Here is a 50,495-nt window from a genome sequence, read left to right as displayed (position 1 = left end):
TGCATGGCCCGTAATCGGCATCTGGTTCACATCCTTGGGTGTATCCACCATGGCATTCAACCTCAACGGATTCAACTTCAACCAATCAGTTGTAGATGCTCAAGGACATGGCATCAACACCTGGGCTGACATCATCAACCGCGCTAACCTCGGGATGGAAGTAATGCACGAAAGAAATGCACACAACTTCCCATTAGACTTAGCTGCTGGTGAATCTACTCCTGTTGCTTTAACTGCTCCTGCTATCAACGGTTAATATCCGCTTGATTTGAGAGACTTAAAAACCCCATCAATAGTGATGGGGTTTTTGGATTAAATCCCCTCCGCGGAGGGGATTTTTATGCGGAGATTTAAGGATAGAAGCTCATCTGAGGTAGTCCGAGGGTTTCATCCCAACCCATCATCGCATTGAGACACTGAATCGCTTGTCCGGCTTGACCTTTAATTAGATTATCGATCGCCGAAATCACAATTACTCGCCCGGTGCGAACGTCAACTTCTAGCCCGATGAAGCAAAGATTGGTTCCTGCTGCCCATTTTGTCTGGGGATAAACGCCACCGTCTAAGATTCTCACAAATGGTGAGGAGCGATAGAAAGCTTTGTAAATGGTAATCAAGTCCTCTGTCACCAATCCAGGGTCACGGATCGTCGCATAGACGGTGCTGAGGATGCCCCGCACCATTGGAATTAGATGGGGTGTAAACTGAACTTTGACCTCGTGACTGGCAAGATCGCTGCACACTTGTTCAATTTCGGGGGTATGGCGATGTCCGGCGACGCTGTAGGCGGTGAGACTATTATCGGCTTCGGCGAGTAAGAGGTGGGTTTTGGCTTGTCTACCGCCCCCAGATGTGCCGGATTTGGCATCGACGATCGCGGTATCTGCGTCGATTAAACCTTGTTTGAGCAGGGGCGAGAGGGCGAGGAGACTGGCGGTAGGATAACAACCAGGACAGCCGACTAGCTTCGCATTTCTGAGCTTGGCGCGATAGAGTTCGGGCAAGCCATAGACAGCCTGTGCTGCTGTTTCTCGGTCGACTCGAGGGATCTTATACCATTGAGTATATACGTCCAAATCTGTAAACCGATAGTCTGCCGATAAGTCTAAGACGAGACAACCTTTGGCGATTAATTTTGGTGCTAGTTCGCAGGCTAACCCGTTGGGGAGCGCGAGGAAAACCGCCTTGCAGCGGGAAGCAATGATATCGACATCGATGGGTTCGATCGATAAATTCACGGCGTGAGCCAGATGTGGATAGAGATCTCCAAACTTTTTACCTGCGCTACTAGCTCCACCCAAATAGGCAATTTCGATCGCGGGATGATCTTGCAATAAGCGCACTAACTGAACACCGCCATAACCTGACGCACCGACGATCCCAACTTGAAGACGTTCGATCTGCTCACCCATGAATGTTATGACCTATATAATAAAGTTAGCACCATCAATATGGTGATAAATGCAAACTAGTTCAACTCCCAATTCCAAACTAACTTTGAATTTGGCGATTCGGTGAGGTAGAGATTTCCTCAACATCAGCGGATCGAGCTGGAGTTTTGAATTTTGAATTGCTTTGACGGACTATATAGTTTACCAACATTTTACCGATCTGTGATAGCAACTTCTTCTACTGACCCGTCCAATTTTGAGTTTGACACGATCGATACCGCCCTGTTAGACTTCGCAGCAGGCAAAATGGTCGTGGTAGTAGATGATGAAAATCGAGAGAATGAGGGCGATCTGATTTGTGCAGCACAGACGGTGACAGCCTCTAGCATTAATTTCATGGCTGTCAATGCCAGAGGCTTAATTTGTCTGGCAATGACGGGCGACAGGTTGGATCGATTGGATTTACCATTGATGGTATCGAATAATACCGACCCCAATCAAACCGCCTTTACCGTCAGTATCGATGCTAGTCCACAGTTGGGAGTCACGACTGGAATTTCTGCCGACGATCGCACCCGCACCATTCAACTCGCGATCGATCCCAATACTCAACCAGCAGATCTCCGCCGTCCTGGTCACATCTTCCCCTTACGGGCGCAAGAAGGGGGTGTATTGAAGCGAGCTGGACATACTGAAGCAGCAGTAGATTTGGCAAGGCTGGCGGGCTTATTACCAGCGGGAGTAATCTGTGAGATTCAGAATCTTGATGGTTCGATGGCGAGACTCCCAGATTTAATTGCTTATGCTCAAACCCATAGTCTGAAAATTATCAGTATTGCCGATCTGATTAGCTACCGTCTCCGACACGACAGATTCGTCCATCGTGACGCAGTGACTAAGCTACCCAGCCAATTTGGGCAGTTCCAGATCTACGGTTATCGCAATCTATTAGATGATACAGAGACTGTAGCAATTGTCAAGGGCAATCCGGCTGATTTTGTCGGCAAACCTGTAATGGTGCGGATGCACTCCGAATGTTTGACAGGCGACGCGCTCGGTTCGCTCCGGTGCGACTGTCAGCTCCAACTCCAAGCCGCCCTGAAAATGATTGAAAATGCTGGGGCGGGCGTGGTTGTCTACCTGCGTCAAGAAGGGCGCGGAATTGGCTTGATTAATAAACTCAAAGCTTATTCTCTCCAAGATTTGGGACTAGATACAGTCGAAGCGAATAATCGTCTCGGCTTCCCCGCCGATTTACGCAATTATGGCGTAGGTGCTCAGGTGCTCAACGATTTGGGCATCAGTAAAATTCGGTTAATTACCAATAACCCGCGCAAAATTGCCGGACTTAAAGGCTACGGCTTGGAAATCGTCGAGCGAGTCCCGTTATTAATCGAGGCTACCGACTACAATAGTACTTACTTGGCAACAAAAGCCGAAAAACTCGGTCACATGCTGCTGCAAACCTATCTGATTGCAGTGGGGATTACCTGGAATGAAGAGCCATTAGATGTGACCGCACGATACGATCGATTGGATAAATTACGTCATCTGGCTCATGCTAATAATGTATTATTAAAAGAGGAAGCTAGACCTGTCGGGACCGCTTTATTTGGCACACCTTCACTCACATTTCATCTCGGATTCGACCGAGCCAATCTAGCCGTTGAAGGCTGGTACCGCGATCGCAACCACCCATATGTCCAAGCGATTGTTAGAATATTAGATGAGATCGCCATCATGCCCCAAGTCAATCGTCTAGAATTTCTAGTTGCCAATGGACAAGATCCACTGACTGGACTACAAATGCAACTCGATCGACAAACCTACTCCATATCCCAATTACCTTCTAGTATTAGTTCGGAATTGGAACTTCATGCGATCTATAGCTTCAAAGCATAAATAGCCGATCTTAATTATTTAATAGCTAATAAAATGAACCGCCATTTATACATCTATTGTGTGTTAATCCAACTAGCGATCGTTCCTGCCGCTGATGCTTATAGTCAAGCAGATGTGAACAATCTATTGGCTAGTAATAAATGTGTTGGCTGCGATCTTAGCGGTGTGGATCTCAGTCGCAAACAGTTAGTAAATGCCGATCTTCAAGCGTCAAACCTCGTCGGGGCAAATTTGACAGGGGCAAATCTCTCTGGAGCTAATCTTAGTGGAGCCAATCTGACGGGGGCAACTTTCACCAGTGCTAATTTTACTCAAGCACTATTGAAATCAGCAAATCTAATTGATGTCAAATTTACCAGCACCAACCTCACGCGGACAAATCTGTCCTATGCTAATTTAGTCAATACTACCTTTAAAAGTGCCATCCTCGCAAACACCAATCTATCTGGTGCCAATTTAGCACTAGCAGATTTTACAGGTGCTAATCTCAGTAGTACTTCTTTAGCTAGTGCTAATCTCACTGGGGCTAGAGGCGTTAGTTCCGCCCCCACTCCTGCGTTTTCCGCACCTCCGACCCAGGAGAGTGCGCCAACACCTAGCCCAATCAGAAAAATTAACCCTCAAGATCTACCCGATCTTGAAGAAAGTAGTCCCGTCTTTCGTCGTCCGCGCATCTATCGGATTCCACCAGGGTTAGGTCGTCCCCAACGATTGGAATCTGGTGGTACACGAACCAAACCAGAACCAGTTAGTACTCCAGCACCAGTTGATGCTTTTTAACTGGTAGCCTGCTCGATCTATTTTAATTTTTCTAATAATATCGATCGATTAGCAACCACCCACTTAGGGCAGATAAAGCTGGACAATATCGTACTGAATTGATAACACCGATTAATGACGGTCTATTCATGTTTCAAAATGTTTGAAATATTAGTACAGTAGTGAATCCCGATCGATATCGGACATACTGTCTTGACCTGCTGAATATGTCAGACTAGTAGAATAGATTTCACATAGCTCGATCTACTAGCCTGACGAAAGATGATTACGAACTATATTGCGACAATTCTCCGGAGCAGTAATCCAGGAGATCCCGTTACGGTGCGGGGATGGATTCGGAGTAAGCGGGAAGCCAAGGAATTTGCCTTTATAGATGTCAATGATGGCTCTTGTCTGGCAAATATTCAGGTGGTGATCGACAAAGATGTCCCTGACTATACGACCATCCTCAAACAGATTAACACGGGTGCCTCGATCGAAATCGTCGGCGAATTGGTAACATCGCCAGCCAAAGGACAGCGTGTAGAAGTAAAAGCTAGTCAGGTCAAAGTATACGGCGAAGCAGATCCCGAAACCTACCCCCTTCAGAAAAAACGCCATTCCTTTGAATTCTTACGCGATATCGGTCACTTGCGATCGCGTACAAATACGCTCAGTGCAGTATTTCGAGTGCGAAATGCCTGTGCAGCCGCAATTCACCAGTTTTTCCAAGAACGGGGTTTCCTCTGGGTGCATACGCCGATTATTAGCGCGAGTGACTGCGAAGGTGCGGGCGAGATGTTTAATGTCACCACCCTCAATCTCAAAAATATCCCCTTAACCCCAGATCGGGAGATCGACTATAGCCAAGATTTCTTCGGTAAGGCGGCATATTTGACCGTCAGCGGCCAATTGGAAGCCGAAGTGATGGCAATGGCATTTAGCAATGTTTACACCTTTGGGCCGACTTTTCGCGCCGAAAATTCTAATACTTCTCGTCACCTAGCTGAATTTTGGATGATCGAGCCAGAGATGGCATTTTGCGATCTGCTCGAAGATATGGATCTTGCCGAAACATTTCTCCAGTATGTATTCAAATACGTGATGGAACATTGTCAAGCAGACATGGAATTCTTCAACGAGCGGATCGATAAATCGGTCTTAGCAACAGCCGAGAATATTATTAATAATCAATTTGAGCGTCTAACTTATACTAACGCGATCGCCCTGCTAGAAAAGTCAGGACAAAAGTTTGACTATCCCGTCAGTTGGGGACTAGATCTTCAATCCGAACACGAACGCTATTTAGCCGAGACGGTTTTTAAAAAACCAGTCATCCTCACCGATTATCCCGTCGAGATCAAGTCCTTCTACATGCGGCTCAATGACGATGGCAAAACCGTTGCAGCAATGGATATTTTGGCTCCAAACATTGGCGAAATCATTGGCGGCTCCCAACGGGAAGAACGGCTCGATGTCCTCGAACAGCGACTGATCTCGCAGGGATTAAATCCTGCCGATTACTGGTGGTATCTAGATCTCCGCCGCTACGGTACCGTTCCTCATGCTGGCTTTGGCTTGGGATTTGAACGATTGGTACAATTTATGACCGGCATGACCAATATCCGTGACGTAATTCCGTTCCCCCGCGCACCATTAACTGTGGAATTTTAAGTAGAGGATAGGGGATAGGGAATAGGAAAAATGCAAGTATTTTTCCTACTCCCTATTGCACTAGTACTAAGCGGCGCAAGTTCAGCTACCATCTCCCATCTCTTCTCGAAATAGTCCTAGATTTACGCCACTCAGTACTAGTAACTTATGACTCTGGTTAATTAATAGAAGTCCGATCCCTTTCCAGTAATACCCCCTACCCTCTGCCCCCAATCCCCTATACCCAATACCCTATTTGTGATGGAACCTGTTATAGTGAATCCTCAGCCTCAATAGCTAGTGCTCAAATTGTTGTCTATCTTCAGGAACCAGAAATGCTCAGAACCGATGTAATTCAAAAAATAATCGACAAGAAAAGAGCTACTAGATATTTGGAAATAGGCGTGAATAATGGCGACAACTTTTTTCCAATTGTAGCCAGTCAAAAGATCGCCGTCGATCCTAGCTTTGCTTTCTCCAAAGAACTCGAACTAGAATGGAATGCCAAGAATTCAGCTAATTTAACAGCACAATACGTCAATTCTACCAGCGATGACTTTTTTGCAAATACCCATCCCATCGAGCATTTTGATGTGGTGTTTATCGATGGACTGCATACCTATGAGCAATCATTGAAAGATGTCATCAACTCTTTGGACAATCTCAATGATAATGGTGTAATTGTCATGCATGATTGCAAGCCACCTCATGTTGCAGCCGCCTGTCCTGCTAAGTCTTTGCAAGAAGCTGAAGATATGCAGGTACCAGGCTGGACGGGAGAATGGTGTGGGGATGTTTGGAAAACTATTTGCTACCTCAGAATTCATCGCCAGGATTTACAGGTATTTGTGTTAGATTGTGACTATGGTTTAGGCATTGTTAGAAAAGGAAAACCTGACACAGAGCTACAATTGAGTCAAGATGCATTGACAGCAATGACTTATGAAGATGTTTTCAATGGCAAAGAAAATTTCCTAAATTTAAAAGATGAAAATTATTTATTCGAGTTCTTGGAGACAGTTTAATAAAACGTCTACATTAAAACACCCGTTTTAAAAACCAATAGTCTCCAGCTCCTTTCTCCTTCCTCTTGTTTATGAAGATGGCATTCATTGCTGGTGGCTATATTCCAATACCACCTCGCTCTAGTTCTATTTTGACTCTGATCCAAGAATACAAATATTACTCAGAAAAAAATGGACATCAAGTAGATATTTTTAATCACCAAGATGTACGGCAGGTCATAGATTCGATCGATCGAGATCGTTATGATTTCATCCATTTACATGCTGGTGGTTTTGTATCAGAATTCAATCAAAATCTCTACCAGAGATTTTGTTTTACATCTCACGCTGGACACCTATTTCAATTGGATCGATGGGATGATGCATTCAAACAAGAATTTCAATCTTATTTGAATGCACCTGGAATTATCGCACTTTCACCAGCCTCACAACAACTTTTTCTCGATGCTGGTTACTCTGGATATATATCAACCCAAATTAATGGAATTGATGCTCAGAAAATTAATCGTCAAGAGCGAGGAAATGGCAAGGCTATTTGCTTGGGTTGGATTCAGCCACGGAAGCAACAAAGACTATTAGCAGAAACATTAGATGGTAAGCTGGCAATAGATTTTGTTGGACCTTTAGATGATCCAGATTTTAGAGAAGGAGTAACAACTAAATATCTAGGTATATGGAGTTTAGCAGATGTTTATCATCGATTGACTGAATATAGCTGCTTGGTTTTAATTAGTAGTGGAGAAATTGCCCCGCTGGTGGTGCTTGAAGCAATGGCGGCTGGTTTGTCTATCGTTGTTTCAGCATCGGCTAGTGCTAACTTACATCTCAAAGATTTTATCAAAGTTTTACCAGATAATATCTTGAGAGATCGTACTCCCGAACATCAGCAAATTATTTGTGAATCGATCGCAAGTTCGATCGATGAAAATCATTTGTATCGTCAAGAAATTGCCGATTATATTTGGAATAATTTTGATTTTAATCACACCATCAAAAATTACGAGAGAATTATTGAAGAATTTATCAATCTCGATTAATCTCAAGATATTGGCAATATTAAAAATATCTAAAAGTTATCCAGTGGGTAGGTACTAACCTGTATCTCTATCCACTATCCACTATCAATTATTCACTAGAGATGACTATTTTTGAACAATCGATTCAGATTAAAGCAAGCGCGACAGTCGTAGATCGATGTATCACCGATTTAGAATTAATGCAGCGATGGCTCAATCCGATGCTGAACTGCGAGCCGCTAGGAGAGTGGAGCACTAAGTTGGGTAGCAAAAGTAAATTTACGATTCAAATCCCAATCTTTAAACCGACATTGAAAAATGTGGTAGTAGCGAGAGAACCTGGCTTAATTATCTGGGGATTTAATGGATTTTTCAATGGTACAGATCGCTGGGAATGTCAACCAAACGATCGAGGAACACGATTGATTAATCGGTTTGAATTTAATATTCCCAATCGGCTGACAGCGTGGGGTTTCGATCGATTTGCTGCTAAATTAACAAAGGCAGATATGGAAGCACAGTTGCGACGGTTAAAAACAGTAGCCGAAGAATTACATCAAAGCTTTGACGACTAAATAATTTTAATCCAAAATTGAATAGATTATCGATCGAGAAAAACCAAGATCGAGCCTTCCGTAGCGGAAATCAATAAGATTATTTATTTTCTAGAGATAGCTAATTATCAACTATAAATTAGTAATTATTTACCAATCGATTGTAAGAAATTCAACGAAGAAGCATCTATTTTACCAAAGTGAATCGCATCAGCTACATTCCAAGTTTCCAGAGATTTCACTAACCAAGGCACACCTTTGCATTGAGAAGACTCATAATGATTGAAAAGAATCGATAATCGACCCTCTAATAATGGCTTGACTTTATTGCAGATCAAGACTATCTTCAGAAGTAAGCCAGTTGTGAAAACCGAACCTAAATTGCTAATCATATCGACAAACACAAAATGTTGTGGTTTGCTGGGACTTTCTACTACTAAATGATTGAGAATATGCGTGCAAGTTCGGAGTAGTGCAATTTCATCGAGCCGCTGATGGTCGCGATCGGGTAAGATACCATCAATAGTTTTGTATAGGCGATCGTTAAAACTGCGATTACCATAACTGCTATCTACGCCAGAAATTATATATTCATATAAGTCTCCCTTGAATCTTTTAACAGTTGGCTGCATTTGAAGATGCGAAACAAAACCGCGAGACAGATCTTGATAACTAGAATCACCTTCAGCCTTACCTGCAAATTGACCGAAAGCCATCCCCAATTCTCTGGTAGATAGCAATGTGGGATTTTCCACTAGGGGTAAATTGTTCGCAGCATCTTGACCAAGTTGAGCTTTGATCCGCGATCTTCTGACCTGATAAGTGAGATAATGAGATAGATTTTGCTCCTGCTGCTGATGTAAATTCCGCTGTACTCTTTTAATCGTCTCGACATTTTCAAAAGTACGTTCTTCCGAAACTAGGGAGTGCTGATACAAGTACGGGTAACGATTGATTAATGTCCCGAGTTGTTGCTCGGCAATCGTAATTTTGCCGCTCCTATTACCATTGAGCACAAAATTCAAACGTTTGAGCTTGGGATAGTCATCGCTGTGAAGATACAACTGAAGTAGTTGTCGCAACCGACGCACAATTCGAGAATATGTCATCCGCACATCATTGAGATGCTCTAGCATTCCCACTAGATTGGCAATGGGGATTTGCCCAGATGGTTGCATTTGCCAGTGATTGACGAGAATATAACAACAACGGTTAATAATCAGCGGGAAATTCTCTTCCGCAGTTTTTTCAAATGCTAAGGTTTCGATCGTAGACCAAATCCGACTGTCACTATAAGTGACACCCTCGATAAATAGGTTCCGAAATCTTTCTAGCACCCTAACTGGTGATTCAGCTTTCACGACATGCAGAAAGTGTTCGTAGATAATTTGCTCGATGCCACTGCCAATTTTTTTTCCAACTGCAAACATATTTAGTCTCCATAGATATTTCTAGTGAATAATTACAGCAAGTCATGCTCGGAACTTCCGGTTTACAACATCGAGATAGAGATGCTTGCTGGGAGAATATAATCTGCAATAATTAACATGGGAATCGGAATCGAGGTAAATAAGGGCAGTAGCAAGAACTTGTACCCAATAATAGCTGGAGTTTAAGAGATTGAATGTGAGATCGATCGCTCCTAACATACCCATATTCCGATCTGATTCTGTCATTTCCCGAAAATTTCCGCTTTATGTAGCGACCGATCGATGATAATTTAAGCTGATGAAGCAGTAAAAGTGCGTGTAATGGCTCAAGTGCAATTAAACACCGTCCAATTAGGTAATAGTGGTTGTCCCCTCATCATGCTCCACGGTTGGGGACAAAATCTCCAATCCTTACAGCCGATGGGAGAATTGCTCGCAACCCAATCGAAAGTGCATATTCTCGATCTACCTGGCTTTGGGAAGTCTCCACCACCGCCAGAAGATTGGGATACGGCTCAGTATGCCGATCGAGTCTATCAGTATTTAGAAGCAGCGGGAATCGATCGCGCTGACATGTTAGGACATTCTTTCGGCGGTAGAGTATCCATCCGTCTCGCCCATAAATATCCCCACAAGGTGCGTTCTATCACCCTGATTAATTCTGGTGGCTTACAACGTCAGCGCACCCTCAAACAATCCCTCCGCAGTCAGTGGGTGAGAAACATGCGGAATACATTTAAACTCTCGCCCCTCTATCGCGATGAACTCCTAACGTGGCATAGTCAAAACTACGGTTCCCGCGACTATCTTAATGCTGGCTCACTCCAGGGTACCTTGGTTAAAACCGTCAGCGAAGATCTGAGTGAAATTGCCAAACAAATTCTGATTCCCGTGCTCTTGCTCTGGGGTGAAGCCGATACCGAAACCCCTATAGAAATGGCACATCGGTATCATAGTCTGTTTCCTAACTCCGAACTAATTACCGTCCCCAATCGAGATCACTTTATGTTTCAGGCGGAGGGATCTCATTTGTGCTCTTATTATGTGGATAAATTCCTGAATCGGTTGTCTAGCAAAGAATTATCGACATGATTACTCTCACTCTAGTTGTCGTCATTCCGATTGTGGCGATCGTGCTAATTGTTTTACTGAATTCTAAATCTTAGCGGAAAGCGTAGATCTTTACCCCACCCCAGCCCTCCCCTTTACAAGGGGAGGGAGCAAGATCCCTCACGATACTTCTAATGCTTACCATCATTTGCTTAACATTAATCTCGGCTGCTACGATCCTCTTTTTCACCCGTCGCGGATTAAGATATCTGCGCTATTTCCAGCAGGAAGAATACAACGGTGAGCGGTTTAAAGATTGGTTGCTCGAAAAACGGACTTTCGATACTAAAGGTACTCAAGTCGCGCTTATCGCCACCGTAACCACAAAATTTGGAACTGGGGGGCGGATGGAAGATTGCTTGGTAATCTGTGTCATGGCAGCAGCCACGTTAGTTTTTCTTGGCTTCAAAGAAGAAGATCCGCGCAAGGTGGGTAAGATTAAACTAAATATGACCGATCGAGCCACAGCAATTTATAATCTAGCTCTGGCTTTATACTCGATCTTCACCATCCTCATAATTTCCGCCACATATGCATTAGGCGCGGGCGATAGTATTTACATTTATTGGCTCGTCGTAGTTGGCTTAATTCAATCCTCACCCATCTGGATTGTCATTGCTAATGCCATCTTGTGGCCCAACGAACTCAAAAAACAACAAGCATTTCTCCAAGAAGCTAAAGATATCCTCGCCGAATATCAACCATATACGATCGGCATTACCGGAAGTTATGGTAAAACTAGTACCAAATCTATTTTAGGTAGTATTTTAGAATCGATCGAACCCACTTTCTGGACACCTGGTAGTATTAATACCGAAATGGGTATCACCCGTCAAATTCGGGAAAATCTCAAGCCCCAACAGGAAATCGCCATCATCGAAATGGGAGCCTATCAAATTGGCTCGATTGCCAAATTATGCCGATTTACGCCACCGAATGCTGGATTAGTTACCGCCGTTGGCGTAATGCACCTCGAACGTTTTGGTGGTGCAGAAAATATTTATCAAGCAAAATGTGAACTCGCGCAGGCTGTTCCCGCTGATGGAATATTAGTCTGTAACGGCGATAATGATGGAGCGCGAAAAATGGCGGGAGAATATCCTAAAGCTACTACCCTGCTCTACGGATTAGAACCAGAAATCGGTCATCTCGACTGCTGGATGTCGGATATTAACGCCAGCATGGATGGAACCACCTTCATCATCCACTGGCAAGGCAAAGAATACCCAGGCTTCACCAAACTACTGGGAGTCCCCATGCTCTCCAACCTCGTCGGCTCTTTTACAATGGCTTGTGCCCTCGGCAAAGATCCCGATTACGTCATCGCGGCTATCTATAACCTCGAACCTGCAAATAGTCGCCTCAACCTCCGCAAAAATGGCGATGGTTTCATTCTCGATGACTCCTACAACTCTAACCCGATCGGGTTTGCTTCAGCTCTCGAAGTCCTGGAAGTGCTCGAAGGCGGACGTAAAATCCTCATGACTCCAGGCATGGTAGAACTCGGCGATATTCAAGCCGCAGAGAACCGTCAGGTCGCCCTCAAAGCTGCCTCGATCTGCGATTTGGCAATAGTTGTCGGCGATACGAATAAAGAAGCTCTCAAAGCCGGATTAATTGAAGGTGGGTTAGCTCCCGATAAGTTAATGGAATTTCCCAACCGCGATCTGGCTCTTGCCTACCTTACCAGTCCCGAACACCGTCAAGCAAAGGATTTGATCTTGATTGAAAATGATTTACCAGATCTATATGAGGCAATTTCCAAATTTTAGTTATGCTCAGTCAAACTATTTGAATTCCACTAAACTGATGACTAGAATTAGCTGACTCCCCGCAGGTACGCGGAGTTGGAATAATTTTACCTGGATTAGCTAACTCTTTGGGATTGAATACTTGACGTACCCACTGCATCGTCTCCAGATCTGTTTCGGTAAACATCTCCGACATATAGCAGCGTTTATCTGCACCAATGCCATGTTCGCCAGAAATACTGCCGCCAACTTTGACACAGAGCTTGAGGATTTCTCCGCCCAAAGCTTCTACCTGTTCTAGCGCGCCTTTGACAGAATTATCGTACAAAATTAATGGGTGTAAATTACCATCACCAGCATGAAAGACATTGGCGACAAAATAGCCATATTTTTCGCCCAGTATCGCAATTTCTTGCAGCACATAAGATAACTGCGTGCGCGGAATTACCCCATCCTGAACGTAATAATCGGGACTAATTTTACCCATCGCGGCAAAGGCAGCTTTTCGCCCTTTCCACAGCCGCAACCGCTGTTCTGGTTCGGTGGCGATGGTTATTTCTCGCGCCCCATTCTCGCGGCAAACTTCAGCGATTCTGGCTTGGTTTGTCGCTACCTCTACCACCGAACCATCGATTTCTACCAGGAGAATCGCCGCAGCATCGCGGGGATAACATTGGGTAGCAACGACATCTTCGACGGCGTTGATACTGAAATTGTCCATCATCTCGATGCCAGCGGGGATGATTCCCTCGCCGATGATGCCTGAGACTGCGCTTCCTGCCGCTTCAACGCTCTCAAAGTCAGCTAGCAGGACACAGATGGATTCGGGAGTTTTGAGAATTTTGAGAGTAATTTCGGTGGCGATACCCAGGGTTCCCTCAGAGCCGACAAATAAGCCTGTCAAATCGTATCCTGGCATTTCGGCGATTTCCCCGCCGACATCAATGATTTGGCCGCTAGGAATAACTAATTTTAAGCCGAGCACATGATTTGTCGTCACCCCATATTTGAGACAGTGAACGCCACCAGAATTTTCGGCAATATTACCACCGATCGAACAGATAATCTGACTACTCGGATCTGGTGCATAATAGAAGCCGCCGCCACTAACAGCCTGAGTCACCCAGTTATTAATTACACCAGGTTGGACGACTACCCGTTGATTGTCTAAATCAACTTTGAGGATCTGATTCATCAATGAGGTAACAATCAACACACAATTTGCCACAGGTAACGCACCACCCGATAAACCTGTACCCGCACCCCGCGCAATCCACGCCACATTATTTTCGTCGCAAATCTTCACCGCAGCAGCTACCTGCTCGGTAGTCTTAGGTAAAATCACCAAATCTGGACGCTGGCGATAACTAGTTAAACCATCGCACTCATAAGTAATCAATTCTTCCCGCCGCTGAATGATACCCTTGCTACCGACTACCGCCGTTAGTTGTGCAATAATCGGTTTCCAGTCACGTTCGATCGATTTGTCTGCAAGTAGCATATGAATCAGGTGTTGGGGCGGAAAGGCATCTGTGTTAATTATCAATTATCAATTATCAATTATCAACCACCCTTAATCTATCCATTACCTGGATTTTACCTCGATCGAGTAGATTGAGTTCAGATTTTGGAGCGTTAATTATGCTGTCGATCGTTCAAAGTACAGACTTAGATTACTCACAACAACAGCATCAACAACCCTCGGTTCTCAATAAGCGACTATATTTTCATGCCAAAGGTGACGAGATTCCGTTATTCCCAGAGGGTGTGTGGCAAGTTACCCAAGGATTGGTGCAATTGAGCGCGAACTACGAAGATGGCGAACAAGTATTATTTGGTTGGGCTGCGACTGGAGCCTGGTTTGGTACTCAATCATCTGACGATTTAGACTATCAAGCGATTGCATTATCACCTGTCTATTTACGCTGGCTCCGACTAGATGAAATTGAGGATTCGATGCGGTTGTCTCAGCTTTTGCTTCCTCAACTAGCCAAACGGATGCGTCAAGCCGAACGGCTCCTGATTATTAATGGGCGCAGACATACTATCGAAAGGTTGCGCGGTTTGTTATCATTACTCAAAGAGGAGTTGGGTGAATCTCTGCCTAATTGCCAAACTCGAATTAATTATAAGTTTACCCATCAGCAACTAGCCAGTGCGATCGGTACGACAAGAGTAACCGTCAGTCGAATGATGGCACAGTTTCAAGCAAAAGGCTATATGGGACTCGATCGACACCGCCATTTAATTTTAGATAATAGCTATTTTACTAAGATCGGTAATTAGATTTTAGGCTTTAGGGATGATTTACTGTAGATGTAATCCCTAAAATTCAGGATAGGGGCAACGTCTTGTCTCGCTGCTTGGTGCGCCGCCAAAGTCGTTTTTTTATTCGGGGGGAACCCCCGAATAAAACCGCCGCGTCACGAATTGCCCCAACCCTGAATTTTAGGATGAATTTAGATCCCAATTCAGCAGTAATATTAAAAGTTATAGTTTGTCGATCTAAACGTCTCGGTTCAACAGATCGGGCGCGATCTTCTCCCGTTTAGTAAAGAAGCGGAAATAGTTAGACTGGCAAAAATCTTTGATGGGAAAAACTAGATAAGTAATCGGATTGATTGTGATGATAATATTCCGAAAATCTCGTTTTGCTAAAGCGACAATTCCCCAAGCTACCCAACGAGATGACATGATGCCATAGGGGTTAAGCTGACTTTTGAAAGGGCCTAAGACTAACTTGCGAATGATACAGGGCGCATCCAATCGACGCAGTGTAATCAAATCGCCAAGAGTTCTTTTCGATAATTCATACAAGGGGCTAAAAGCTGGATTTACCTCGGCTTCGGAGGTATTAATCCACAGTTCTTTAGTCGCTCGATCTGCAGATGCCGTAATTGTACTCAAGAATAATTCCGTGAGTCTTAGTGTCGAAAAAGTATTCACTTCATAAGACTTTTGAATCGCGGCGGGAGAGCAATCTCCATAGACATTAACACCATGATTGACAATTAAAATATCTACTTCTTGAAGGTGAGATAATAGCTCCGATTCAGCTCCCAACTGCCACGACAACACTTTTATTTCATTTTTAAAAACCGTTGCGGGATTGGTGGTAATAGCGACTACTTTCGCGCCTTGGAGCGACAATTCTTCGATTAATGCTTGCCCTAAAGTACCTGAAGCACCAGTCACCGCTACCACTTTGCCCTTGAGAGCTAGACTAGTACCGATGATGCGATCGACTGAGGTAAAATGTCCAGCATAATAAGCATTAGTTTCGTCAAAATGATGTCGCCAGTGATAAGTCCGATTTACGCGCCACTGAGCGGGAATCCCAACTAAATCACCAGGTTTATGACTGAGATCGGTCGCGAGTAACATCCCCTGGGAACGTAAAAATGCGGGAATCAAGAACGCAACAGAATAGATACAACCCAGCCACATGCCAGGATTTTGAGTCAAGATCGCGGTCGCTGCTGTCAACCCTACCATGCACAGGGCTTCAGGGACATCATTATAAAGTTGAGATTTTTGATACAGCTCCATATTGGCAATGGAGAAGTCCCGACGGTAAGCTTTGTGATGGAGCAGGTGATACTGCTTGATGGGTTGCCAATAGTGCCCTGCGATATGATAAATATCCCGCACGACTTCAGCGAAGAGGATGGAGACTAGCCCTAAAATAAATTGCATGGTTAATGGATTCAATAGCCGTTATCGCCTCTGACCGCGACCGATAAATATCACTGCTTTATATTTTGACACTCTCCAGGCCAATTCAGCAACGCAGATCGTCCGATCGATATTTTGAGGGTGAGATTCCCTCTTTTTGACGGAAGCGAGTGTTAAATGCACGGGCATTTGAAAAACCGCACATTTCAGAGAAAGTTGACATCGACAGTGTAGATCGAGACATTAGCAGTTTTTTACAAGAAATTTAGCAGTTTTTGGCAAGACTTATTTTTTTATTGAGATTATTATTTGTTTTACGGACAGTAATATTCACATTGAAGAATCGAGCGTGAATAAAATTGATCGCTCCATCGTAGAAGTAAATAGAAGACAATTCAATGTTATCAACATCTCTAATTAATCGATCGGGAACACTACCATGAACTTAAAATCATTTCTTTCACTCGGTTTCGGCATTATTACTCTGAGCTGCGCTCTGCCAGCTTTTGCTGACATCCCAACTGCTCCAGATCAACTTAATCCAATGTCGCCAGCCCCTGAACAACCAGGCCGCGATCGATCGAAGCTAAAAGTGTCAGCAGATAACGATTCAGCCTATTTCAATGGAAATAATAAGATCGATCCAAAGACATCAAAAATTAATCTACCTAATCGTCGAGCTATTCTCCACAAACAGCCTAAGACTCCAGGAATATTAAATCAGCCCGCTACAGATGCCATAGTGTCCCCTGGTAATTATACGAGTGGACCCATTAAAAATAACGTTAATCGCAATCCACGTCAGACTCCAACAATATCAAACCAGCCCGCTACAGAGACCATAGTGTCCCCTGGTAATTATACGAGTGGACCCATTAAAAATAAAGTTAATAGCAATCCACGTCATCAATAGAATTGCTGTTGCTCGTAGGGGAAATTCATGAATTGCCTCTACGCCAATTTTTCTGGCTCTGATATTACTAAAAGCACGGCTTTGTAATTAAATTTATCAATTAGGAGACAATCGTGAAAACTAACACTAATCTTTTCATTGCAATGGCTTTGACTCTTTCTGCTGCAATTGTTGCTAGCAATGCTAATGCTAAACCAACCTATCAAAACGACCCAGCAATTGACTCTAGCATTAATACAAATGTTCAGAATACAAATCCACAACTAATTGAAAAAATTAAAGTAGTTCAGCCGAATGGTGGTGTATCTGGAGCGAAAGATCCTCATGTTCAAGGACCCACTCACGAGCAAACATCAGCAGGTCATCCGAGCTTTGTAAATTTCCAGGGACGTGATTATTACAATCGGATTAATCCCAATCCAGGAGCTAAAGTGTCTCCATCTGCCGTCCAAAAGTATAAAAATATTGGACGTTAACTTAAATTTAAACTAGGCTATCTGGGAGTATCTATATTATGGAAAATTTACTCCCCCCATTTTCTACTCCTGTAAAAGTTGATTGTATTTTTATAAAATTTACGCCAACATAGACTTACAATGTACAATCATACAGTGTAGATCTTCCAGGGATAGATACTCCCAATTGGCTCTTTAATGGTTGCAAGTGAAATAGAATTTTACGGAAGTCATTCCCACTTATTAATATAGTAAAAAATATGAATCTAAGTAGATCGGTTCAGTTTGTAACCAAGACTTCTAAACATTGCAATCTTCGCTGTCGTTACTGCTATGAATATGCAGAACTAGGGAACAAAGGTGCGATCGAGCTAGCTCAAATTGAAGCTATGTTTAGGAATATTGCTAGCCATTATCAGAAATTAGATTTTCCGGTGAATATCGAGTTTGTTTGGCATGGTGGCGAACCATTGTTGCAACATCCCGATTTTTATTGGCGAGCTTTCGACCTCCAACATCAAATCTTTAACCTTCCTACAGATTGCGTTACTAATGCAGTGCAGACAAATCTAACTTTGCTAGATCGAAACCGCTTGCAATTATTATCTGAAGGGTTTGATTCTGTAGGAGTATCGATCGATTTATTTGGTGGGCTACGAGTTTATGAAACTGGTAAAGAATCTCAAGATCGTGTTTTAGAAAATATGGATCGGCTGAAAGCAGCGGGGATCGACTTTGGTTGTATTACGGTACTGACCAAACTTAATATCGATCGAATTGCCGATATTTATGACTTTTATCGATCGCTCGGCTTATCTGCAAGAATTTTACCTCTATTCAAAGGTGCTTTTGATAACCAACATCATGGATTTGAAATTGATGCTTATGATATTTTAGCTGTATACAAGCAAATAGTCGATTTATGGATAGAGGATGAAGAGTTTGTATTTATTGCACCTATTTGGAATGCGATTCAACAGGTTGTTCATCACTACACTCCTGGAGCTAAAAATATCTTTTATGATAAGCGAGAGTGGGAATCAATTTATACAGTCAATATTGATGGAGAAGTCTATAGCTATGCTGATTCCTACAATCTAGATCGCAGTCATGGCAATCTCTTCACTACACCATTGACACAAATTATTGATAGTGAAAATCATGAGCGAGCTATTGCTGATGCAGAAAGAAGAATCGAGCAAACCTGTAACGATTGTATTTATTTCGGCAGTTGCAGTGGTTATCCGATGGCAGAAGGAAGTCGTGAATATTATCCTGTAGATGAACGAGGAATATTGCAATGTATTGTCGATCGTGGGATCTTAGAATATATCGATTATCGTTTTCGGGAAAAAGGAATCATCGATCCAACGACAAACTTAATTAATCTCGATCGATTCAAGCTCGATCGAGCTACTAATTCACCATTAACATATGCATAGCAATATGAATAGATTGAGTGATATTAAAATTATTATCGATCGGGGATGCGATCGAACTTCCGAGCGATTGCAAGTTAATAGTGGAACGGTAGTATTAGAAAGATCTGGATTAGTACAAAGTGAATGTCCACCAAATGCTTTCGTACCAAAACAAGATTGGAGAACACTAAATTCAGCAGAAATAGAGCAGTCGATTATCTCAAACGATCGAATTAGATCTCAAAATATTGGTGAATATATTGGGATAATTCGGGTTCCCAATCGGCTAATTTCTCCCCTATCAAATCTAGCTGAGACAATCATAACAGATCCAGAACGATGTGAGGTAGATGTTCGGCAAGTTCCGTCACATCCAGAATATCGATCGATCCTCAAAAATATATCTACTTACTTACAAAAATATGCGATCGTTCCTAATGAAATTGTAAGTGAGGGAATCTTTCATTGCAATCGATTGGGTTTAGTAACTTGTACTCGTGAAGGATTGCACGTCGATAGTTGGGAAAAAGCACCACTCAGACGCAGACATCTATCTAAGAATCGGCTCTGTATTAATATTGGTAGGGAGAATCGCTATTTTCTGTTTATCGATCTTTCCCTGATGAAAATGTTGGAATTGCTGCAACTATCTACCGCAATCGACATTTCTCGATACTATCGTGGGGCTGGATTGTCAGAGAAATTCATGGAGACTTTTCCCGACTATCCAGTCACAAAACTAGCATTAAATCCAGGGGAGGCTTATATGGCACCCACTGAAAATATTATTCATGATTCATCGAGTTTAGATAAACAAGAACTAGATTTTAGTTTGACTTTTTTGGGTAAATTTGAAATTCCAAGTGTGTAGATAATAAATATTCTAAAAACATCGTCCTGGATTGAGAAGATCCAAAGGATCGAACTGTTGTTTAATTTCCCGCATCAACGGCACCGCATTACCCCGATAGCCCCATACATCTATTTTTTGTTTGACATCTTCAGGTGCCTGTAGAACTGACAGAAAGCCACCCGATGATTCACAATGACTGCGGAGGGGTGCAATATACTTAGCATCGTTCAGCGCACATGCGCCGATGCCGCTACTGAGATGGATGACACCTTTGGCATTATTTTCTGTAGATCGATCGATCCAGTCGATCGATTCTACTGCGGCGGTCGATCGAACCCCTAGTTTACAGCCAATTGGAGTATCGCCCCAAATTCCGGTTTGAATGCCGCTCCACAGTCGTTCTGCTTGTTCTCCTTGCCAGCTACCGCCTTTTAAACCCAATCCTTTGGCGATCGATAGTAACTGCTCTGACTGCTCGGCGATACTTGCGGGGATGGTGGCAAATTTGACTACGAGACTGGGCGTATTACTAATCTCCAGATGCCGACTAAATGCTGTAGAAAGCACGTCGATCGCGATCGGGGTCAAAGTACTTGCCAATAAGATTTTAGCCACCTTTGCCAGCCTCTCGATCGATCCGGTGAGGATGACGGTACCAGTATTACTTGGCAGTGGATATACCCGAAATGTTACTTCTGTCAGAATGCCCAGGGTGCCATAGGAGCCAGTAAAGAGCTTCATCATGTCATAGCCAGCTACATTTTTGACCACTCGTCCGCCCGCCTTGGCAATTTTGCCATCAGCACGGACGAAACTAATCCCTAAGAGTAAATCTCTCACGCCACCATAGCGATGCCGGAGTGAGCCAGTATCAGCAGTCGCAATGATCCCGCCAATTGTAGCTCGATCGGGATAGGCTGGATCGAGTGGTAAAAATTGTCCAGCGGTAGCTAAAGTTTCTTGCAGTTGGGCGAATTTCATTCCTGCTTCGACAGTAACGGTCAGATCGCCAACTGCATGGGCGATTAATCGATCGAGTTTCTGAGTACTGGCGATGGATTTCGCACCACTAACTACCCCGCCCCAATCCAGTTTGCTACTATTGCCCGCGACGACTAAGGGCGATTTATCTCGACTGGCAATGGTGACTAGTTCGGCAAGTTCCGCCGTGTTTGTAGGCATACAGATCGGCAAAGGGATATCATTAATGCTGTCGCCCATAAGATCTCAGTTCTTAGTAGGATAGTAGGAATCGCTGATCGATCGACTCGATCGGCCAGTGTTCGCGCTATCCAGATTATCACTATTTATTCATAACGTCTCTACAACCTGTTAATTCGTAATTCTTAATTTTCCCAATATATGTCAATTCAAGTTTATGGTATCCCCACCTGTGGCACTTGCAAAAAAGCTCTGCAATGGCTAGATGCACAGGGAATTAGTTACGAATTCATTAATACCAAAGAACAACCACCTAGCTTAGAACAAATTGCTAGTTGGGTCGAGAAATTAGGCAATCGACCAATGCGAAATACCTCAGGACAATCCTATCGATCTCTCGACGAGATTAAAGATACTTGGACTGAAGCAGAATGGGTGAATGCTTTTAGCGATGATGTGATGCTTTTAAAGCGTCCAATTTTTGTCAAAGATGGCATCGCGATCGCCGTTGGTTTTCGGAATATTGCAGAAATTCAAGAACTGCTAACTGATTAACCTCAACGGTTAGAAAATTTGCTAGAGGCTAGATCCCCGACTTCTCGCCAGATGTCGGGGATCTGAATATATCCTAACTAGTGTGAGTTATCAACTATCAACTATCAACTAATGTTTGTTACTTCTTCGGTGGTCCTGCGGTAACCACAACCAATCGATCGGGTTGGATTAATTCCTTGGCAACTTTGTTGACTTGTTCTAATGTCACAACTTGAATTTTCTTGGGAAATTCACTGATTTCATTAGGATTCAAGCCATAAACGGCATTACCTAACGTCGCCCCTGCGATCTCGTCAGGGGAGGCAAGATCGACTGTATAGTTACTCGAAATACTGCGTTTGGCGTTGGCAACTTCTGCTGCAGTTACACCCTTAGCCTGTAGATCCTTCAACAGAGAGATCGTGCTTTTTAGAGCTTTGGGAGCATCCTCTGGCGCGGTTTGCATCGAAATAATAAAAGTACCCTGACGTTTCCCAGCAGCAAAGCTACTATAAATCCCGTAGGTTAAACTCTGTCTGTCACGAATTTCGGTACCCAGACGGCTGGAAAGGGTATCGCCACCGAGGATTTGATTTAACACCAAGGCTGAATAGTAGCGCGGATCTTTCCGATCGATCGCCGTATTGCCCATCAAGGTAATTGCTTGAGTTTTACCTGGAAGTGAGGGATTAACTTGCACCTGCTGTTCGGGTATTTTAGCAATTGGATATTTGAGTTTGACTGATTTAGCTGTAGTCGCCCATTTACCCAAGCTACTTTCGAGCAAGCGTTTCACCTGGGGTACATTAAAGTCACCGACGATCGCCAGGATTGTATTGCTCGGTAGATAATGCTGACGATAAAAGCTTTGAAGATCTGCTACTTTCAAACCCTTGAGCGTTTCGGCTGTGGGGAAAATGGTAAAGGGGTGATTTTTGGGATAAATCGTCTGCTGGAAATTGCGTCGTGCTACCGCATTCGGACTATCCAATTCCAGTTTTAGGCTAGTCAAGGCGCGTTGACGACTGAGTTCGACCTTCGATGTGGGGAAATTGGAATTTTGGAGGACATCACCCAGAGTTTGAAGCAAGATTGGTAAATCTTTAGAAAGAGCATTACCGCCCAAGCTGACACCTTCCCGACTAGCACTAAATCCCAGTCCAGAACCGCGATTTTCTAATGTTGTGGCGATCGCCAGTGCTGTTTGAGTTTTCGTCCCACTCATCAGATTTGTGGCTGTCAGACTTGCCAATCCAGCTTTGTCAGGATTGTCATATTCTGTTCCCGCTTGAATATTCCCAGTCAACGTCACTGTCGGCGTACTCGCATCGGGGAGTAAGAATACCCTCAGCCCATTCTTGAGCTTCACCTCTTGGGGTAAGGCTTGATTTTGGCTGGCGGTGTCTGGATCGAGTGGGGGGAGATATTGAGCCAGTTCAGCGGGGTCTACAGGTGTCCCTGGGCTGTGATTTTCGACTGTTTTACCATCTTTACCTGCTGATGCGGTTGCTCCAGTAATTTTGGTGGGTTGAAAGTAGCCGATGGTTTTTTGACTTTCTTGGAGATATTTTTTCGCCATCCGTTGGACATCGGCAGGGGTGACACGATCGACTGCCGCGAGATATTTATCGGTAAATTGATAGTCGCCAGTGGTGGTTTGGTCGTTTCCGAGTTGTCTGGCTTGACTATCGATCCCGCGATTGGCGAGGAGAAAGCCAGCTTTGAGTTGGGCTTTGGCGCGGGAAACTTCCAGCGGGGTGGGTGGTTTGGCTTGGATGAGTTTAATTTCCTTACTAATCGCCGCTTCTAATTTGGGTAAAGATTTACCGACTTCAACGATCGAGGAAATCTCATACCAACCGCCACCAGCCAGATTTGACGCACCACCATCGAGACTAGTCGCGACTCCGGTTTCAACGATCGATTGATACATCCGCGAGCTGCGTCCTTCTGTGAGCACGTAATTCATCACGTCGATCGCGGGGACATCGGGATGGTTAGCATCAGGGAGGGGATAAACCTCACTAGCAATTTGGGTGCTACCTGGTTCTTTGAGCGTGAGCCGACGTTTGGGTGCGGCGGTAGTTGTGGCTGCGGTAACTGTCGGTTGAGCGACTTTTAACTCGCGGCGAGGGACTTTCCCAAATGTCTCTAGTACTTTGGTCATCAAACTGGCTGTATCAAAGTCTCCAACAACTACTAGCGTGGCATTATTCGGTCCATAGTAGGAATCATAATAAGACCTCACCTGTTCGACCGTAAATTTCTCGACATCGGCCTTGGTACCGCCAACAGTTAACCCATAAGGTGTATTCGGAAAAGCCGCACGTTTGACGGCTCGATCGAGTCGATAACTCGGACTATTTTCATAGCCCTGCAATTCCGAAATTACTACCCGCTTTTCGCCAGTCAGTTTATCAATGTCGATCGTTGAATTTTCCATCCGATCTGCTTCCAGCGTCAATAAACTGGTAAGTTTATTCTTTTCAACGGTACCATAGTAAGCAGTCTGATCGTAGCTAGTAAAAGCATTAGAATCACTACCTAAAGCTGCGAACAATCTCCCAAACTGAATCGGTCGATCTTTCGTTCCTTTGAATAACATATGCTCCAACTGGTGTGCAATTCCGTTCACGCCAGGAGCTTCATTCCGAGAACCAATTTTATACCAGACTTGAACCGTCACGACCGGAGCACTATGTACTTCCTTCGTCAGAATGGTCAAACCATTCTCTAGAACAGTTTTCTTGACGTTTGCAGTTAAACTTGTGCTAGGATTGGCTGATTTCTTAGTCGCAGGTACTGTCGGAGCTTTACTTGGCTTGACGATCGGTTTTTTGACAACCTCTGAAGCTACAGTTGAGTCCACTGTTCCGGCTGGCTGAGTAGACATCGCTACCTGCGGTGATGCTAAGATTGCACTCAAGCACACGCTAAATAACAACATTCCAAACCGATACCGCCGCCATGCTACCCAAAAGTCTCTAATGTTCAACATATTTTCACTAAATATCTGCACTTGATGCACTAAATAGATTGTAATCGACAGCCTGCTCTGACGTTACGATCGAAGGCTGAATGCAAACAATAGTCCAATCGGCTGTAACTGTATTCTATCCTTTTCGTCTAGTCGTTGGTGTTGGCGAAACGGCTGTCGCAGCAGAAGCCCTTCATCAGATAATCGCTAGCAGCTAGAAATGCTGAAGCTATTGCCGCTAAGTTTTTGCACTCGGTTCTGACCCGATCGGATAGACTAGAAATGAGTATTTCCACTAGTATTGGGCGGCAGAAATAAAGCCACCATTCAGTCCTTTTTCTAATCACGCTGTCTTGAAAAGGTGCTCCACTTGCGGCGTTTTTATTCGGGGGGAACCCCCGAATAAGAAAACGACAAGACGGGGAAACCCCAAGACCACTGGGCGGGTCACCCGACCATCAGCACTTTTCGCTCCCCGATCCCCCCTTTGCCCAAAATATTACTGTTATTTACGCCGCCGAGTACTAGATAGTCTAAGAACAGCCGCAAACAGATGCATCAGCAAATGAACATGTTTGATTTTAAAGCAGCCGCAATCGACCGCAAAGATATTATCATCCAGGAAAAGGAGATCGTATCGATAGATGGTGAAGTTATTTTTTACAGTAACTTTTTTAGTACGGATGAAAGTGATAAATTATTTTCAGAGCTTAATTCTTGTATTAAATGGCGGCAAGACAAAATTCAGATGTTTGGCAAGTATTTGCCTCTTCCCCGTTTGACAGCATGGTATGGGGACGAAGGAAAATCTTATACCTATTCAGGGATAGTGCAACATCCCAGTCCTTGGATTTCGGTATTATCTCAGATCAAAGAACGAATCGAGAAAACGGCAGAAGTTAGCTTTAATAGCGTGCTGTTAAATCTTTATCGTGATGGGACAAATAGTGTTGCTTGGCATAGTGATGATGAATCAGAACTAGGACAAAATCCCATTATTGGTTCCGTCAGTTTTGGCTCCACTCGCCGCTTTTCTTTCAAACACAAGCAAAATAAAAGTCAAAAAATTGATATCGATCTTACTCATGGCAGCCTCCTATTAATGCGAGGTCCAACTCAGCATCACTGGCTACATCAAGTCGCCAAAACAGCCAAGATTGTTACGCCCAGAATCAATCTCACATTTAGAATTATTCAATAAGAGACCGTTCCTGTAATTAAAAGCGAAACCGATCTGTGGATACCCCTGAAAAACGGAAAACATCCACTTTGAAGGCACTGACCTAGCGATAGCTAAATCACAAATGCTAGTACACGTAATGCCAGGACGGGGACTTGAACCCCGGGCACGAGGATTTTCAGTCCTCTGCTCTACCAACTGAGCTATCCCGGCTTATTGCTAATTTAAATTTGGCAACTTGACTAATATAACAAATATTAGCTGATTATGCAATAGGCAAAAGAAAATTGTTGAAAATTGACTATTCCCGATTCTAGTCTTTGTTTGGTACGATCGATGAAGATAATTTAGCTACAGTCAAAAATTGTGGTCTAAAGCCCTGTTCATCACCAATTTGCGACAATTGTTAAACTTTTTTCAGCACCTGATCGATCCACCCACGCCAAACCCTGATCATCAGTATGATGGCTGGTCGTTGGACGATCGCGATCCGCAAGCGATCCGCGAGATATTTATGCCAATGTGGGAATGGCTATACCATTACTATTTCCAGGTTACAACCGATGGGTGGGATCGTGTTCCCGATCGAGGCAGGATGTTGGTCGTGGGGTCCCACAATGGGGGTTTAGCCTCGCCAGACATGTTCATGTTGATGTATGACTGGTTTTGTCGTTATGGCGTGGAACGCCCCGCCTACGGATTGGCACACCCTGGTGTATGGAAATATTTTGGGCCGATCTCTACATTAGCTGCTCAAGCTGGAGCGGTAGTTGCTCATCCCAAAATGGCAATGGCAGCCCTGCAAAGAGATGCGGCTGTTTTAGTCTATCCTGGTGGTGCTGAGGATGTGTTTCGTCCTCACAGTGAGAGACATCGAATTGAGTTGGCTGGACGAAAGGGGTTTATTAAGGTTGCCTTGCGGGAACATGCCCCGATCGTCCCTGTAGTGTCTTTGGGTGCTCATGATGGGCTGATTGTCTTGACAGATCTTTACCCAATTTTACAGCAACTGCGAGATCGAGGAATGCCGTGGCTATTTGGCATCGATCCGATCGTGTTCCCTGTCTACTTGGGTTTACCCTGGGGGATTGCATTTGGTCCATTACCTAATTTACCATTGCCCACGCGCATCCACATTCGGATCTGTAAACCGATCGAATTTAGCCGTTATGGACGGAGTGCTGCGAACGATCGAGACTATGTTGATGCCTGCTATACTCTCGTCGAACAGCAGATGCAGGCGGAGTTAGATCTATTGGTATTAGAAAAAAAGCAGTGAAACTCACAACTTCCTGACCTTAATTCGTCCTCATGGGAGTGAAGCCTTACCAGCATCGATTGCGGTAAAGTCATAACCGATTGAAGAATCAAATACTTCCCCTAGTTTATTTTGTCGATTCCAATACCAAACTTGAGCTGATAAATTAAGATTCCTTTTCCCACTTTCACCGAATATAGGTGCCATGACAATAAGTTCTCCGGTACTGGTCAATTCAAGTCGGAGAAATGGATTGACCAGTACATAAACGATCGAACTGTTCGGGATCGATTTGAAGGACTGCCTTAGGGGCTGTAAGAAAATAAGCTCATGGTTTCGATCGGTAGTTTTCCCACAAGGAAAAGTTTTGAGTCTCAAAACATGAAGTTGTTTCTTTACAAGCCCTTACTAACATCAATTAATAACGGTTCGGTATTTACTGAAGTAGAAATCGTCATAATTGTGCGATTATTGTGGGAATGGGAATCTAAACCACCTGAGCGGCTGCTCCGTCGGGCCGTAAGCGTTCAATTCCTTGCTTGACGACAGTTTTATAAGCAACTCTTTGATTCGCTTGGAAGACCTGCTGGAGGGTATTACCGAGCAAATCGAGATTCCAGGCGCGGGCGGATTCGGGGACGACGATATCTTGGGCTTCGAGATATTCGACGAGAGTTAAACCAGCAATCCGAGTGAGATAAGCAGCACTTAAACCTTGTACCAATCCGCCAGCGACGAAGGTAATTGCATTAGTCTTGAGCAATCCAGCGACTGTTTGGGTGCAAAGTTCGACTAAGCCTAATTTGAGCATCACACTACCCATTGCACTCGCAGCGGCTTGCGCCTGTTCGAGGGAGAATTTCTGTTGATAAATGGCACCTAAATCGATGACCATTTGAGCGTTAACCGCAGCAGTAGCGAGTAAATCCAGTGCGGGTAAGGGGTTTGCAAAGGCAGCAGCAGCGACAATCCACTGATTTTGCTCGATTAGTGGTAAGGATCGATCGCGTCTGACCGTATTTAATGCGGTTTTGGCTGAAAATTGGACTCCAGCTACTTGACGATAAGTGGTCGCCCATAACATTTTTTCGCCTTCGGTAGCGAGGACATTGGTAAGTTGGTGATTGAGACTACCGATCTCGACTGGGGGTGTTTCTAGAGTTTCTACTGCGGTACCATCTGCTTGAATTTTGCGGACTTTTACAGATGCAGGTGCAGTACTCGTGGCGACGATATCTGAAGATCCGATCGTACCAGCAATAGTTGCTTGGAGTTTCTGGAGAATTAGGTTACGTTCGTCGGGTAAGTATCGATCGGCTTGATTGAGTAACAATATTACCCGCTGATGGGCTTGGTGAAGTTCGGTGAGATATTTATACTCGGTAGCAGTCAGATCGCCATTGGTGAGAAATAGTACTAAATCGGCGTTGAGTGCGAGTTGTTTGGCTCTCGAGTCTGCGGCGTTACTCTCTGCACCACTAGTAAATAAGGCTGGTGTTTCGATATATTTGAGTGGTGTCGCCGAAGGTACTGGTTCGGTGGTGAGTAGCTTCATCAAGCTGCTTTTCCCAACTCTTTGTCCACCAGTAATCGCAATGTGTCGATCGGGTCGAGTTAAATTAGTCTTAACTTGGGTTAATTGTTGCTGAAGTGGATCGATTTTGACGGAGTTTGGACTTTCAATTGCTAGTTGACCGATGACCAATTCTACTTGACTGAGGATGCGATCGAGTGTCGCTCGATTGATATCTACTTTAGCTAGCGGCACTTGAACCCGATCTCCGCGCCGACTGTACCACCAATAACCACCCCCTGCGGCAATCGCCCCCAGTGTGAATAAATCGCCCATTCCAGAGAGGCTGTGAGAGATACTATCCAAACCCCACAAACCTAGAGTGAGTCCGATCCCACCAATTAAAAGCGGCCGCTGCAATCCTCCAGTCATAGATGCCTCCGTCAATTTGACGCTAAAAAGTGACAATTCTCATCTCTAGCCTACCCGATCTCGGCAGATTCGATCGAGTGGAATCCCGATCGACATCAAAGTTAAAGTAACTCATAACTCGTAAGTAATGACTGGCACTGTGGGTTTATAGCTAAATCCTAAGACCTAAAACCTAAGACCTAAAACCTACTTTCGTCTAGTTAATTCGATCGTAATCTTGCCACCAAAATCGGGAATCGGCGCGGCTGGCTTATGTAACTTCAACTCGACTTGCTGAACCATATCGAAATCTAGGACTGTGTTAATAATTGTCTCAGCCAGTTTTTCGACGAGGGCAAATTTAGCAGTTGAAACGATTTCTTTAACAGCAGCGATGACACTCCGATAATCGAGTGTATCCTCAATTCGATCGCTCTGACCCGCAGGAGCTAAATCCACCCCCATGCGGAGATCGACTTCAAACCATTGTCCTAAAAATCGCTCCTCCTCCAAATACCCCGTGTAGCCATAACAACGAATCCCCGTTAACTGAATAAAATCCATACATTATCGATCGGTAAAAAACTAGCATTAGCATTACAGAAATCCTAAATGAGAGGCTTAATCCCTAAAGGGCGGGCATGAAGCGGCGTTTTTATTCGGGGGTTCCCCCAGCATAAAAAACGACAAGACAGCACCGCCCCTACGAGTTAATGTTGCTAACAAGAACTCAAATAGAATTGCGGTAGTCGCTCGAACAATCAATGCTTTAATCAACTATTCACTAATTTATTCCAGGCCAATTGCCTTGATTCATTTCATTCCAAACTTCATCGATTAACATCCCCGAATTTTCTGGTTTATCAAGATCGTGAAGATTTACAAATTCTTCTGATGGATCTGACATGCCAGTGGCTTCAAAACCGAGCAGATCCTGTTCGGAAAAATCTAGGCTTAAATCAGTGAGATCCAGTTCCATCAAACCATTGGGAATCATTCTACCCTGACTGTCATTCGATCGATCGAAGTCAAAAGCAATTTCATCCAAACCGCCACTTGGGGTCGCACTCGAATCGGGATGATGCTCTTCTAGTTCCAATACCGTATCGGCTAGGTGTGGGATCGTCAGATCCTGATCGGTATTGGCTTCGACTCGAGCGACACTAGCAATCGCTGCTGCCACAGCCACAGTACCTACTGCCGCAATTCCAGCTACAGGGATCTCAGTCGGGCTTTCATATCCATGTGGGGTAATTTCTGGAGTATTAGCAGAGATTGTTGTTGGGAAAATTTCATCATGAGAGGATCGATTGAGACTACCCTCCTGATAGACAGATACCCCACTGGCCGGATCGTTAGTATGTGTCACTGGTACGCTCACCATTGGAGCTGTTGCGGTGGTATTAACGAGCGGTATGCTGCGATTACTAGCATTCTGCGCGGTTGTATTCGGCTCGTCCGGACAAAATTCCAAACATAATCTAATCCGACCTTTTTGCCAACCATTGGAGCCAAATCTCAGTGCCTCACAGTCGATTCCTTGAGCTGTAAACCAACCATTTTTCTCTTCACTCCAACCAGCGATCGCATTTGCTAAATAACTTTTAATGGCATCATTTAACTCGCCCGCCCTAAAAGTACGCTGCCCACTTAACACGTCTATTTCCTGTTGAACTGAGATAACTTCTCCATTTTCCAATGACTCAAAGCGATCGGTCATGATATGCTCCAATGATTATATTAAATATCTATAAAATACTGTAAATATTCTTAATAATAAATCCCATCAAAAATATCTTAAGCAGGTCAAAGTCACTAAATTTAGACAGCATGGGTGGGAGTAAATGTCGATCGACCCACCATTACTGACGACTTAGAACTGATGACTTATCTTAATTATACCCAAACACTTATAGGAACCAGCCATAACTATGTAGTCCTTTCCCGAGCAGGTTAACCCCCAGGTAGCAAATCCAGACAACGACAAAACCTACTGCTGCCAAAATTGCCGGTTTCCGTCCCTGCCAACCCTTGGTAATCCGTGAGTGTAGATAAGCCGCAAATACCAACCACGTAATCAATGCCCAAGTTTCCTTCGGGTCCCAACTCCAATAAGAACCCCAAGCTTCATTTGCCCAAACGCCACCAGCAATAATCCCAATCGTCAGCAAGGGAAATCCCAAGCCAATAATCCGGTAGCTAATATTATCGAGTGTATCAGCCAGCCCTAATCGTTGGGGTGATAGTATCGCTGTCGCTGCCATTGTGGGCAATTCTAATACTGCCGTCGTTCCTGAATCAATACCGAGTGTCATGGGTTCGGTAGAGCTAATTGCGGCAACATTTTGAGTAGCTAGACTACTAGTCAATCGATAACCATTCCCACCAAAGGAACTACCGCGTAACTCGATTTCTTGTCCGCGTGTGATAAATAAGAAAGCGATCGCCAGTACAGATCCCACCATCAAGGTGGCATAAGATAACATCATCACACTGACATGCATCATCAACCAGTTAGACTTCAAAGCAGGGACTAGCGGTGCTGATGCCTGCATATCACCAGGTAGTGTCAAGGCTGCAAATGCGGTAATTAGCATCGCCACAGGCGCAGTTACCACCCCAACCAGCGCACTGCGACTGATGGATTCGGCAAACAGGTGCATCGCGGTGATACCCCACGCCAAAAAGAATAGCGATTCGTATAAGTTACTCAGCGGGAAATAACCAGCTTCGATCCATCTTGCGCCTAATAATGTTGCCATACACAGATTCGCGACCGCCATTCCAGTCGTCCCCAAGTTGGGCAAAAACGGCACTTTAGGGAAAGCTGCACCAACCCAATAAATCAGCATTGTCAGCAGCAAGATGCCGAAGGAGAGATTATCCAGTTGATTTTGGAGAGAAACTAAGTTCATATAATAATTTGATAAATTTGAACGATCGAACTCTGTTCTGGTGCGTTACGCTGTGCCTACGACAGGCCATCGCCAACACTAACCTACTTTCTGAAAAAATAATTCTAATCCTGCCAATCAGGAATTACCCATACTGGGGGAGCTGTCATTTTTTTACGCCGCGCCTCCTCAGCGATTTCATGCATTTTATCTAAGGAAGTTTCATTAATAAATTTGGAAGCTGACTGGATATGAGTTTGATTCTGACAACGATCGGGTTGAATACAGCCATCCTTACAAACTTCACTACAGTTAATCGTATTAGTTTCCACTGTCTCTAATCAAAAATTCAAAACTTTAGGAGTATTTTAACTCAACTGGCTGAAGTTAGGCTTTAGGCTTTAGGTTTTAGGCTTTAGGGAGTAGAGATCGGGGCAAATTAGAACTCAATTTTTAGGTCAAAAAAAGTCAGGAACCAGCATCCAAAGCTGACTTCTGACTTTTTATAAAATCAAATTACAAATTGAGATTAGCGTTTGTCACGGAATCCTGACATCCAATCCCGTAGCTGTTCGGACGCAACATCGCGACCGCCCAAACCAAAGGAAATCGCTGTCGCCACCGCAATCGCGCCCAATAATAGACCAAAAGCTAAGTTGACAATACTAGCAGCAATCCCCATCTGTTGTAATGCCATCGCACCAACAAACGCGATAATTGCCAACCGAGCGATCTGTCCGAGTACTTTTGATTGATGAGTACCCGAGCTGCTGACTACTTTCTGCGCTAGATTTGCGAGATATAGACCGATTGCAAAAACTACAACTCCAGATAGAACTTGTCCAGAGATTAGGAGTAAACCTTCAACTAGTTGAGTCAGTGAGGGAATTCCTAACACGCCAGTAGCCGCTACTGCGGCGACAATCATCACTCCGATCTGAGCGATTAAGCCCGCCACCTGAGAGGGAGTCCGCTTGGTACTACTAGGCACGATCGTGCCGCGAGAAGTAGATACACTGGAACTATCCGGAGGAGTAGTGGTAGTGGTAGTTTGATGTAGGGTATTGAGTCCTAGTGCTTGGAAGATATTATTGAATCCCAAGCCACTGAGTAAGTTAGTAACTAAATCACCAATAAACTGACTCACTACATAAGCAACAGCTAAAATTCCCGCTGCTGTCAGAATTTGAGGAATAGTATTCAATACTTGTTGAAGCATTGAAGTAGCTGGTCTAGAAATCGCGGGGATCTGAAGTGCATCCAGTGCGGCTACCGCAGTGGGAATTAACACCATCAAGTAGACAATAGTGCCTAACAATCCAGAGAGAGATTGACCTGGCGCAGCTCGATTCAAGCCAATTTTAGTAGCTAATCTCTCGGTTCCTGCCGCAGCCAGTAAGTTAGTTACCAACTCGCGGACGATTCTCGCCACAAACCAACCGACAATCCCGATTAGTGCTGCTTTAAAGATATTTGGCAGTGCGCTGAGAATATCATTTAACAGATTTTGGACTGGTGCTAGTGGGCCTTGTAGCTCTAGAACTCCAAGAATTGCGGGGAGGAAAAATAAGAAGACAAACCAGTAAAGTGCGTTGCCTAATGTTTCGCTAGGGAGAACTTGATTTTCCCCAACTGCTAATCGACGGGACATCGCTGGCAGAACGGTTCCAGCGGTGCGAACGACGATCGTTTTGACTGCTGTTGCCAATAACCAGGCGATCGCACCCAAGGCAGCCGCAGAAGCCAATTTCGGCACAAAAGCCAGAATTTGGTTCAAGACGTTGTTGAGTGGTTGCGCGACAACTGTTAAGTTGAGGGCGTTGAGAAAGCCGAGCAGGGCGAATAGAAAAATTAGCCAGAAGACGATGTCCCCGACTAATTTTTCTGTATTCATATTCGATCTAGAAGAGCCAGAGTTACCAGTTGCCAAGTTACCCAGTCGGTCGTCAAGTTCGGTACGTTTGAGTAGATTACGCACGACTGACGATACAACGAATGCAACGATCCAGCCGACAAATAATGTAACTACCGCACCGAGTAAACTGGGTAAGAAGGCTCCGATTGTGCCACCAGTTTGCTTGACAAAATTTTCGACTCCAGTTGTGGAAAAATTGGTGGTGACACTGGTTGGTACTGCTACCTGAGCGACTAGCCAATTTTTAGCAATAAGCTGACTAGTTCCAGGTACTGCACTGATGAGTTGCCAAGTTTCGTTCATATTTTTGCCATGTGAATAGTGAATGCCAGAGCGGACTGTGTGTGAGGCAGAAAATAATTTTGCACGTCGGCGATCGTCAATCACCCGGGGCAGGGAATATTAGGGTTGTAAAAGCTGCCATTTTCCTGCTGTGGTTTCGAGCGATTGCTGTCTGCGGCAGACTTAAATGGTGCTCCCAGAGCTGGGATGCAACATTACCACAATCGATTAGTTGCTACAGATTAAATAAACTATCCCGAAATCTACTGATTCTAGAAACTGTGCTGACCAGCACAATCGTTAGTTAAAATTTATTTAACTATATTACCGATCGGTTAGCTTCAAACAATTAGATCGGTCACTGTTAACGTGCAACAAAAGTACATATTTATAAATGCCTGGAAGCAGTTAGCGACAGGGAATAAAGCTAGATATTTTCTACTTTTCACTGATTGGCTAATTACAACACAGAGGTAGCTTACCACGCTTCCTTAAGAATGGCATCCATAAAATTAACCATTTTAAATTAACCCCGTTGGCTTTGTTTGAAGAATTGATACATTTCTGGTAATCGATTAACGATCGCGGCAGTTTTGAGCCAGAGTTTGTGGGAAACTGCCGGATAACCTGAAACGATTGAGCCTGGATCGACGTTACTGTGAATTCCTGTTTTTGATGAAGCGATCGCGCGATCGCCAATTGTCACCTGATTGGCTACTCCAACCTGTCCAGCAAGTAGGACTTGGTTGCCAACTTTCACGCCTCCAGCTAACCCAACTTGAGCGGCGAGAGCGCAATTAGCACCAATCTGACAACCATGTCCGACGTGTACTAAGTTATCTAGCTTTGTATCTCGTCCGATCCGAGTTTCACCCACTGCTGGCCGATCGACCGTACTATTGCAACCGATCTCCACACCGTCCTCCAAGACCGTATAACCCGCTTGTTCCATCTTGAACCATCCAGTAGCAGTCGGCACGAATCCAAACCCCTCTGCACCGATCGCAGCCCCACTGTGGATGACACAATCGCGACCGATCGATACTCGTTCGTGAATGGTACAGTTGGCATGAAGGATTGTTCGATCGCCGATCGAGACATCAGGGTAGATGACCACATTCGGATGAATGACTACACCATTCCCAATTTTTACGCCAGGTTGAATGACCGCATGGGCACCGATCGACACATTTTCTCCTAGTTCGACTCCAGTTTCCACGATCGCGCTCGGATGAATTCCCACGGGAAGTCGGAATGGTTGATAAAATAGTTTGATGACTTGGGCAAAAAGTAATCGCGGTTCGCTTGCAGCAATCCAGGCAATTCCTCGATCGATCGCTTGCGATTGAATCGCCTCATTCATCGGTAAGATTAAAGCACTTGCTGACGTACTGCTGACAAATTTGGCGAATTTATCTCCCTCGATATAGCTAATTGTGCCAGATGCCGCTGTATCGATCGGTGCCAAGCCAGTTAAGATCGGATCGAGACCGCCATTTGTCCCTAAACTACTAGCTTTGACAGCCGAACCTAGTTTAATTATCAGTTCGCTAAATTTCATTATAAATTCGAGGGTAGAGATTAAAGTTAAATCGTAAGTCGTAAGTCGTAAGTCGTAAAGGTTATCCCCGAATCCTAACTCCCTAACCCCTAACTTCAGTGTCAGACCAAATTGGACTATTACTCAAAATGTTATTACCATCTGTCGCCATCTCGATCGCGATTAACTATCTGGGTAAAAGTTTAACTCCAGTACCGACCACTGGAATAGTCATAACTGCCGTATTTCTACCCTCCTGTGCTATGGCGATTTTCTTGTGGTGGCAAAGTAGGAAATCAGTAGATAGTTGACAAATCCAATTATTCCCCAAAGCCCAAAGCCTAAAACCTAAAGCCTACCCCACCCCAACCCAATTCATGGGAATATAGAAGACGATCCTGGTAGATTAGACTAATTTAGATGATGCGTAAAATTATTATTGCTGGTAACTGGAAAATGTATAAAACCCAGGGTGAAGCCTCTGAGTTTTTGATGCAATTTATCTCCCAAATCGATGATGCCCCAGAAGATCGGGAAGTAGTTTTGTGCGTACCATTTACAGACTTAACAATTGTTAGCAAAAGTCTGCATGGTAATCGGATTCGGCTGGGTGCCCAAAATGTTCATTGGGAAGAATGTGGGGCTTACACTGGCGAAATCTCTGCCAGTATGCTGATCGAAAGCAGCGTTAGATACGTCATTGTCGGGCATAGCGAACGCCGTCAGTATTTTGCCGAAACTGATGAGACAGTAAATTTACGCCTCAAAGCAGCTCAAGCCAGTGGGTTGATTCCGATCCTCTGCGTTGGTGAAACCAAACAACAACGAGATGCTGGCGAAGCCGAACGGGTGATTATCAATCAGTTGAAAAATGGCTTGGTGGGCATCTCTCAAGCGCGACTGGTAATTGCCTACGAACCAATTTGGGCGATTGGTACTGGAGAAACTTGTGAAGCGCAGGAAGCAGATCGCGTAATTGGGCTAATTCGCGCTCAGTTAACCAATCCTGATGTCACAATTCAATATGGTGGTTCAGTGAAGCCGAGTAATATCGATGAAATTATGGCACAGCCACAAATTGATGGTGTGTTAGTGGGTGGTGCGAGTCTTGCCGCTGCTGATTTTGCCGGAATTGTTAATTATAAGTAGCTGCCAAATATATCTACCTTAAATTTATAATCGAGAGTCGGTACTTCGATGTGTTGTAAGGGTGCCCTGTCTTGTTGTTTTTTTATTCGGGGGGAACCCCCGAATAAAAACGCTGCTTTCTGGGTATCCACAGGTTGCAGTATTAATATATATAATTGGTCCAATAGCGGTGTTTATTTCTTTCTGGCGATCGTCAATCCATCCCCAATTGGGATTAAACTAATCTGGACTCGATCGTCATGATAAATCTGCTGATTTAGCTGCTTAATTGCTAGCGTGCGCTTATCCTCATCCATCGCTGGATCGGCAACTCTACCATACCAAAGTACATTATCAACTAGAATTATCCCCCCCTGACGGACTAATTGAAAACAGCGATCGTAATAAGCTACATAATTATTTTTATCTGCATCGATAAAAGCAATATCAACTGTACCAGCCTCACCATTCGCTAATAGTCGATCGAGTGTTTCTAATGCTGGAGCAATCTGCAAGCTAATTTTATCATCTACCCCTGCTTCCTGCCAATACTTGCTGGCGATCGAGGTAAATTCATCACTAACATCGCAGGCGATTATTCGGCCATCATCTGGTAGATTTAATGCCACTACTAAAGCACTATAACCAGTAAATACTCCCACTTCCAAGTACTTTTTGGCCCCGATTAAGTGTACCAGTAGTCCCATCAATTGCCCTTGTTCTGGTGATATTTGCATATTCGCCAAAGGATGTTGTGCCGTTTCTTGACGGAGCTTAGTTAATATTGCTGGCTCGCGCACAGAATTTGCCAGCAGATATTGGTAGAGATTATCACTTAAACCGATAGATTGATTAGACATGATTCTAAATTTATATTTGTTTGAATAGATTTTACTTAGCAAGTTCTCTCAAAAAGAAGATCCCAATCTGGGGGATTGATTTCAAGACTTTAGCAATTGTGGCAAAAGTCATAAAAATTGCCGAGCAACCAAAAATAGTTATCAAGCTAGCTCGATTGGCGATCGACAAAAAATCGATCTCAATTTCCCATGCGAAAATTTGCCCAATTGGATATAGTGAATAGACAACAGTAGCTACGATTGCCACGATCGCAACTAGTATAGTACCAAATCTACGTAGATCGAAAGCCAGAACGGTCAGACTATAAATCGTGGGCAGAATAAATATCAGTAGCCAACTAGTATAGAGATACATTAACATTCGATCAAAAATTGGCACAATATGAGCGATCGAAATTAGACTTCCTAGCAAAAGGATAAACCAGAAAATGGTTTTTAAATACTTCAGATTCAGTAGTTGAGTGAGTAAAATATTACAAGAGATCGCACCGATTAAAAGTGAAAGATCGAGATGCTGCGGATCGGGAAACTGGTACTGGAGATATCCACTATAAATAGCTAGAGAGATCATAACGATAATAATGATGCTATTAATAATAGTTCGCCAAATTACCTGCCAAATTGCTTTGTTAATTTCTTGCCCATTCATGCTAGCAATTTGTTCGGCAGATTCGATCGTCCACTGGGATATTGCTTGGGATTGTTGACGACGCAAATTTCCAATTACAGCCCAAACTGGGTGAGATTTAATTCGCACGCAGTATTTGTTCATTTTTACATTTGCGATTGTTAATGGAAGTTTATGCAGATCGTATCATCTATTAACATAAGTTGCTAGTTAAGGTTAATAATTTCGGCGTTGCTGATTTAAGATATGATTTTTTCTTTGATAACCCGTCAATTATCGTTCTGAGCGGCTGTGCCAACTTAGCAACTTAACATCAACTCATATCTCCACCCTCCCCACCCCTCTCATACTTCGCTCTCTTTCATATCTCAATTCAGTAACGCCATAATTTTATGCTGATTCGGCTTTTAATAAGAGATCGATCTCAGAATCGTAGATCGCTAGTAGCCAATTTTGAGCTTGCTTGATTTGAGTAATATTCAAATTCTTAATCTTCCGCAAATCAGTTTTGTTAAGGTTCGCACCAGCAAGATTTACTTGATATAGATCGGCACCACTAAGATCGGCTTTACTGAGATTTGCCTTACTCAGCGTCGCACCACGCAGATTTGCGCCGATTAATATTGAACTGGTAAGATTAGTATTTCCCAAGCTCGCATTAGTGAGTATGGCTCCATCTAAGATCGCGTCACTTAGATCGGCTTTATTTAAATTAGCTTCATTCAAATTGGCAGCACTAAGGTTAGTATTGCTCAAATTAGCTTGAATTAAATTTGCGCGATCGAGTTGAGCTTTGGTAAGATTAGCTCCATCAAGATTGGCATTACTTAGATTAGCAAGATTGAGATTAGCTCCACGTAAATCGGCTTTAGTTAGAATAGAACTATTAAGTTTTACGCGATCGAGTTGTGCACCGACTAGATTAGCCTCGCGCAAATTTGTCAAGCTCAGATCCAAATACTGTCGATCGGTTTCTAGATCTATTTGTCGTCGATCGATTACGGTTAACGCTGCTTGGGCATCCGTCCGAATTGTCGGTAATTGCGATGTATCTTGCCCTTTAATACTTTGTTTGCCCCGAATAAAAGAGGATAAGACTTCCATAATCGTCCAACCATCTCTAGGCGAGTCATTGGCGATCCTTTCTAGGGCATAAATACCGCCAATTCTAATCGTTTCTTCTTTATTTCCCAGTTGCTCGATCGAACGGGTAAATCGTTCGGTAATCAGCCGATTTTCGCCTTGAGAAAAGTTGAGAAATAAGATCGAGCCACCAAAAATAGTTGCACCAGTACTTAGACTAGCAATAACTAGTCGAATTAGCTCTAAAATGAAATTGCGACGACTAAGTTTTTCGGTTAACTGTAACTGCTCGATCGCGGCTTGCCAATTAGCATCGGGATTAATATCGCCGCCGCCCTGTGCTTTCCACATTTCATAAGCTTTCGCACGGATAATTTCTGGCGCGACGGGATCGACAATCAACAGAGATTGCAAAAACTTAACGATCGTTTTCATTACTGAATATTTACAAAAAACCGACAGGAGTAAAATTTACTCCTGTCGTTAACATAGTCTAAATTGACTCATAAGATGCGGATAAAAGGACTTGAACCTTCACTTCTTGCGAAACCAGTACCTAAAACTGGCGCGTCTACCAATTCCGCCATATCCGCAGGCAACGATCATAACTATAGCACAAATAGTCAATTAAAGCAAAAAGTATTTTGCTCGACTACCTAATTGCGGTAGACCATAAACCTCGAATAGTTGGTAAAATCAAATCAACGGCAGGGTATTGGGCATAATATCTAAGTGGAGGTGTATCTGCGAGCACCACGATCGAATTTAAATACGTGTTAGCTTAGTCTAGCTTTAATATCGATCCTATTCCCAGTTTGACTAAAGGTCGATTCCAGCATGAAATCCAAGTTTAAGCCCAAATCTACCCAGCCCCAATTGAGAAACAATTTACCAGATAATCCCCGTCATTGGCTGAAGTTGTTTCTAAAAACTGGCAGCGCGATTGCTTTGGGCTTATTCCTGTTGGTAATAATTGGAGTCGGTTATGGTCAATGGTGGGCAAAACGTTATCTCGCACCAATTGTAGCGAAAGAGTTATCAAAAAGTCTCCAACGTCCGATCGATCTGGGGCAGATTGAAGATATTTGGTTGAATGAGATTCATCTTAGTAATGCGAAGATTCCTGCAAATGGGAGCGATTTAAATCATCTAGAAGTTCGGGATGTTGTTGTTAATTTTAATCCATTGCAATTAGTCCTAGATCGAACTATAAAGTTAGATGTACATGTAATTTCTCCGAATCTCTATTTAGCTCAGAATATCCAAGGCAGTTGGGTAAATATTCCTACCCAGGAAAAGACTCCGCCGAGTCCAATTAAGGTTGAAGTTGGTACGATTAATATCGATGATGCGCGAATTGTTGTCGTTCCTTATAGTAAAAGTCCTCAACCGATTACTGTTAGTAAAATTAATTTTCAAGCTGATGTCAGCGATGGTCAAGATAGAGTTGATTTTAAGGGTAGAGCACAATTCGGCGATCGTGGGCAGGTGCAGGTTCGGGGTAATAGTTTAGTTGCTAATGGCAAAACTCAGTTAGCAATTAAGGGCGAGCAGTTAGATGCAGCGGCGGCAACTAGAATTGTTAAAATTCCTGAGGTTAAAATTGCACATGGCACTGTAGATGGAGATCTGAATCTAGAGATTGAGCCACAAAAAAACCTGAAGATTAGTAGTCGGCTATTGGTACGTGATGGCAAGATTATTATCAATTATGTGCCGCGTAGTCTAGATGAGATTAATGGTTTTATTCAAGTGTCGGAACGGGATGTTAAGTTTAATGGTGTCACGACTAAGTACGATCGAGTAGCGGGAGTCATCGATGGCAATCTCAATTATTATACTGGCTATCAACTCCGTGCCAAAACTGCGCCAGCTACACTGCCAGATATTTTTAAAAGTATCGATGTCAAGTCACCATTTCCCCTCGCAGGTGTAGCCGTGGGCGAGTTGCAACTAGCAGGCAAATTGGATCGGCCAATTTTGACAGGTAAGTTTAATAATAGCCAAATTAGTCAGGTCGATCGAGTCCAAATCGACCGGGTTAATGGTAACTTTAGATTGGCCGATGGTCGCATTAAATTAAATGCCACTGCTCAACCGAAATTAGGTGGAAAGATAACTACTCAGGGGGAAATCCAGCTTTTAAAAACTCCTCAGACGCGCTTTCAGGTGCAAGGAGAGCGTATCCCTGGAGATGCCCTGAGTCGGCTGTACGGCGCAAAGTTACCCACACAGATAAAAATGGGTGACGCTTCGGTGCAGGGGACAATTGGCGGCACGGGAGCTGACATTTATACTAATTTACGTATCGATGCACCCCAGGCTACTTATCCGATCGTCACCGATCTCCAGATTACACCCAAATACAACACGATCGTGCGTAATGCTACGCTTGCAGCGGCGGGAGGAAAGGTGCAGGCGACGGGGGAAGTGACGAAAACTAATTGGCGATTGAATTTACAACCCCAGGGTTTAGATACTCAGAAATTAGCGAAAATTGGTGGGATAAATTTACCAGCTAACTATGGTGGAAAGTTAGGTGGAGATATTCAGGCGACGGGTTTAAATAGCGATTTAGATATCGATGCAATTCAGGCGCAGGGGCGATTAAATTTACAGTTGGCTGCGGGGCAAATTATCGCTAATCGATTGCAGATCGATCGAGGTAATTGGCAAGCTAATCTTAGTAGTGGTGCGATCGATCTTCAGCAGCTTGAATCTACTGAATTAGCGCAGGGGGATAGTCATTTACCCGCAGGTATCGTCAGCGGAGATTTTAATCTCAGTGGTCAAGGTTTAAAGAAGATTAGTCCCAAGCATATTCTAGCTAGAGGACGCGGGAAAATTAAGCTTAAAGCTGGCGAAATTGAGTCGAATAATTTAACGATCGAGCGTGGTAATTGGCAGGGGATATTTACAACAAAGTCGCTCCAACTATCTGAGTTTAATTCGTCAATCAAAGGTCAATTTAGCGGACAAGTTAATCTTGCTGGGAATCTCGACAAGTTCACCCCTGAATCACTCCGAGGTGTGGGGGTAGGTACAATCAGTTTACCTCAAGGGAAAATTGCTAGTAATAACTTTCAGATCGATCGAGGTAAATGGCAGGGGAATCTCCAATCATCATCATTGGTTCTCGGTGGTTTAGCTCCTGAAATCCCCCTGAAGTTTAAAAATGCTCGGCTCGATGGCAACTTTAATGTTGCGGGCGATCTCAAACATCTCAAGCCTGAAGATATTGCGGTGAAGGGTAGCGGGAAATTGAGTTTAGCTGATGGGAGTATTTTAGCTCGGCAACTGGAAATTAGAACGGGTAAATGGCGCGGTGATTTTAGATTCGATCGATTAAAGTTAGATAGCATTAGTGAGGAAATACCTGGCGAATTTGCATCGGCACGACTGACTGGTGATTTTTTCGGAGCAGGGACATTATCTAAATTCAATCCTGCTAATTTGCAAGTATTCGGTAATGGTGAATTAGCCTTAGCTGATGGCCGGATTCGCGCTACAGACGTAAAATTAGATCGGGGTGATTGGTCTAGTAGTTTAGCAATTGCCAACTTCAAACTAGGTAATATTATTGGTGCAGCCTCTCCGCTAGAAAATCGACAATTATCGCCACAGTTACAAACAGGTAAAATTAGTGGTAACTTCAATGTTGCTGGGAACGTCGATCGATTAACACCAGTGGCAATTAAAGCTAATGGTAATGGTAAATTAAAATTGACCAATGGTGGTGAAATAGAAGCTAAAAATTTCCAAACGATCGGAGGTGAATGGCAAAGCGATCTGGCTGTCCGTGGTTTGAGTTTAGGCACGATAAATCAAGGTTTCCCTAAGGCAATTCAAGCAGGATTATTATTTGCCAATTTCCGTGCTGCTGGTAATCTAGAACATCCAGAATTAGAACAGATTCAAGCTAGCGGAGACGGACAAATTCGACAGATGCTCGGCGGTAATGTTCGGGTTAATAATCTCATCATCGATCGAGGGCAATGGCAGGCTAAAGTTATTGCCGATCGATTAAACATGGCCGAACTAGCTAAATTCGCGCCAAAAAATGTTAATAGTGTCGGCGAACTAACCGGACAACTAACAGCTAATTGGCAAATCGATGGCAATCTTCAGAACAATAATCTAGCTAATCTCCACATATTGGGACAAACAAAATTAACCGATTTTCAAGTGGGAAACTTGAAATTCGATCCCAATTTAATTGGTACTATTCAAGCAAATCCAGGACAGGGTGTCGATATTGCCTTTGCTGGAAAAACCGACCGATTATCACTATCACTCGATCGCAATTTACAACCCCAAAGTTTTGATGTCCGACAACAGGGGGTAATTGCTAATGGCAATGTCGATGGCAAGATTCTTAATATCAATGTCCAACGGCTGCCGATGCCTTTATTAAAACCGTGGATTCCCAAAAGTGTGGGCATCGAACCATACCGATTTGATGGCATGGCAACGGGCAATTTAGCGATAAATCTGACCGACTTTCAAGTTGCGGGCAAACAGATTGAAATTACCAATCCTACCTTCGGCGCATTTCAAGGCGATCGACTCCTCACCAATTTCCGCTATGCTAACGGACAACTCAACCTCAATAATACCGAGATTAAACGCGGCATACATACTTATCAAATCGATGCCAGTGTCAATCCTGGAGCCACCACACCCACCTTCCAAGCCAAACTCAAAGTTCCCAGCGGTACTCTAGAAGATGTCCGCAATTTGTTACAGATTTTCAGTATCAGCGATCTATTTACACCCTTCAACCGCCGTCAATACGGTACAGCCGCAAATCTGCGCTCCCCATTCGAGAAAATCGCCAATCGTCCTCAACCCCTATATAACGAAATTCGCCGTCTCGCGGAACTCCGACGCTGGTTGCAGCGCGAAGCAGATCGCCAACAAAAAAACAATCTCATCCCCGAAATTGGTAACTTACAGGGCGATTTTAAAGGCGAAATCTCGATTGCCGGTAACCCCAAGACTGGAATCACTAGCGATTTTAAGATCGATGGTACCAATTGGCAACTCGAACGCTATCAGATCGATCGACTTAATGCGCAAGGTACCTGGCTGAATGGAAAACTACAACTAGCACCGCTCAACCTGACGATCGACAACAGCCAGATCGATGTTAAAGGCTATTTTAGCTCGAATAATCAGGATGCTAAGGTGAACATCAAAAATGTCCCGGCGGAGTGGTTGACTAGCCTGGTAGATATCCCTGTAGATATTACTGGTGGCATTAACGTCTCGGCACAGATTGGGGGGAATTTAGGCAATCCCCGCGCCAGTGGTGACATCTCACTCAGCAACGGACGACTAAATGATACGAAACTCCAGACTGTCACAGGTAACTTCAATTACTGGGATGGACGACTAACTTTTGATAGTGATGCCACATTTGCCAACAGCCCGATTGTCGCGCAAGAAGATCGGATCAAAATTAAGGGAAGTATCCCCTATCGACTGCCCTTCGCGCTCAAACCACTAGCCAGTCGCGATATTAAAGTCAATTTGACGCTCCAGAATCAGGGTTTGCAGGTACTCGATGTCTTTAGCAAACAACAACTCCACTGGATCGACGGACAGGGTAAAATTGAGCTGAAGATAGATGGCAAAATGAAACCCTCGAATGGGGGGATTGAAAGTCTCACCGCCAGTGGTATAGCCAATATTACCAAAGGCAGAATTCAAAGTATTGCTATTCCCGAACCATTGACAGATGTCAATAGTGAAATTATCTTTGATTTCGATCGAATTGATGTCCAAAAATTCACTGGAAGATTCAGTCGCGGACAAGTTATTGCGACTGGAATTATCCCGATTTCCGACTCCTTCTCGATCGATCCGAGCAATCAGCTTAGTATCCAAATGCAAGGCATTGGAGTCGATCTCCCAGAAAAATACAGCGGTGATGTCAATGGCAAACTCACCATCCTCGGTACCGCACTCAAGCCGATTTTGACTGGGGATGTCCAACTCATTAACGGTCGAGTCTTCTTACCCGACTCCTCGAATAATCCTAGCACCACAGCGACTGGATCGACCGCCCCATCGACTATCCCCAACACTGGATCGATCTCCCCACCAACTATCCCCCCCGAACCTAATGCCAACCCCATCCAACTTAGCAAACTTCACATTACCCTAGGTGATAATATCCAAATTATCCGCTCGCCCATTCTGAATTTCCTCGCCACTGGCAAAATAGACATCGATGGGACGATTGATAAACCGCTCCCCTTCGGACAAGTTCAACTCCAAAAAGGCTCCGTCAATCTTTTTACTACCCAATTTCGCCTCGCTAGTGGACCCCAGACAGCCGACTTTTTCCCCACATTAGGCACAGATCCCGTCCTCAATATTAGGCTTTATGCCAAAATTCTCGAAAGTACCTCTAGTGCCCTCGCCCAACGTAGTTCGATCGCCCGTACTGCGAAAAACGGTGAAATTAACCAACCTGCAGACTTCTATACTACCAGCCTTGGTTCCGTCCAAACCGTCCAAGTCGAAGCCCGTATCGCTGGATTAGCCAGCCAAATCACCCGAAAAATCGAACTCACGAGTACGCCCTCCCGTACCCAACCAGAAATCCTCCTCCTCCTGGGTGGTGCTTTAGTCGAACAACTAGGTGCGGGAGATGATATCGGATTGGGGGTCATCAGTCTCGCTAGTTCGACGATCCTGAATAATATCCAGGATCGAATCAGCGATATCTTCAGTCTGAGCGATTTTCGACTGTTTCCCACGATTATCAAAGACTCGAAAACTAGCAGTACTTCTACCCTCGGTATCGCTGCGGAAGTTGGTACGGATATTACTCCGAAACTCTCTACCTCAGTGTTCAAAATCCTCACCAATAGTGAATCACCTTACTATAGTCTCCGCTATCGTCTCAATGAGCAAGTACTACTTCGAGGCTCTACTAATCTCTTCGGCGAAAATCGCGCCATCTTGGAATTCGAGCAAAGATTTTAATGGCGTTGAATCTGGGGAGTTGGGATTCGGGGTTCGGGAGTTGGGAGTTGGGAATTGGGGTTCGAGTAGAAAATATCCCGCTCGATCGCGGAAATTGTTAAAATAAACAGTAGTAGTTAAACAGAGATCGACCGATCGAGGATAACTGGAATTGGTAGTTTCAGTCGTCGGATCGTTATCGATCGACAGTTCAATTGCAATTTGTCCATAATCAAATATAGATAATGGCAGCCGCAGTAGTTATTCAAAATCTGTGCAAGAGCTATGGTACCGTCCCTGCGGTTAAAGATGTATCTTTCCAGATCGATCGAGGCGAAATTTTTGGTTTACTCGGTCCAAATGGGGCGGGTAAAACAACGATCGTTCGCTGCTTGTGTACCTTAGCTAAACCCGATACTGGCACGATCGAGATTGATGGTATTTCCGTCCTCGAACAGCCGCGTGAAGCCAGGAAGAGGCTAGGTTATGTCGCCCAGGAAGTCGCGCTCGACAAAATCCTGACAGGGCGAGAATTGCTAGAACTTCAATCTGCCCTCTACCACATCCCCAAAGTGGAAGCCAGACAACGGATTGAGGTGCTGTTGGAAGTTCTCGATTTACATAGTTATGCTGACAAAAAGACAGGCACCTATTCAGGTGGATTAAAACGCCGTCTAGATCTCGCGGCGGGACTCCTACACCAGCCAGAGGTGCTGGTATTAGACGAGCCAACTGTGGGACTTGATATTGAGAGTCGGGTTGTAGTCTGGGACTTTTTGCGCCAACTGCGAGCGAGTGGGACTACGATAATCATTACCAGTCATTATCTCGAAGAAGTCGATGCTCTAGCCGATCGAGTGGGGATTATCGATCGAGGATTAGTAATTGCTGAAGGTACGCCTTCTGCTTTGAAAAATCAATTGGGCGGCGATCGAATTACACTCCGAATTCGGGAGTTTACACCCCTCGACGAAGCCGAAAAAGCTCAAGATTTGTTACGCGAATTACCGTTTGTCCAGGAAGCGATCGTCAATTCTAACCAGTCTAACTCGCTCAATTTGGTAGTCACACCCGATCGCGATGTCCTGATGACGATCCAGCAATCCCTACAACGGGCTGAAATCCCCATTTTTGGGATCTCCCAATCGCGTCCGAGTCTAGATGATGTGTATCTAGCAGCCACAGGAAAAACCTTACTAGATGCCGAACTCAGTGCTGCTAGCAGTCGCGATCTCAAAGCTGAAAAAAAACAAAGTATGCGATAGGATCGACATTCAGTGCGGGCAAAAGCTTATTCTAAACTAGGGTTATGTCTCACCGTCGGTTCCTGTCTATTGTGGGCGGCTGTCTTAGCCGTCCCGATCTTACCCTTGTCGATCGCCAAAAAATCTCTAGTTGCCACCAGTTTAATCGTAATTAGCGAAGTAATGTTCTGGCTGGGCATACTGTTAGCAGGTAAAGAAATTGCCCATCGTTATCGTCGCAACTTAAACCCCTATTATTGGTGGCAAAAAGTCACTAAAAAAAGATAGATTGTCCTTTACTCTAGGGACAGAATAATTATCAGTTATCAATTTTTGAAGCAATCCTACCATGAGCGGCACCATCAACACTTCTGAACAGATAAACCTACGCGCTAGAGATATCTATCGATCTCGCGAACCATTGCAATCGCATTGGCTGACTGACTTTATTCAGGAAACCTTAGCACTCACCAAGCGGCTATTCATCCAACTCCAACGTCGTCCTTCCACCCTAATTGCGGGCATCGTCCAACCGCTGATGTGGTTGGTACTATTTGGTGCCTTATTCCAAAACGCACCCCAAGGCATGATGGGTAGTGAATTGAATTACGGACAGTTCCTCGGTGCGGGAATCATCGTATTCACCGCCTTTGTTGGAGCGTTAAATGCTGGATTACCCGTGATGTTCGATCGAGAGTTTGGCTTTCTCAATCGCCTGCTCGTAGCCCCCTTAGCCTCTCGCTACTCGATTGTCGCAGCTTCAGCAATTTATATCGTAGCATTGACGCTGATCCAGACCGCTGCCATTATCGGCTTGAGTGCGTTAATGGGTTCGGGGTTGCCGAGTATCGCTGGGTTAGGGATTATCGCCCTGATTATCGTGCTGCTAGTATTGGGAGTGACAGCATTGAGTTTGGGGTTTACCTTCGCACTACCCGGACATATCGAACTAATTGCCGTAATTTTTGTCATCAACCTCCCCCTCTTATTTGCTAGCACCGCCTTAGCACCACTAGCATTTATGCCTCAATGGTTGCAGATGGTAGCCTGTCTAAATCCGCTGACTTATGCGATCGAGCCAATTCGCTACTTATACAATCATCAGCAGTGGGATCTGACGAGTATCGTCCTGCAGGCACCCTGGGGATCTGTGTCTTTTGGTACCTCGCTGATGATTTTAGTTGGTTTTGCTATCCTCACCCTAACAGCAATTCAACCGCTGTTAAAACGGCGTTTAGCCTAATTCGAGGAACTATTGGAGAGTTTCAGACATCCTGATCTATAGCTTCCTCGCACATAGTTCACCGCTCCTTCTACACTATTTTCTCAACTATATGAAACTATTTATTACCCCTATCTGTTTGCTAATCGGCTTATCACTGCCGTTAATTCCGATCATTGCCTCAGCTCAATCTAATGACACTGTTGGCAGTGGTGGCGACAATCGCGATCCTTTCAACAGAGCCTCTACAGGCGATACGTCTGGATTGCTACAGTTAATCAACCAAGCACAACTTAATTCGCAGCGCAATCCTAATTACAATAAAGACCAACAGCAACAACTAAATTCAGCAACTGAAGATTTTCGCGCTCGTCAATTACAAGTCTTACGCGAACGGAATAGAAAAACTGCTCCTGCTACGATCATTCAGCCGAAATAAGAAGAAAGGGGAAAGGATAAAGGAAAGATGCCAAAGACATCGGTCGAGAACCACTTGGGAAAATCTAATCTGCCTTTCCTTTCCCCACACTAAAAAACTCTAACTAGCAACTTGAGTTACTAAGCGAGACTGCTAGTGTCGAATTTTCGACGATCGTGCTAAGATGAGATACTTACATCTGGAAAGGTGGCAGAGTGGTCGATTGCGTCCGACTTGAAATCGGATGAAGCGCAAGCTTCCGTGAGTTCGAATCTCACCCTTTCCGTATTTTAGCTTCAATACTTACCAGTTCTCGTTTAGAGTCGCTGTACCGCAGGAAATCAATACGATCCTTGTATCGGTAGAGAATCGACTGTGGTAGTATAAAAAGGTACGCTGTTCGGTGACTGGTAGTGTCGATCGACTCTAAATATACCTATCGAGTAAATAAAGTAGCTGTAAATCGACTACTGACAAATTCAGAGTGGAGATTGACGAGCATTAATCGATTGGTGGCTGTAGCGGAAGCTCAGGTACGTTATCAAATCGAGCCAGTCCCGCCAGGATCGCCCCAACTACCTGTAAATCTGCAACTGCGATCGTATCAACAACAAGCTATTTCCAACTGGTTCAAAAATCAAGGTCGCGGTACGCTCAAAATGGCGACAGGTAGTGGAAAAACTATTACTGCACTGGCGATCGCCCATCAATTGTACCAACAAATTGGACTCCAAGTCATCATCATCATCTGCCCATTTCGGCACCTGGTGAATCAATGGGGCAGAGAGTGCGAGAAATTTAATCTTCAGCCGATCCTTGCTTGTGAAAGTATCCATAAATGGCAGGGCAAATTTTCCTATCAACTTGCGAGAATTAATACCGGACAACAAAAATTCTTGACGATTGTTACTACCAATGAAACCCTAATTACGTCAGGATTTCAATCCCAATTAAAATATTTACCCGATCGAACCTTAATTATCGGTGATGAAGTGCATAACTTGGGCGCGAAAAAACGATTGTCCAGCCTCCCGCGCAACGTGGGCTTACGACTCGCCCTCTCAGCCACCCCAGAACGCCACTACGATGACATCGGCACTCAGAATATCCTCGATTACTTTGGAGACATCTTACAGCCCGAATTTACCCTCAAAGACGCGATCGATTGCGGTGCCCTCGTCCACTATTTATACTACCCAATCCTGGTCGAACTGACTGTAGGCGACAGCGAACAATATCTCAAACTCACCCGCGCCATCACCCGCAAACTGATCTACAAAGCCCAGGATCGCCACCCCAATTTCGATGAATTGGACACCCCAGATCTTACCCCATTACTAATGCAACGCGCCCGACTGATCGGG

General features: G+C 44.2%; 42 protein-coding genes, 3 tRNA genes and 1 pseudogene. 26 read left to right on the top strand and 20 right to left on the bottom strand.

Going from position 1 to position 50,495, the window contains the following annotated elements; genetic code table 11:
• Positions 1-256: pseudogene (locus RMO55_RS21245) on the top strand (photosystem II q(b) protein); the annotation flags it as partial.
• A gap of 94 nt (positions 257-350) precedes the next feature.
• On the opposite strand, the gene argC reads toward RMO55_RS21245, so the two are convergent.
• The gene (gene argC, locus RMO55_RS21240; protein WP_310430065.1) at positions 351-1,412 is read right to left on the bottom strand and encodes an N-acetyl-gamma-glutamyl-phosphate reductase; all 1,062 of its coding nucleotides are present in this window, start codon (positions 1,410-1,412) and stop codon (positions 351-353) included.
• A 201-nt stretch (positions 1,413-1,613) separates the two neighbouring features.
• Between argC and ribBA the strand changes: the two genes are divergently transcribed.
• The 6 genes from ribBA to RMO55_RS21210 all read left to right on the top strand — a co-directional run bounded on the left by ribBA (position 1,614) and on the right by RMO55_RS21210 (position 8,321).
• Positions 1,614-3,293 carry a bifunctional 3,4-dihydroxy-2-butanone-4-phosphate synthase/GTP cyclohydrolase II gene (gene ribBA / locus RMO55_RS21235; RefSeq protein ID WP_310430063.1) on the top strand — a complete coding sequence of 560 codons (1,680 nt, stop codon included), beginning with the start codon at positions 1,614-1,616 and terminating at the stop codon, positions 3,291-3,293.
• A gap of 33 nt (positions 3,294-3,326) precedes the next feature.
• The gene (locus RMO55_RS21230; protein WP_310430061.1) at positions 3,327-4,073 is read left to right on the top strand and encodes a pentapeptide repeat-containing protein; all 747 of its coding nucleotides are present in this window, start codon (positions 3,327-3,329) and stop codon (positions 4,071-4,073) included.
• Positions 4,074-4,334: 261 nt separating this feature from the next.
• On the top strand, positions 4,335-5,726 hold the full coding sequence (gene asnS / locus RMO55_RS21225; protein WP_310430059.1) for an asparagine--tRNA ligase: 1,392 nt from the start codon (positions 4,335-4,337) through the stop codon (positions 5,724-5,726).
• A 383-nt stretch (positions 5,727-6,109) separates the two neighbouring features.
• On the top strand, positions 6,110-6,730 hold the full coding sequence (locus RMO55_RS21220; protein ID WP_310430057.1) for a class I SAM-dependent methyltransferase: 621 nt from the start codon (positions 6,110-6,112) through the stop codon (positions 6,728-6,730).
• A gap of 77 nt (positions 6,731-6,807) precedes the next feature.
• The gene (locus RMO55_RS21215; protein WP_310430055.1) at positions 6,808-7,767 is read left to right on the top strand and encodes a hypothetical protein; all 960 of its coding nucleotides are present in this window, start codon (positions 6,808-6,810) and stop codon (positions 7,765-7,767) included.
• Between the two features lie 101 nt (positions 7,768-7,868).
• A complete protein-coding gene (locus RMO55_RS21210; protein ID WP_310430053.1) occupies positions 7,869-8,321 on the top strand; it encodes an SRPBCC family protein in 453 nt (150 codons plus the stop codon).
• Between the two features lie 125 nt (positions 8,322-8,446).
• Here the strand turns inward: RMO55_RS21210 and RMO55_RS21205 are convergent, their stop codons facing one another.
• Positions 8,447-9,730, bottom strand: coding sequence for a hypothetical protein (locus tag RMO55_RS21205; RefSeq protein ID WP_310430051.1), 1,284 nt, complete (start codon positions 9,728-9,730; stop codon positions 8,447-8,449).
• Between the two features lie 321 nt (positions 9,731-10,051).
• Between RMO55_RS21205 and RMO55_RS21200 the strand changes: the two genes are divergently transcribed.
• Together RMO55_RS21200 and RMO55_RS21195 are read left to right on the top strand one after the other, a co-directional pair.
• A complete protein-coding gene (locus RMO55_RS21200; RefSeq protein ID WP_310430049.1) occupies positions 10,052-10,822 on the top strand; it encodes an alpha/beta hydrolase in 771 nt (256 codons plus the stop codon).
• Positions 10,823-10,974: 152 nt separating this feature from the next.
• The gene (locus RMO55_RS21195; protein WP_310430047.1) at positions 10,975-12,612 is read left to right on the top strand and encodes a UDP-N-acetylmuramoyl-tripeptide--D-alanyl-D-alanine ligase; all 1,638 of its coding nucleotides are present in this window, start codon (positions 10,975-10,977) and stop codon (positions 12,610-12,612) included.
• A 10-nt stretch (positions 12,613-12,622) separates the two neighbouring features.
• On the opposite strand, the gene glcD is transcribed toward RMO55_RS21195, so the two are convergent.
• On the bottom strand, positions 12,623-14,092 hold the full coding sequence (glcD, locus tag RMO55_RS21190) for a glycolate oxidase subunit GlcD (protein ID WP_310430045.1): 1,470 nt from the start codon (positions 14,090-14,092) through the stop codon (positions 12,623-12,625).
• Positions 14,093-14,205: 113 nt separating this feature from the next.
• Here glcD and RMO55_RS21185 point away from each other — a divergent pair, with 113 nt between their 5' ends.
• Positions 14,206-14,877, top strand: coding sequence for a Crp/Fnr family transcriptional regulator (locus RMO55_RS21185; protein WP_310430043.1), 672 nt, complete (start codon positions 14,206-14,208; stop codon positions 14,875-14,877).
• 219 nt (positions 14,878-15,096) lie between these two features.
• Here the strand turns inward: RMO55_RS21185 and RMO55_RS21180 are convergent, their stop codons facing one another.
• Positions 15,097-16,287: a bifunctional sterol desaturase/short chain dehydrogenase gene (locus RMO55_RS21180; protein WP_310430041.1), complete on the bottom strand. Its 1,191-nt coding sequence runs from the start codon at positions 16,285-16,287 to the stop codon at positions 15,097-15,099.
• Positions 16,288-16,372: 85 nt separating this feature from the next.
• A complete protein-coding gene (locus RMO55_RS22390) occupies positions 16,373-16,510 on the bottom strand; it encodes an AraC family transcriptional regulator (protein WP_396134442.1) in 138 nt (45 codons plus the stop codon).
• Positions 16,511-16,705: 195 nt separating this feature from the next.
• Here RMO55_RS22390 and RMO55_RS21175 point away from each other — a divergent pair, with 195 nt between their 5' ends.
• The 4 genes from RMO55_RS21175 (at position 16,706) to RMO55_RS21160 (ending at position 19,926) form a co-directional block, all read left to right on the top strand.
• Positions 16,706-17,179 (top strand): hypothetical protein, encoded by a 474-nt coding sequence (locus tag RMO55_RS21175; RefSeq protein WP_310430039.1) that lies wholly within the window; start codon positions 16,706-16,708, stop codon positions 17,177-17,179.
• A 113-nt stretch (positions 17,180-17,292) separates the two neighbouring features.
• On the top strand, positions 17,293-17,655 hold the full coding sequence (locus RMO55_RS21170; protein ID WP_310430036.1) for a hypothetical protein: 363 nt from the start codon (positions 17,293-17,295) through the stop codon (positions 17,653-17,655).
• Between the two features lie 239 nt (positions 17,656-17,894).
• On the top strand, positions 17,895-19,076 hold the full coding sequence (locus RMO55_RS21165) for a radical SAM protein (RefSeq protein ID WP_310430034.1): 1,182 nt from the start codon (positions 17,895-17,897) through the stop codon (positions 19,074-19,076).
• 4 nt (positions 19,077-19,080) lie between these two features.
• Positions 19,081-19,926, top strand: a complete 846-nt coding sequence (locus RMO55_RS21160) for a hypothetical protein (RefSeq protein ID WP_310430032.1) — start codon at positions 19,081-19,083, stop codon at positions 19,924-19,926.
• Positions 19,927-19,938: 12 nt separating this feature from the next.
• Here RMO55_RS21160 and RMO55_RS21155 read toward each other — a convergent pair whose 3' ends face one another.
• Positions 19,939-21,129 carry an FAD-binding oxidoreductase gene (locus RMO55_RS21155; protein WP_310430031.1) on the bottom strand — a complete coding sequence of 397 codons (1,191 nt, stop codon included), beginning with the start codon at positions 21,127-21,129 and terminating at the stop codon, positions 19,939-19,941.
• 141 nt (positions 21,130-21,270) lie between these two features.
• Here RMO55_RS21155 and RMO55_RS21150 point away from each other — a divergent pair, with 141 nt between their 5' ends.
• A complete protein-coding gene (locus RMO55_RS21150; protein ID WP_310430029.1) occupies positions 21,271-21,624 on the top strand; it encodes a Spx/MgsR family RNA polymerase-binding regulatory protein in 354 nt (117 codons plus the stop codon).
• Between the two features lie 118 nt (positions 21,625-21,742).
• On the opposite strand, the gene RMO55_RS21145 is transcribed toward RMO55_RS21150, so the two are convergent.
• Complete coding sequence (locus RMO55_RS21145) at positions 21,743-24,601, bottom strand: pitrilysin family protein (protein WP_310430027.1); 2,859 nt, start codon at positions 24,599-24,601, stop codon at positions 21,743-21,745.
• A 550-nt stretch (positions 24,602-25,151) separates the two neighbouring features.
• On the opposite strand from RMO55_RS21145, the gene RMO55_RS21140 reads away from it, so the two are divergent.
• The gene (locus tag RMO55_RS21140; RefSeq protein WP_310430025.1) at positions 25,152-25,781 is read left to right on the top strand and encodes an alpha-ketoglutarate-dependent dioxygenase AlkB; all 630 of its coding nucleotides are present in this window, start codon (positions 25,152-25,154) and stop codon (positions 25,779-25,781) included.
• 119 nt (positions 25,782-25,900) lie between these two features.
• Here the strand turns inward: RMO55_RS21140 and RMO55_RS21135 are convergent.
• A tRNA-Phe gene (locus tag RMO55_RS21135) sits at positions 25,901-25,973 on the bottom strand.
• A 211-nt stretch (positions 25,974-26,184) separates the two neighbouring features.
• Between RMO55_RS21135 and RMO55_RS21130 the strand changes: the two genes are divergently transcribed.
• Positions 26,185-27,039 (top strand): lysophospholipid acyltransferase family protein, encoded by an 855-nt coding sequence (locus RMO55_RS21130; RefSeq protein ID WP_396134445.1) that lies wholly within the window; start codon positions 26,185-26,187, stop codon positions 27,037-27,039.
• Positions 27,040-27,069: 30 nt separating this feature from the next.
• Here RMO55_RS21130 and RMO55_RS21125 read toward each other — a convergent pair whose 3' ends face one another.
• The 8 genes from RMO55_RS21125 to lpxD all read right to left on the bottom strand — a co-directional run bounded on the left by RMO55_RS21125 (position 27,070) and on the right by lpxD (position 35,594).
• A complete protein-coding gene (locus RMO55_RS21125; protein ID WP_310430021.1) occupies positions 27,070-27,225 on the bottom strand; it encodes a hypothetical protein in 156 nt (51 codons plus the stop codon).
• A 280-nt stretch (positions 27,226-27,505) separates the two neighbouring features.
• Complete coding sequence (locus RMO55_RS21120) at positions 27,506-28,999, bottom strand: DUF697 domain-containing protein (protein ID WP_310430019.1); 1,494 nt, start codon at positions 28,997-28,999, stop codon at positions 27,506-27,508.
• 150 nt (positions 29,000-29,149) lie between these two features.
• Positions 29,150-29,506, bottom strand: a complete 357-nt coding sequence (gene folB / locus RMO55_RS21115; RefSeq protein WP_310430017.1) for a dihydroneopterin aldolase — start codon at positions 29,504-29,506, stop codon at positions 29,150-29,152.
• Between the two features lie 220 nt (positions 29,507-29,726).
• Positions 29,727-30,662 (bottom strand): KGK domain-containing protein, encoded by a 936-nt coding sequence (locus RMO55_RS21110; RefSeq protein ID WP_310430015.1) that lies wholly within the window; start codon positions 30,660-30,662, stop codon positions 29,727-29,729.
• Between the two features lie 190 nt (positions 30,663-30,852).
• Positions 30,853-31,857 (bottom strand): c-type cytochrome biogenesis protein CcsB, encoded by a 1,005-nt coding sequence (gene ccsB / locus RMO55_RS21105; protein ID WP_310430013.1) that lies wholly within the window; start codon positions 31,855-31,857, stop codon positions 30,853-30,855.
• 104 nt (positions 31,858-31,961) lie between these two features.
• Positions 31,962-32,168, bottom strand: coding sequence for a hypothetical protein (locus RMO55_RS21100; protein WP_310430011.1), 207 nt, complete (start codon positions 32,166-32,168; stop codon positions 31,962-31,964).
• Between the two features lie 197 nt (positions 32,169-32,365).
• Positions 32,366-34,054: a mechanosensitive ion channel gene (locus tag RMO55_RS21095; protein ID WP_310430009.1), complete on the bottom strand. Its 1,689-nt coding sequence runs from the start codon at positions 34,052-34,054 to the stop codon at positions 32,366-32,368.
• A 505-nt stretch (positions 34,055-34,559) separates the two neighbouring features.
• Positions 34,560-35,594 (bottom strand): UDP-3-O-(3-hydroxymyristoyl)glucosamine N-acyltransferase, encoded by a 1,035-nt coding sequence (gene lpxD / locus RMO55_RS21090; RefSeq protein WP_310430007.1) that lies wholly within the window; start codon positions 35,592-35,594, stop codon positions 34,560-34,562.
• A 98-nt stretch (positions 35,595-35,692) separates the two neighbouring features.
• Between lpxD and RMO55_RS21085 the strand changes: the two genes are divergently transcribed.
• Together RMO55_RS21085 and tpiA are read left to right on the top strand one after the other, a co-directional pair.
• Positions 35,693-35,884, top strand: coding sequence for a hypothetical protein (locus tag RMO55_RS21085; RefSeq protein ID WP_310430005.1), 192 nt, complete (start codon positions 35,693-35,695; stop codon positions 35,882-35,884).
• 112 nt (positions 35,885-35,996) lie between these two features.
• Positions 35,997-36,722 (top strand): triose-phosphate isomerase, encoded by a 726-nt coding sequence (gene tpiA / locus RMO55_RS21080; protein WP_310430067.1) that lies wholly within the window; start codon positions 35,997-35,999, stop codon positions 36,720-36,722.
• Between the two features lie 173 nt (positions 36,723-36,895).
• On the opposite strand, the gene RMO55_RS21075 is transcribed toward tpiA, so the two are convergent.
• The 4 genes from RMO55_RS21075 to RMO55_RS21060 all read right to left on the bottom strand — a co-directional run bounded on the left by RMO55_RS21075 (position 36,896) and on the right by RMO55_RS21060 (position 39,865).
• The gene (locus tag RMO55_RS21075) at positions 36,896-37,561 is read right to left on the bottom strand and encodes a class I SAM-dependent methyltransferase (protein ID WP_310430003.1); all 666 of its coding nucleotides are present in this window, start codon (positions 37,559-37,561) and stop codon (positions 36,896-36,898) included.
• A gap of 31 nt (positions 37,562-37,592) precedes the next feature.
• Complete coding sequence (locus RMO55_RS21070; RefSeq protein ID WP_310430001.1) at positions 37,593-38,333, bottom strand: hypothetical protein; 741 nt, start codon at positions 38,331-38,333, stop codon at positions 37,593-37,595.
• Between the two features lie 246 nt (positions 38,334-38,579).
• Positions 38,580-39,707 (bottom strand): pentapeptide repeat-containing protein, encoded by a 1,128-nt coding sequence (locus tag RMO55_RS21065; RefSeq protein ID WP_310429999.1) that lies wholly within the window; start codon positions 39,705-39,707, stop codon positions 38,580-38,582.
• 76 nt (positions 39,708-39,783) lie between these two features.
• Positions 39,784-39,865: transfer RNA gene (locus RMO55_RS21060), tRNA-Leu, on the bottom strand.
• A 244-nt stretch (positions 39,866-40,109) separates the two neighbouring features.
• Between RMO55_RS21060 and RMO55_RS21055 the strand changes: the two genes are divergently transcribed.
• From RMO55_RS21055 to RMO55_RS21025, 7 genes are all read left to right on the top strand, one after another.
• Positions 40,110-46,268 carry a translocation/assembly module TamB domain-containing protein gene (locus tag RMO55_RS21055; RefSeq protein WP_310429997.1) on the top strand — a complete coding sequence of 2,053 codons (6,159 nt, stop codon included), beginning with the start codon at positions 40,110-40,112 and terminating at the stop codon, positions 46,266-46,268.
• A 224-nt stretch (positions 46,269-46,492) separates the two neighbouring features.
• Positions 46,493-47,512: an ATP-binding cassette domain-containing protein gene (locus tag RMO55_RS21050; RefSeq protein WP_310429995.1), complete on the top strand. Its 1,020-nt coding sequence runs from the start codon at positions 46,493-46,495 to the stop codon at positions 47,510-47,512.
• Between the two features lie 12 nt (positions 47,513-47,524).
• The gene (locus RMO55_RS21045) at positions 47,525-47,779 is read left to right on the top strand and encodes a transporter suffix domain-containing protein (RefSeq protein ID WP_310429993.1); all 255 of its coding nucleotides are present in this window, start codon (positions 47,525-47,527) and stop codon (positions 47,777-47,779) included.
• Between the two features lie 61 nt (positions 47,780-47,840).
• A complete protein-coding gene (locus RMO55_RS21040) occupies positions 47,841-48,734 on the top strand; it encodes an ABC transporter permease (protein ID WP_310429991.1) in 894 nt (297 codons plus the stop codon).
• Positions 48,735-48,825: 91 nt separating this feature from the next.
• On the top strand, positions 48,826-49,152 hold the full coding sequence (locus RMO55_RS21035; RefSeq protein ID WP_310429989.1) for a hypothetical protein: 327 nt from the start codon (positions 48,826-48,828) through the stop codon (positions 49,150-49,152).
• 180 nt (positions 49,153-49,332) lie between these two features.
• Positions 49,333-49,417 (top strand) — tRNA-Ser (locus RMO55_RS21030).
• Positions 49,418-49,601: 184 nt separating this feature from the next.
• The coding region (locus RMO55_RS21025; protein WP_396134444.1) for a DEAD/DEAH box helicase at positions 49,602-50,495 on the top strand (894 nt) is incomplete at its 3' end.

This window comes from Chamaesiphon sp. VAR_48_metabat_135_sub (assembly GCF_031418915.1).
GTDB lineage: Bacteria > Cyanobacteriota > Cyanobacteriia > Cyanobacteriales > Chamaesiphonaceae > Chamaesiphon.
Note: the sequence above shows the minus strand (reverse complement) of the source record. Positions and strands in the feature narration are given on the sequence as shown.

Excerpts from the sequence above, each read along its gene's own strand:
- RMO55_RS21140 (WP_310430025.1), top strand. The coding sequence starts at position 25,152 with ATGTTTGATTTTAAAGCAGCCGCAATCGACCGCAAAGATATTATCATC.
- RMO55_RS21230 (WP_310430061.1), top strand. The coding sequence starts at position 3,327 with ATGAACCGCCATTTATACATCTATTGTGTGTTAATCCAACTAGCGATC.
- RMO55_RS21180 (WP_310430041.1), bottom strand. The coding sequence starts at position 16,287 with ATGCAATTTATTTTAGGGCTAGTCTCCATCCTCTTCGCTGAAGTCGTG.
- ccsB (WP_310430013.1), bottom strand. The coding sequence starts at position 31,857 with ATGAACTTAGTTTCTCTCCAAAATCAACTGGATAATCTCTCCTTCGGC.
- RMO55_RS21205 (WP_310430051.1), bottom strand. The coding sequence starts at position 9,730 with ATGTTTGCAGTTGGAAAAAAAATTGGCAGTGGCATCGAGCAAATTATC.
- RMO55_RS21095 (WP_310430009.1), bottom strand. The coding sequence starts at position 34,054 with ATGAACGAAACTTGGCAACTCATCAGTGCAGTACCTGGAACTAGTCAG.
- RMO55_RS21175 (WP_310430039.1), top strand. The coding sequence starts at position 16,706 with ATGAACTTAAAATCATTTCTTTCACTCGGTTTCGGCATTATTACTCTG.
- RMO55_RS21040 (WP_310429991.1), top strand. The coding sequence starts at position 47,841 with ATGAGCGGCACCATCAACACTTCTGAACAGATAAACCTACGCGCTAGA.
- RMO55_RS21210 (WP_310430053.1), top strand. The coding sequence starts at position 7,869 with ATGACTATTTTTGAACAATCGATTCAGATTAAAGCAAGCGCGACAGTC.
- RMO55_RS21125 (WP_310430021.1), bottom strand. The coding sequence starts at position 27,225 with ATGGCACCTATATTCGGTGAAAGTGGGAAAAGGAATCTTAATTTATCA.
- RMO55_RS21035 (WP_310429989.1), top strand. The coding sequence starts at position 48,826 with ATGAAACTATTTATTACCCCTATCTGTTTGCTAATCGGCTTATCACTG.
- RMO55_RS21195 (WP_310430047.1), top strand. The coding sequence starts at position 10,975 with ATGCTTACCATCATTTGCTTAACATTAATCTCGGCTGCTACGATCCTC.
- lpxD (WP_310430007.1), bottom strand. The coding sequence starts at position 35,594 with ATGAAATTTAGCGAACTGATAATTAAACTAGGTTCGGCTGTCAAAGCT.
- RMO55_RS21150 (WP_310430029.1), top strand. The coding sequence starts at position 21,271 with ATGTCAATTCAAGTTTATGGTATCCCCACCTGTGGCACTTGCAAAAAA.
- asnS (WP_310430059.1), top strand. The coding sequence starts at position 4,335 with ATGATTACGAACTATATTGCGACAATTCTCCGGAGCAGTAATCCAGGA.
- RMO55_RS22390 (WP_396134442.1), bottom strand. The coding sequence starts at position 16,510 with ATGTCTCGATCTACACTGTCGATGTCAACTTTCTCTGAAATGTGCGGT.
- argC (WP_310430065.1), bottom strand. The coding sequence starts at position 1,412 with ATGGGTGAGCAGATCGAACGTCTTCAAGTTGGGATCGTCGGTGCGTCA.
- RMO55_RS21110 (WP_310430015.1), bottom strand. The coding sequence starts at position 30,662 with ATGACCGATCGCTTTGAGTCATTGGAAAATGGAGAAGTTATCTCAGTT.
- folB (WP_310430017.1), bottom strand. The coding sequence starts at position 29,506 with ATGGATTTTATTCAGTTAACGGGGATTCGTTGTTATGGCTACACGGGG.
- tpiA (WP_310430067.1), top strand. The coding sequence starts at position 35,997 with ATGCGTAAAATTATTATTGCTGGTAACTGGAAAATGTATAAAACCCAG.
- RMO55_RS21065 (WP_310429999.1), bottom strand. The coding sequence starts at position 39,707 with ATGAAAACGATCGTTAAGTTTTTGCAATCTCTGTTGATTGTCGATCCC.
- RMO55_RS21155 (WP_310430031.1), bottom strand. The coding sequence starts at position 21,129 with ATGGGCGACAGCATTAATGATATCCCTTTGCCGATCTGTATGCCTACA.
- RMO55_RS21160 (WP_310430032.1), top strand. The coding sequence starts at position 19,081 with ATGAATAGATTGAGTGATATTAAAATTATTATCGATCGGGGATGCGAT.
- glcD (WP_310430045.1), bottom strand. The coding sequence starts at position 14,092 with ATGCTACTTGCAGACAAATCGATCGAACGTGACTGGAAACCGATTATT.
- RMO55_RS21075 (WP_310430003.1), bottom strand. The coding sequence starts at position 37,561 with ATGTCTAATCAATCTATCGGTTTAAGTGATAATCTCTACCAATATCTG.
- RMO55_RS21200 (WP_310430049.1), top strand. The coding sequence starts at position 10,052 with ATGGCTCAAGTGCAATTAAACACCGTCCAATTAGGTAATAGTGGTTGT.
- RMO55_RS21165 (WP_310430034.1), top strand. The coding sequence starts at position 17,895 with ATGAATCTAAGTAGATCGGTTCAGTTTGTAACCAAGACTTCTAAACAT.
- RMO55_RS21145 (WP_310430027.1), bottom strand. The coding sequence starts at position 24,601 with ATGTTGAACATTAGAGACTTTTGGGTAGCATGGCGGCGGTATCGGTTT.
- RMO55_RS21055 (WP_310429997.1), top strand. The coding sequence starts at position 40,110 with ATGAAATCCAAGTTTAAGCCCAAATCTACCCAGCCCCAATTGAGAAAC.
- RMO55_RS21070 (WP_310430001.1), bottom strand. The coding sequence starts at position 38,333 with ATGAACAAATACTGCGTGCGAATTAAATCTCACCCAGTTTGGGCTGTA.
- RMO55_RS21050 (WP_310429995.1), top strand. The coding sequence starts at position 46,493 with ATGGCAGCCGCAGTAGTTATTCAAAATCTGTGCAAGAGCTATGGTACC.
- RMO55_RS21215 (WP_310430055.1), top strand. The coding sequence starts at position 6,808 with ATGGCATTCATTGCTGGTGGCTATATTCCAATACCACCTCGCTCTAGT.